Here is a 57,671-nt window from a genome sequence, read left to right on the forward strand (position 1 = left end):
GATGCGCTCCACACCCAGACGTTTTGCAATGCGGATACCTTCCATCACTTCGGAACGGGAAAGATCCACAAGATGCTTGATGGGTGCCCCACACATGATTTCCTCGTAATGGTTCACGAAAGTGACAGCCACATCATCAATAAGATTCTGGATGGCAAGGCCACGAATACTGCTGAGGAAGTCGCGGAAGTTCTGTCCGTTTTCCTGATATTCGCGGTCAATATCCACATCGGGGCCACACAGATAGCTGAACATGCTACGGACATCACCGAAGGAAAGGATACCCAGTTCGATGGCGTCTTCCACATCCAGGATGCTGTAGCAAATATCGTCGGCGGCTTCCATCAAGTACACCAGCGGGTGGCGAGCCCACTTACCGGTTTCCAGTTCGGGAATGCCCAACGTGTAGGCGGTCATGCGGTAAAGATCCGCTTCCGTCGAGAAAAGACTTGTGGGTGTTCCAAACTTTGCAAGCTGAGGGTACTTGATCATGGACCCGATGGTAGCGTAAGTCAAACGCATGCCACCATCCAGGAAGTGATATTCCAGCTTACTCAAGATACGATGTCCCTGAGCATTGCCATCGAAGTTTTCGAAGTCAGCGATTTCGTCCGGTTTCAGATCCTGCATGGGAGCAGAATTACGATTCTTGCGGAACCATTCACGAATGGCAGCTTCGCCGGCATGACCAAAGGGAGGATTGCCAATATCGTGGGCCAGGCATGCAGACTGAACAATGGTACCGAACTGGTATTCGTTCACGTACTTGGGCAGATGCTGTTTAATCAGATGATAAACCGTAATGGCGAGGCTACGGCCAACACTACTGACTTCAATACTGTGAGTCAATCGGCTATGAACATGGTCGTTCACGGAGAAAGGATGAACCTGGGTCTTGCGGCCCAAACGACGGAAAGCAGTAGAAAAAACAATACGGTCGTAATCGCGATGAAAATCGGAACGGTTCGGATCCGGATCAGCCGGGTGTCCGTAACGCGTTGCAGAAAGCAAAGTGTCCCATTGAAGCATGGAAGACAATTTAGAAAATTCAGCGCTTCACGGATGGACAAAATTTGGCAATGAGGCCTATGATTACAACATCCACAAGGCAGAACGCCGTGAGCCACAGCACAGTTCCATTCTGGAAGCCGTAACTGTGAAGCCCAACCCCCAGCAAGTTAATGCCAAACCAGCAAAGGAATGTAATCATCACATTGAAGCAGTTTAGCAAGGCAAAACTTCTTTCACTGATGAGCCTAGCGCCGCGAAGGTGTAACGCCAGCATGGACCAGAGAATCACAAAGAGTGCGCCACATTCCTTAGGATCAAAACCCCAGAATCGTCCCCAGGCAAAATCCGCCCAAACGCCACCTAAAAGAGTTCCGATGATAGTGAATACACCGCCAAAAACGAGAGTGGCATACAGCAGCTTTTTGATGGGTTGATGTTCTGGTAAGGTACTGTCGCTGCGGGCCAAGGCAATATGGGCCACAACCCCAGAAAGAATCATTCCCACATAACCCAAGGCGATAGTGAAAACATGAATGGTAAGGAACACGGAGGAATTCAAAACGGCGGGAATGGGCTGGAACAAGTCTCCAGGTTCCAGCACGAATTTTGCAAAGAACAAAAGCATCGTGGCCATAGCCGTTACGGGAATGATCAAGGAGAAGGTCCGTTTTTTGCAGAACAGGAACGCTCCGAATTCAAAGGCTTCCAAAAGCAGGGCCACTAGCAGCACGATTTCGTACAAACTAGAAAGAGGCGGACTATGGGTTATGTAAAGACGCAGGGCAAAAGCTACGGCAAGGGTTACCGTTACAGCCGCAGACGCAAAGTTCGCCGCAATATCCAGGGCTCGTTTCTTGAAAAGGGAATTGACCGCAGCCAGGACACAGCCAAGGAATGCAAAGATAAAGGCGATGAGGGCGAAGTTAGCGTGATTGTAGAAAACTTCCGCCTTAAAGGTTTTTATTTGTTCGGGAGTGGCATCTGCTTTCTTAAAGTCGCCTCGCTGTATAGATTCAAAAAGTAGCACATTGGAAAGCAGACGTTTCATTTCTGCTGTAGCCGGATGGTCATCGTTACGACTTGCATAAACTTCAAGTTCATTACGATATTTTTTCAGCTGGTTATAGCTTACATATCGTTCACTTTCAGGAATATTCAAAGCATTTTGAACATCGGCACGAAGGACTTTAAACAAGCGATATTCAGCAGCATCAGCGGAACCTGCACCAATTTTTTCAACAACTTCACTTGCGGAAATTTTACCTTGGCAAGAATCCGTCTGGCGGCATTTATAAGTCACGCGTCCCGAAAAATCATCAAGAACTCCACGGGCAAAAGAATCAAAGGGGCGATAATTTTCGCCAACAAGAATCATTTGATTTGCCTGGGCAGAAGGCACGCAAACAAAACCACCCATGGCGATTAAAAATAACGGTAGAGCCTTTGCCACATTCGTCCCCGAGCGACTACCGCGAACGTTCGCCACATAGTGGAATGCCACACTTAGCAGGAATAAAATCATGAACACGTAAGGCACGAAATGGAAAGGATCGTAGGTAGCCGTATAAAGGTCCACCTTCACTCCCATCATATCCACCTGGCCCTTGTAGAACGTAAAGTAGGGATAGCCCTCCCCCACTTCTACGGCACTTGTGTTCAAGCTGTCATCGACGGTGTAGTAGGTAATCTTTTGCGGAGTCTTGACGTCCGCCAATTCGCCTACGGCAGGAACCGCACGGAAGCCGTTAAACTCTTGGCGAAATTCGGAACCCACAAGACTTCCTACGAGAAGGACGAGCAAGGCGATATGCATTCCGTAAAGGCCCAGATTCCGCCAGCCCGAAGGCACAAGCCTGCCCGAGGCGTCCCGAGAGAAAACCCGCGGCATTCGGTACATCATGGAGGCAATCAGGTGAAGCGTCCCCACCACAGCCAGCGACTTTATGGCCGGTAGCGGCACCACCCCCATGGTCCAAACGAAATAGCTTCCGAAAAAACGTTCCGTTGCCGCAGCGACACCTTCATTCCCTGCAGCAGCCTGCCCCAAAACGCCCCAGAAAGTCAGCAGCAAAAACGCCACCAACAAACCGCAAGTCACCTTTAGAGAAGCGAACTTATGCATGTTCGCGGCCTATCCACTCAAACTTGCTTTCATCAAGTTGCTGTTCGCCATCAAAACGGTAAGCCGCCAAGCGTCCGTTTCCTAAATGGCCCGCTACACTAAAGTCCAGGCAGCAAACGTTACTGCGAATCAACTGGGGAACGCCCGTGAGCCAGTAATGCCCAAAGAACACCGGCCTTTCGTTCTCTCCATAATAGGAACGTTTACGTATTTCCGGATCAACATCGCAGCCCTCGGGCATAGTCACCCCAGGCTGCAAACTCAGTTCCTGCAAGCTGGCAGCCGCAGGATTTACCCACCAACGCAACCGCGTCCTAAAACGCTTCACGTTTTCCCCATCAAAGAAGAACTGATGGTTAGGCAATTCCATTTCAGGACCCTTCAGCAGCATGTCGATGGGCCAGAACAAGGAATCCCCATATTCGTCATCCTCATCGTTGGCGCGGAAAATCAATTCCTCGAAATCGCCATCGGCAAAACAAGTAACGCCGGCGGCCTTCAACTGCGCAACGGCCCGCGGGTCAAAACAGGCGTGCTGAGCCCTGAAGGACTCCGTTTCCAGATAGAAGGGCAAAGTCTTGGCGAATGCCTTCATTTCCTTGAATTCAGCCTTACGACCTACAAAGTCCGCCACCGTCCTGGAATGAACAGCCACCTTATTGAAGGTATGTTCACGCAGATAACCCGGCCCCACCTTTTTCAAATAGCGGGAGCCTTCATTCTTCTGCCAAAAACTAAGCATATTGAATTCGTGATTTCCCATGAGGGCTATGGCTGAGCCCGCATCACGCATGGCACGAACCACATTCAGCGTCTCACGAACATTGGGGCCACGATCCACGTAATCGCCCAGAAAAACAACCATACGTTCATTGCTCGGATATCGGAAAGCGCCAGCACTCTCCACATAGCCCAGCTTCTTCAGCAGAGCCTTTAGGCATTCGCTATGCCCGTGAATATCGCCAATGAAATCAATGGAAGTCCTCATACACCATCAATCATAGGAAATTTTATTTCTCAACGTACATCACGCAAACAAATTTTTTCATAAAAAAGCACGTTCGCCAAGAAATTTCTAGCACCGGTGATACAACTAAGGTGGGACGGCTGTTTGATATCGAAATGCAGATGGTTAGACGCCTTGGCCAAAGGCGCTGATTACGAAGAACTACAGGAACAATACATTCTGTTCATCTGTCCCAACGACATCTTCCATAAGGGAAAGGCAATTTACAGGTTCCAGAATCGCGAAGACTCTGACCCAAATATTCTGTTGGATGACCTCTGCTATAAAAATTTCTATATATTTAAGAAGTACTCCGAAATGGACGACGATTCCGCTCGTGAGTATATGAAGTATTTTGCTACCAAGAAATGTGAATCCGAAAAGATGAAGCGCATTCACGAATTGGTAAAGGCTTTCCGTGATAAGGGTGTTGCCATGGATATTATCGTTGATTCAACAGGCCTCACCCCCGAGGAAATCAAGGCCCTGTAAAATAGCCCCCCTTAAAAATTGTACAAACGGAAAAACGCCATACGGAATAACCGTACGGCGTTTTGTTTATACATCCCTATCCAATCACAGGAAATTTTGAGGGATTTGCTGTTGTCGAGACAAAATTTTGGATACTCCAAACAGTCTTAATTACAGGGAAACTTACTCTGCTAATAGCTAATAGATTCTTCTCCCAAAGGCACGAAAAAGATTCTTCCAACAACCATATAGTAAAAGCTGGAATGAAAACCATCTAAAAAACTTTTGTAATACCCCACATCATATTTAACAAATCCAATTATACCATCAATTCCATAAAAGTCAGTTTTCAATTGAAGAGTGTCTTTATACATTTTTCTTTGTTGATTTTCAAGGAACAAAGAATCACTATATGTAAAGCAGCATGTAGAAGATGGAGTTATTGAAATAAAAAAACTCTCTAAACCATAAGCACTTTTTATTGGAGCTTCTTCATATTTTATAAAAAAAATGAGAAAAACACCATTTTAAGCTGTAAGCTTCCCCGTAACTAGAGGTTTATTGAGAATGATCATAATTGATATGATGAAGGATATCATTTTTCAATTTTCTTAGGGACGACAACTATTATTCTATTAAATGCTGTAATTGTGGATAGTCTGCATCAGAAATAAATGTAAATCGTCCACGCAAAAATAAAATAGCATACCACCCATCCGCATCAATATCCCTTTGCAAGATACGGATACCCTCTTTTTTGACCTTAACTTTATTTCTAAAAAGATACACGAATTCAAATTTTTCTCCAGACTCAATTATCCTAACAGGACACATATTGAGTAACCAAAAAAGAATTACACCTGTAAAAGATAAAAGAACAAACAACTCAGCCACCGTTACCGACCAATCCGTTTGAACGCAATTAAGTCGAGACATAATTATTGCATAACAACAGCTGACATCCGTGTACGCAATAAAAAGTGCCGGCAATAGAAAAAATATAATCGCAAACATTCCCTTTGCCTTGTACACTTTCTTCTTAGCGTGCATCATCATTAGTGTAACCCCTGTTCAAAACCTAATCCACCTCTCCAATCATAGGAAATTTTGAGGTTCTGGAATTATTTGTTGATTACGCTCTTAATCCAATTTAAGATTTTCAAGAACTTCCGTTTTTGGTATGACTTTTCCATTTTTCAACGGAATGTTATAATCGGTTCCTAAGCCTCCATCCACCTTACACTTGGGGATAAATTCCTGAATCCTACGCCAGGCTTTGGGCATGTCAAGTTTGTGCATTGGGTATATTTCCATCACAATATTTTTGCAATACACGATTACTGGATACTCAATAAGATCCGAGGAATAATAAGCATAAATATGTCTATCATTAATCGAGTCGTTTAGCAGAACGGAGAATTTACTTAAATCGTATTGATTAAAGGTATAATCATGCTCAACAGGCTTTTTTATGAACCATAAGTTAAATACATAATCATCAACACTAGCTCCGAGAAAATGATAACCAATATCCGTCACATATGAGCTTCCAAAACCAAACCCATAATGACGGATCAAATCTGTATAGTCATGTCGATTGATTTCATTGGAAATTTTCAACTTAAAAACAAAGGTGTACAAAGATGTTTTGGCGTTAAAAAAAAGGAAATAGACTAATACAATAAGCGCAACTACAATAGTCACAACAATCTTTATTTTTTTTCTTAGACGCCCCATTTCCCCTACCAAAATTGTAGTCAGTTTTATCTACACCCCAAAGTTACAAATTTTATAAAGCCGACATTTTTCTTTATTTCTAAATTTACATCATGTTTCACCCGATCCGACATTTTATTACCATCACCAAGCACAGAAACGAAGTGATTCGTTTATGTTTCAAGGCAGGCATCGGATTCCAGGGCTTGTTCCACGATCTTTCCAAGTACAGCCCCACGGAATTCATTCCCGGCGCAAAGTACTACACCGGCACGGAATCCCCAAACAACGGGGAACGCCGCGACACAGGCTATAGCCTGGCGTGGATGCATCACAAGGGCAGAAACAAGCATCATTTTGAATTCTGGTACGACTACGAAATGGCTACCAAAAAAATCGTGCCCATGCCTATGCCGGACCGTTACATCAAGGAAATGTTCTGCGACCGCGTAGCCGCCTCCAAGACCTATGGCGGCAAGGATTACGACCGCACAAGCCCTCTGCTTTACCTGACAAAAAGTACCGCCCACGAAAAAATGGCGGAAGTCACCTACAAAAAGCTTCTTTACCTTTTAACCATGCTTGCGGAAAACGGAGAAAAGGAGACCTTACGTTTTATTCGCAACTGTAAAGAACTCCCTACGGAATAAATTATGAAAGAAAAAATTGCAAAGATTGCCTTCGTGGCACTAATCCTGGTCGCCTGCTGCCCATACGTTGCTTCCTGGATGGCACTTTTGGCAGGCATCGTTTATGCGTTCGCCTTCGGCGGCCCCGCATTCCCCAAGTTCGCCAAGAAGACCCAGAAGTACTTGCTCCAGGGCTGCGTGGTGGGCCTCGGTTTCGGCATGAACTTGCAGGCAGCACTTGCCAGCGGTAAGGACGGCATGATGTTCACCATCGTTTCCGTGGTTTCCGTCATGGTGCTTGGTTTCATCATCGGCAAGGTCATCAAGGTGGACACCAAGACTTCCTACCTGATTTCCAGCGGCACCGCAATTTGCGGCGGTTCCGCCATTGCAGCAGTGGCTCCCGTTGTGGACGCCGACGACAAGCAGATGAGCGTTTCATTGGGAACGGTCTTCGTGCTGAACGCTCTTGCCCTCCTGATTTTCCCGCCCCTTGGCCATTACTTCGGCCTCACCAACCAGCAGTTCGGTGAATGGGCGGCCATCGCCATCCACGATACCAGTTCCGTGGTAGGTGCCGCAGCAGCCTACAGCGACGAATCCCTCCAGGTGGCCGCCATGGTGAAGTGCACCCGAGCCCTCTGGATTCTGCCTCTCGCCCTCATCACCATGGTGTTCTTCCGCAAGAATTCCGGCAAGGGCAAATTCGATGTGATTCCCTGGTTCATTTTCCTCTTCGCCATCGCCATGGTCATCAACACCTACCTGTTCCCCGCCATCGGCGTTCCTGCTGAAGTGGGCAAGTACATCGTGATGGTCGCCAAGCGCGGTTTCGCCATTACTTTGTTCCTCATCGGTACAGGCCTTTCCAAGGATGCCCTCAAGAAGTGCGGTGCCAAACCCTTCATTCAGGGCGTTGTCCTTTGGGCAGTCATCGGCGTGGGAAGCCTCCTGGTCATCAAGGGTTTCTAATTCCAGAACTCAAAATTTCAAAACAAAAAGAGCCCGGTTTCAACCGAGCTTTTTTTATTTCTTCAAGGCTACCAAGTCCGTCTTTTCGTAACGGTTGTGGCCAATCAATGATTTCTTGTACTTCCAGCATTTGATGGCTTCGTCCAGGGAATGTCCCTTGTTGTCGGCGAAGAAATCACGGATGTAGGCATTGTACTCGAACTGAGCTCCAATCTCAGACTTGGTTTCCTTTTTTTCCTTCTGGATTCTGCCATAGGCTTCAATCGCCTCCTGGTAGGTGCGACCAGCGTTGGTTTTGAGCCATGTCTGGAATTGCACATTGAAAGAGAAGGTATTTCCCAAATGCTTTTTGAAAAACGCACGGTGTTGTTCAGAACAAATGAAATTTTGTTCGATAATGGTCTGCAAATCGACGACTCGGTTTGCTTCCTTGGTAGACTGTATATGGACGGGAGCAGAGCTGGTTTTGGTCACCTTGCCTGTTTCAAGGAAGAACTTGATTCTTTTGGTCAGTTCTTCTTTTCCACCAGCCGTAGGCAAACCATGGTCCCTACAGAACTGGACCAGTTCCTCCTTCAAAAAGTAAAAGGACTTAATTGAAACCAAATCGATGCTAACGCCCATTTTTCTAGTACTCCTACGGATGGCCAAATATACTATATTATGGAGAACAAATCACTTGGACGGAAAGGCTTATTATGGATCTTGGACGATACAATCGTGGCCGCGTGGAAGAAATTACCCCGCAAGGCTATTATCTGGAACTGGAAAGTGGCGAACGGGTACTGCTTCCGGGCAATAAGGAACAGTTTACCCTCGAAGAAGGCGAAGTCGTCGACGTATTTGTCTATACCGATAGTGAAGACCGTCCTATCGCCACTTTGAACCAGCCCTACGCTCAGGTTGGCGAATTCGCTGTTCTTGAAGTGAAGGACGTAAACCGTTTTGGCGCATTCCTGAACTGGGGGCTGAACAAGGATTTGTTCCTCCCCTTCAAGCAGCAGCTGGGCGAACTTCAGCGCGGCGACCGCTGTGTGGTTTTCATCCTGGTGGACGACAAGAGCAACCGCATTGTGGCAACCGAAAAGATCAAGAGTTTTTTGGATATGGACACCAGCGAACTGCATGTGGGCCAGCGAGTGGAACTTGCCGCCTACGAAGTCACCCAGGATTATGTTGACTTCCTAGTAGACTATCGCTACACTGGTCGTCTGATGCTCACTCCGGGCATGGAACGAATCTACATCGGCGACACCATGCCGGGCTTTATCCAGCGTTTTACCGCTGACGGTAAAATCACCCTGAATCTGGCACCTGTAGGATACAAGGGACTCATGAAGAGCGACAGCCCCAACGCAATCCTCCGCAAGCTGGAAGAAGCAGGAGGCAGTCTCCCCTATGGAGACCACTCCGATCCGGAAATTATCCGTCAGGAGTTCGGCATGTCCAAGAAGACCTTCAAGAAACTTCTGGGCACTCTGTTCCGTGAAGGAAAAATCGTCATCGAAGAAGACGGAATAAGACTTCCGTAATTACAAGGGCGAAGCCCCGTGCGTTATTGAAAGATCCTGCAGATTTCTGCAGGGTCTTTCGTCTTTGTGAGGGCTAGTCGCAACAGGACTGCCGCCTTCTGCGGGGGAAGTTCTCCCGCGGGAATCCCCCGAGGGGCAAGGTTCTTATTTAAGGTTACAAGACCTTGGCCAATGCGGGAAGCGATTACCACGGGAATGGATACGCGGGAAAGAGCGTCCGCATAACCCAGACTGAATTCTCCTGCGCCCGCCCCGGCAATCACGAGACCGTCGGACAAGCTTGCGGCATATTCCAGAAGACGCGGATCAGAATCCACGGCAAAATAAAGTACGTTCACCTTCGGCAAAGCTGACAGGGACGAAACATCAAAACGCAAACCCGCGGAACGTACTGACCCAAAGATAACCTGGTTACATTCAAAGACAGCACCTTCCCCTGCATAATGAACGCCCATGGGATTTAAGGCGCTGGCATTCAACTTCTGCACCTTGGATGCTTCATAAATGCAGCCACCAAAACAAACCAGGACGCACCTTCCTAATTCGCTTAAAGAACATGCCGCCTTAATGGAATCTGCCAGATTCTTAGGACCGTCCGGTTCCTTTGCTGTAGCGGGTCTCATGGATCCTGTAAAAATCACAGGCTTATTCCCATCCATCGTCAAATCCACAAAGAACGCGGTTTCGTCCATGGTGTCCGTACCGTGTGTCACCACTATTCCATTAACCGAAGGATCCTTCTGCAATTCATTGATTCGGCGAACCAGGGATAGCCAGAGTACATCCGTCATGTCATCGGAATTCACGTTGCAAACTTGTTCCGCCTGCAACTCAACATCTATTCCGTCCAGCAGATTTTCCATGGACGCAACAAGATATTCCACAGAAAGCTGTCCTGAGCGGTACCCCAGGTTTTTACCGGCCTCACCAACACCGGCGATGGTACCACCTGTGGCCAGCACAACGATTCTTTTCTTCATCTAGCGCACCTCTTCCAGCAACTGTTCCGCCGTTACGTCATAATACTGCTTCAAGGCCTTTTCCGTTCCCAATTTTTTCAGGTCCTGAATAAAGTTTCTAAAGTGAACAAAGCTTCCATTTCGAGCAAGCATGCCTTCCACCATTTTCTGGGAATACCAGTAAAGTTTTTCAGCCACCTCACGACTATCATGCTGAACAAAAGCCCCTTCCAGATCATTGATAGAAGGTTTTTCACCGGCAGGCTTTTCCACATGGTTTCGGGAAGCATCCACCACCTGGGCGATTCCTTCATTCACCCAGAAAGGAATCTGCACATGGGTCATTCCCCGCAAGAAACAATGGGTCAATTCATGGAACAGCATAGGCCTATAGACCCCCGTATAGTCCATCACGTTCTCCGGAACACGAAGCTTTCCGTCAAAGATCGCCCCCACCCAATCCGGACGAGGACCAATACCAGTATGACTCGCGGCCTGGTACAACACAAGACCAATCTTATTTTCCAATTTAAAGTCAAACAAGGTGCTTAAGGAATCATAGGCAACTTCAAGAACAGCCAAGGCTTCCATCACATTGGATCGAGAAGGATTGCCATCGTATTCCAGCCGGAAATGCGTAGACTTTTCCAGGTGAAGTTCTTCCATTTCCTGTTTCAAAAGTTCAGCCTTCTGCTGGAACGTCTCAATGTGTTCGTTACGGAATTTCAAGCTGGCAATGTAAGCAAGACATTCGTCGTAACGACCTTGCTCTAGGAGAATCAAGGCCAAGTTGGTTTGCAGGATTTCGTCATTGGGATCTTCCTCGAGCATGGCTCGGGTAACACGTTCCGCACATTTCCAGTCATAAGCGGCCAGGCATTCATTCATTTCTTCCACCAGGCAATTATGACTTTCTATTTCTGCTGCTAATTTGCGATAACCCACATAGTGATACAGGATATATCCTGCAAGCACAACCAAAGCGACAATGACCACATTCCTCTTCATTGAAAAGAAGTTAGAATTTTTTTATAAATGGTTTTAGGAAAATGATTGGACTACTCTATTACAACATATTGAGTCTTATACAGATGGGTCATGGTCCCAAGGGCGCGGCCATCACCAGCCTCATCTGTACTGCCATCATGATTTTTTTCTTGTTGCTGGTAGGCGCCATTATGAATGGTTTGCAACGTCTACAAATCAACCTGCTGGAAAAAGCCTTTGGACAAAAGGCGGCCCTTTTCATTTGTAATTACATCACCATTCCAGGAACCATTCTTCACGAAAGCGCCCATGCCCTTTTCGGTCTATGCACAGGCGCAAAAGTCACGGAAATCAGCTACCTGGATACTAAAGGAGATTCTTTAGGGCATATCAGCTACATTCCTCGTGGCAATCCTTTTTTCAAGGCTATTCAGCACACCATGATTGCCTGCGCCCCGGTATTTGCGGGTTTCATTGCAGAATACTTCCTTATCCGCGGAATTTTCTACGGAGGCTTCTCCATCTGGGCCGATATTGGCCTTTGGTATCTTGTGGTTTCCGTAGCGGATCACATGTCCATGAGTTCCATCGACATCAAGCATTACTTCCAGGGCATGTGGGCCGTAGCCCCCCTGGTGTTCACGGCCTTCTTCCTTTACGGATTTATTTAGGCTGGATTTTCAAATACGGGCTTATTTATTTTGCAGGTTTCCCAGCGCCCGCTTTTTTATAGCGTTCACGAATAAGCTGCAGATCATGCAGGTAGGGATTTCTGACGAAATCCTCAAACGCCCATGCCGTAGGATGGAAAACGCCCTTGGCATAGGTCAGGAGCATATCCAGCCAGACACCGTTTCCCGCATAAAGTTTAAAGGGGCCTCGCTTATAGCTGGGCAACACCACCTTGTCCATATCCATGTAGCCGATGTCAATATTCACATGACGGTGGTCCGGATTTTCACTGCTGGCGGTAGTCAATTCAAGGGCGTTACTGCGAGCCTTCTCTTCCGCAATGGTTTCAGGCGGTATCGTCTTCTCGAAGGAAACCACACCGCGATAAAGTCCATCGCCCATTTCCGGCTCATAATAGGGAGTCTTGTCAAAGGCAAATAGCTTGCCCTTATGGCGGATCTTTCCCCAGGTTTTCTCCAGAAGTTCGATTACCGCCGGGTCCCATTCCGCACCCTTCTGCAGTACAAACGCAATCAGCTGAGCCTGTTCACTAAAATTTGAAGCCTTCATGAGAAAATCCTAAAATCAAAATCCATTAGTGGGGGTAAATCATCAAAGTCTTGCGGACCATTTCCTGCTGCTGCGGGGTAAGTCCCGCATATTCCGTTTCTGTTTCCACAGGGAACATCAGGTTGTCCACATCCGGGCAAGTATTGATGTCAAAAAGACCTGCAGTAGACAGCATCACCTTACCATAAAGACCACGATGACCGTGTCGAATTTTCATATCAGAACCGGAAGAGGATTTCTCCTTCACCAGGCCGCTGCTCAACAAGCCCTTGCAATAGGGGGTATCGGTAAAGCCGTCTTCAACCACGGAGTAATCCCCAATGACATAAAGATCTGCTGTAGTGGAAGAAGTATGTCGTAGTCCCAGGAAGTGTCCCGATTCATGAACTGCAGTTTCAATGATATCGTTCATGGAATTCGACAATGAACCATTAGCAGTCTTCACATGTGCACCAAGCACAACCGTACTCGCTTCGCCACGTCCCAGATTTCCACTGAAGAGGTATGAATAACCCATCAGTCCTTCTTCATCAATGTAATGAGTCAGCACCAAGTCCAAGGCGTTTTCAGCACCAGGCCAACCGCCACCGAGACTCTGCATCATTGTATCATCGTCGGAGCGCCCTGCTACCCAAGGCTGATTTGCAGGGTAATGATCTCCTACGACAGGATGATTTTCCGCATGGTTCACATAAAGGGTATCAATCACAATTCCCGTGTAGAACTTCCTAAAGTTGGCGAGCATGGCCGTAGCAAGTTCCTCTTCAGTAAAGCCATCCAACTTTTGCGCTACGTTACCCACCAGGACCAGGTTCAGGGATAAATGGTCGGAATAAGCCCCGTCACCCGTAAGGCGAACATTTTTTGTGGAACCTTTATAGAAATCCTTGCCCTTTTCCAGTGTCACAGCCCATTCAGCAGCATCGTTTTCTTCGCAAAGGAAACGATACACGTAGCGTCCCTCTTCCAAGGAGGCTTCCAAAAGTCGCACAGGATGAACAAAAGAGGAACCTTGCTTGTTCTTGCCAATACGGAACAAATGCATCTTGGGAGCACCTGCAACCGTATCCGCATCAAAGGAGAGAGTATACGTGGCATTGGGATGGACTTCAAGAATTACACCACGAGCCAAATTTGCATCCACAGAGTCGCTGATTGCAGCGTCGTTAGGATACATCCAGTACTGCAGATAGTGATCCTTGGGAGGATAGAGAACAAAGTCGGTATCTTCGGATTCCGCACAACCCGACATCAAAAAAGTCAAGCCCACCGCCAAAAGAGCCGAGGCAATCTTCAACATTTTTTTACAAAGAAACTTCATTCAAACCTAACCTTAAATACGTGTATAAAGTATTTGCACCTAATATAGGTTTTTCGAGAATGAAAAAAAAGTTCCTAGAGCCAATCCAAAGGGATATAAAAAAATTACTTCAACCCCTGATGGGAAAACCAGCCCTATTGAGCGCCCTGGTTTTAACCACCACCATCGCAAGCATTCAGGAGCCTACTTATGCTCCAGTGTTTCTACTAGCTATTGCGATACTCACCCACTTCTTTTCCCGACGGCTCCAATGGGCTATTTTTGTGACTTTGTCCGCAGGAATACTATCGCTTGAGTTTTTTTCACAGCAGACGGATTCCGTACAAATTTTCCATCCCGAAGCTTGCGGGACCGTAGAAGCCTCACAGCCTAGGGCAAATGGATATGCCATCCTGGTAAACGTCTCGGAAGATTCTACCCAAAAATCCTACCGAGTCCGTCTGACAGAAAAACGGGATTTGTCCATCATTCCCCTGCCAGGAGACTCCATCTGCTACGAAGCTAGTTGGTATCCCGTAACACCTCCTACAGTACCAGGAGCCTTCGATACGGAAGGCTGGCTTCGATCCCAACATTTAGCAGCTTACGGAAAATTCAAACATTGGACAGTCCATGGTCATCAATGGATTCCCGAAAGGAGTTTCTTTGAATTCCGCCAGTGGATCAAGACCCGTTTCAGGAAATACCTGGACGATTCAGAAACAGGCCTTCTCCTGGGGTTATTAGCCGGAGACCGATCCGGAATTCCAGACGCACTCCGCAGTGATTTTCAGAGGTCAGGATTAGTCCACGTTCTTGCCATTAGCGGGTTCCATGTAGTCCTTCTTGCGGGAATGCTCATGATATTCCTGAAAGCCACCCGCCTCCCTCACCGCATGGTAAGAATTCTAGCGGTTATTCTCCTACTGGTATACATTCCCGTCACAGGAGGTTCCCCAGCCGTTCGCCGCGCAGTCATCATGTTCGCGGTCCCGCAAATAGGCGCCATATTCCAGAGAACCTCCAACACCCTAAACAGTTTGGGAGTGGCTCTTATCCTATTGATTCTTCCGGAACCAAACGTCATCTGGAACCCAGGTTTTCAGCTTTCCGTTGCGGCAACCGCAGGAATTCTCATTAGCGGGCCCATGAATCCCTTGAAGAATCTACCATCCAGATTCAAGAGAAATAAACTCTGGCAGAAATTCCAGGAATTCGTGGTGGAGCCAACTTACGTCACCTTGTGTGCCACCTTATCTACAGCCCCATTCCTCATCCATCATTTCAAGACATTGTCCCCCTTCGCCTGGCTAGGAAACATTGTAGTCGTCCCCTCCATTTCCATGGGAATGCAAGCGGGGCTTTTCGGGCTGTTGTGCCCCATAGACGAAATCCGCCAGTATTTCTGCTATGCAGCCCGTTTCTTTCTAAGACTCGCCTCCCTTCTCACCAAGTTCCTTTCAGATTCATCGCAGGCAGCCACAACAGTCGGCCCCTTCGGTCCATCCATTCTATTGTTGTGCGGATTCCTCATCCTCCTTATTCCAGCTTACCGAAACAATCCTCTGGCAAGAAAACTAGCCTTAGGGAGCCTTCTTTTTTTTAGCGTCCATTTCCTTTGTGTCGGTTACCAGCGGGCAATAGTCCCCACCTGGTCCTTGACCACAGTGGATGTGGGGCAGGGCGATTCCCATCTTATTACCACCCCCTCCCAAAAACATATTCTGGTGGATTCAGGGGACGCCCCCGACCCTTTGGATAAACACAGCAAGTCCACTCCCGACGCAGGAAAAAACATTCTCGTTCCTTATCTTCATCACATTGGCGTTTCCACTCTGGACGCCCTCATCATTACTCATGCGGACAAGGACCACTTCGGCGGATCCTTATCCCTCATCAGGACTTTTCCCGTAAAGGAAATCTGGATGTCCCGCTGCTCCCGCGAGGAAACCAAGCCCCTATGGAAGCAGGTCATCCGTGAGGCCAATCGCCGACACATCCCCATCAGGGATATCCACCGTGGAATCCTCTGGAAAGAAAACCTTTTCCAGCTATGGGTTCTTCATCCGGACACATCGGGCTGCACCGACGAGAACACCCAGAGCATCACCCTCAGGGCCAAAGGACTTGGTCACTCCGCAATCCTCACAGGCGACCTGACCGTCGCAGGAGAAAAACAGATTCTCCGCTCCGGGATTTACTTAAAAAGTGACGTCCTGAAATTGGGACACCACGGGTCAAAAACTTCCAGCAGCAGGCCTTTTCTGGAGCAGGTACAGCCTCAAGTCGCCATCATTTCCAGCGGAAGGCGCAACAGATTTCGCCATCCCCACAAGCAGGTCATCCAGCGACTGGATTCACTCTCCATTCCCTATTTGAACACCGCAGAAAAGGGAACCATTAAAATGACCTTCAGCAAAGATTCACTGAAGGTTCACACCATGCTGGAATAACGACGGGATTTAATTTTCCGAAGCGGCCGCGTTGCGGCGTTTCAGCTCGTTATTCAGCGGAACATAGATAAAACTAAAAAGTATATAACCGCAGAGCAGAACAATCCAGTGATTCCAATGCAGTCGAGTTTCAATGAAATGCATTTCCACAAACATGAAGGGACCTGCAATCAGGAACAACGGCAGTTGCCTGCACTGATCCGCCAGCGAAAAACGACTTTCGTAGCTGACAATGGAATTCATCATGGGGAAACTGGTACAAAAGCCCCCCATCAACCGCTTAATGAACATCAATCCGCTCACCACGCAAGCAATGGCAGGAGCCTTGATATATATAGGCAGCGGAGTCTTGTAGCGTATTCCAGCACTATACTTCTGCTTCTGGAACATAATGGTGCCTACAACAAAATCGAAGGCACAGACCCCCAGGAAAAAGCCCTCGCCTTCAGGAATTCGCGGCATCAGAAAAGTACCCAGCAGGACAAAGCAGGCCAGTCCAATAATGATGGAAGGAACAATGGGAATTCTTGCCTTATAATGAAGGATTCGAACAATGTTTGCATACAGCATACACATGAATCCAGAGATGGCGTTGGCGGCTCCAATAGGAAGACCAACCGCGATATAGGCAAAACCAAAGGGAATAGGAATAGTAGCCGTCACCGCCTTCAACTGAGGGTCCTTCAAGTACGCACTCAAAGTTCCCAGGGCGGTAACCATGACCACCAGGAGCCAATCATAAAAAGTAAAGTTAAAATTCAGCGATTCCAGCATGACGGGCCCAAAGATAGCTAAGTCATTAGCAGCCCGCTAGGGAACTTTAGGATTCCATACTTCTATAGTATTCTTCAAGGCGAGGACGAGCCCTATCAAAGTACACCCTCAGGGAAGGATCGAACTGAGTGCCCATGCCTTCAATGATGATATCATAAGCCTTTTCAAAGGAGAACTTGTCCTTATAGCAACGCTTACTGACCAATGCGTCATAGACGTCGGCAACAGCCATCACGCGTGCTTCAAAAGGAATCTCCGCACCCTTCAAGCCGTTGGGATAGCCCTTACCATTGAAATGCTCATGATGGAACCAGGCCACATTTCTTGCAATCTGAACGAAGGACGGTTCCTCGATCTGAGACAGGAGGTTTTCCACAATGGCAGCCCCCTGAGACGGATGAGTCTTCATGACTTCGTATTCTTCCGGAGTGAATCGACCCGGCTTACGCAAGATAGCGTCATCAATGGCAATCTTACCCAGGTCGTGCATAGGCGCACTCTTGATCAAGGCGTCATAGAACTTATCGCTGTAGTTGGAATCAGGATCCTTTCGCAGTTCTTCCACCAGGATCGCAACCACCTGGCTCGTACGTTTGATATGGCCCCCGGTATTGCTGTCACGGCTTTCGACCATGTTCGCCATGCCCACCACCATCTGTTCCTGAATAGCGTGAATCTGGGAAGCATTTGTCTTAGCCAGACTTTCCAAGCGGCTGTTGCTGTTGCCCAGCATGCGTACGTAGTTATGGATTTCAGTATCGTCTTCGACTTTGAACAGGTTGGCGGCCTTCTGGGCGGCAAAACGAAGTACCTTTAGGGAAAGCTTGTAATGACGCTTTCCACGACTCACTTCCTTGAACTCGACCTTCTTACCAGATTCATAATCCTTAACCCAGTTAATGAGCAACAACTCCATTTCAGAATTATTGGACATGATCTTGTCCACACGACAACGACGAAGTTCACGGAAGAATCCGTAAGCAATTTTATTGGCACCCAGGAAATGGAAATCCGAGAATACAGAAATGTAACCGTCGGTGTTATTCTCTTCAAGAGCATTTACCACGTTCTGGGTAATGTCATAATATCGGACACGGTAACAGATGTAGAGAAGAACAAACTGGTCGAACACATAAACCGCGGGCATGATGACCGTGTCCGTTTCAAGGAATCGAGCCAGGATGAAAGAAAGAATACTTACAATTTCAATCAAGGAGAGGGCTATAAGACTCTTGTAGGAAACGTTCTTTTTCTTGGCAAAGGAATAGACGATCAAGCTGATATTCGCAATGACATATCCCACCAACATGACATTGAACAACGTGTGGCCAGGCCCATAAGTAGCCACATAGTTTCCAACACCATAGGTCTGAACATACTCAATCGAGGTATAATAAATGTCGCTATAGCCAACTGTTGCGGAAAGGCCAAAAACAAGGAACGAAAACAGATAGAGGAATAGTCTTCCCCATGCCGGGAAAGGAGTTCCACAAACAGCAAGAACGGCATTGAAGGTAAACATGGGCAGGAAGATTGCCGCCACATAGTTCATCTTATTCGCTATAATAGCTTCGCCCACGTCCGTGGACAAAGCCAACAGCAAATGACCAACGCAGGCAACAAATGCTGCAAAAAATATGGCGAAATAAGGACCACGTTGTCCACCGTGGTTTATTCGCGTAAGCACAACGATGTTGATTGCCGCTATAACGCAAAGCGCAATAAAATATCCAATAACCATTATAACATGCCCTTCTTGCACCAAACCCACAAGAAAGATAGTTATTTACAAAAACGCTTCAATTCTGCTACACCAGAAATGTTAAGAAAAATCAACATATATCGTTATAAAAAAAGACCGCCCTGGTCTAACCCAGAGCGGTCATCTTTAAAGTTCGAGCTCGAAATTAAGCTTCGGTTGCGGTCGCTTCTGCAGCAGCGGGTGCTTCAGGAGCGGCTTCTACTGCGGGAGCAGCTTCAGCAGGTGCTTCGGCCTTCGGGGGGAGCAGAGCCTTCATGGAAAGCTTGACCTTACCCTTCGGGTCAACACCGAGGCAGAGAACTTCAACTTCGTCACCGACGTGAACAACGTCTTCGACCTTGTCGACGCGATGGTCAGCAAGTTCAGAGATGTGCACGAGACCGTCACGACCCGGGAGGATTTCAACGAATGCGCCGAACGGCTGGATCGTCTTCACCTTGCCCTTGTACTTGCGGCCCGGTTCCGGTTCTGCAGTGAGTTCTTCGATCATGCGGCGGCAAACTGCAGCAGCCTTACCAGTCGGAGCAGCGATGTCAACGTTACCGTTGTCGTCGATATTGATGGTGCAGCCAGTCTGAGCCTGCATGCCCTTAATGACAGAGCCACCAGAGCCGATCACGTCACGGATCTTGTTGGTGGGCACCTTCATCTTAAGCATGGTCGGAGCCTTTTCGGAAACCTTCGGACGGGGTGCTGCGAGGCCCAGTTCAGCCATACGGCCGAGAATGTGGAGACGGCCCTGCTTGGCCTGTTCCAAAGCCTGACGCATCAGTTCCGGAGTGATACCACGGATCTTGATATCCATCTGGAAGGCAGTGATACCTTCTGCGGTACCAGTCACCTTGAAGTCCATATCGCCGAGGTGGTCTTCAGTGCCAGTAATGTCGGACAAGATTTCAATCTTGCCGCCTTCCTTCACGGAACCCTTTTCGGAGATGAGGCCCATTGCGATACCAGCAACCGGAGCCTTGATAGGAACGCCAGCGTCCATCAAGGAGAGGCAGCCACCGCAAACGGAAGCCATGGAAGAAGAACCGTTGGATTCCTGAATTTCGGAAACCACGCGGATGGTGTACGGGAAATCTTCGGGCAGCGGAAGAACTGCAGCCAGAGAGCGTTCTGCGAGATGGCCGTGACCAATTTCGCGACGGCTGGTGCCGAGACGCTTGCATTCACCCACGCTGTACGGCGGGAAGTTGTAATGCAGCATGTAGCTCTTAGCGCCTTCGCCCTGGAGGCTTTCGTAACGCTGTTCGTCAGCCTTAGTACCGAGAGTACATACAACGAAACCCTGAGTTTCACCGCGCTGGAAAATGGCGGAGCCATGAGCGCTGGGGAGAACACCCATATCAATTTCGATGGGGCGGATTTCGGTAGTGGTACGACCGTCGAGACGGACATGTTCGTTGAGGATCATTTCGCGCATTGCGGTGCGTTCCAGATCACCAAAGATTGCCTTGGCATCAGCAAGGAGAGCAGCGTCCTGAGCGTCACCTTCGCCGATGATAGCGAGGATGCGAGGATCTTCAGTCATACGCTTGCAGAGATCTGCCATAGCCGGATAGAAGTCGGTCTTGACCATGTTGGAATGAACGTCCTTCTGGAGTTCGTCATTCACAACTTCCTTGACTGCAACGAGCAGTTTGTCGTGAGCTTCGCCGAGATCCTTCGGAGCGAGGATCATCTTCGGCATCTTGCCACACTGGTCCACAAGCTTCTGCTGAGCAACGCAGAGCTGCTTGATGACTTCGTGACCGGCGAGGATTGCGTTGATCATGGTGTCTTCGGACACTTCATAAGCGCCACCTTCCACCATGCAGACGGAGTCTTCGGTACCGGCGACCACCATGTCCAGATCGGCGCATGCGATCTGATCATAGGTCGGCATCACAACGTTCTGACCGTCAACCACAGCCACACGAACTGCAGCAACCTGCTGTTCGAACGGGAGGTCAGAAAGACCAATGGAGAGAGAAGCAGCGCTCACGCCGAGAACGTCGGGAGCGAACTTCTTGTCGGCAGACATGACCTGCACGATGACCTGGACTTCACGAGTGAAGTTTTCCGGGAACATGGGGCGGATCGGTCGGTCGATAATACGAGCGGACAGGGTTTCTTCGTCAGACGGACGACCGGCTTCACGCTTGGAGTAGCCACCCGGGAGGCGACCAGCAGCGTAGGCCTTTTCGCGGTATTCAACCGTCAGGGGGAAGAAGTCACCTTCCTTTTCTTCGCCATAGCAGACAGTGGACAGGACGAATGCGTCACCCATCTTGGCAACAGCAGCGCCACGAGCCTGCTTAGCAATACGGCCGGTTTCGAAAGAGATGACTCGACCATCGGGAAGTGTTACAGACACTTCCTTCGGGTCCAGCATCTTGCCGTACTTTTCTTTGTAAGCATCAATAGACATAGATTATCTCCAGTCCACAGAAATTAGCCGCGCAGACCAAGTTCCTTGATGAGAGCACGCTGAGCGATAATATCCTTTTCGCCGTAGTACTTGAGGAGGTTCTTGCGCTTTGCAACCATCATAGCCAGACCACGCAGAGAGTGGTGGTCCTTCTTGTGCTGCTTGGCATGTTCGGTGAGGTTCTTGATCTTTTCGGTCAGGAGAGCGATCTGAACGCGGACGTTACCGGTGTCCTTTTCGTTTGCGCCGAACTTAGCGGTGATTTCTGCAGCCTTTTCTTTAGTAATAGTAGCCATTTTACTACCTGTTCCTTTTGGTTTGTTTGTTTTACTGTGTTACACGTTTGCACCCGAGTATTCTACATGCACTCCCAGTGGAATTAACTGGTCGGGAATACCAAGGTGAAATGACGTTGGCATAAATATAGGATAGTTGGAAGCAAGAAGTAGGGCGTAAGAAGAAAAAAGATGGCAAAAAAAGGGGTGTTTTCGACGAAAATCGAAAGCACCCTCGTAATTTTAAACGTTTTTCCGCAAACGCGTCGTATTTTTCGGATTTTACAACCCCATGAGGACATACAGGCCAACAGCCTTCTGGTTATTATTGTTTTCCTGGAGGATGCCGATATCAAAATCCAGACGGACACGGGCACCGCCTATCGCAAATTCCAGCTTGGGGATAATATCAAGCATAAAGTCCTCCTTTACGTTTCCGATACTTCCCGATGAGGTAATTTCAATCATGCAAACCACGGCCCTTCCGAAATGGAGCGTAGGGGTCATCCCCACCACCAGCTTGGCAATGCCGTCTTCTCCCGTGGCCCCGTCCAGGAAACCGCTACGTAATTCATAGGCGTTCGAGAAGTTCTTGGCGATATAGTGTTCCATTCCGTAGGTAAACACAAGGGCGCTTTTATCATTGCGATTTAGACCAAAGTAACCATCCAGTTCGATGTAGGAACCGGGTTTATAACGGTAACGGCCACCAAAATCCACAGAGGCCACTACATTTTCCAGTCTATTGTAGGCGTACACATCAACCTTCACGCCCACATCCCATTCCTTGGCCAACGTACCCATCAGGTTCACGGGAATGACCACATTGTCGCTAAAATCAGAACGAAGACCAACGCCAGCCGCAAATTTAGGAGCCGGTTTCGAGTCCGGACCATAGGTATAGCGCATATCCCAAATGCGATCCAGGGCAAAGGAGTTTGCAGAAAGCAAGGTTGCAAAAGCTAAAATCAAAATACGGGTAAACTTCATACCAATAAATTTAGCTAAATTTGCGCCGTTAAGAATAAGAGGTTTAAAATGATCGAACCACGTCCGGAATTATCCAAGCTTTCTGACTACGTCCCTGGCAAGTCCATGGACGAAATTCGTGCGAAATACGGCCTTACCGATGTAGTGAAGTTGGCCTCCAACGAAAATCCCCTCGGTCCCTCCCCCAAGGCCAAGGAAGCCTACCTGAAGATTGTGGACACATTGCACCTCTACCCCCGCGGCGATGCTCCCACCCTGATTAACGCGTTGGCAGAATTCTACGGCGTTAAGACCAGCCAGCTGGTGCTGGGCAACGGTTCAGACGAAATCATCGACATGGTGGGTAAGGCATTCATCCGCCAGGGCGACAACTGCGTGGGCATTACCCCCACCTTCAGCGTCTACAAGTTCACCACCCTCTCCAACGGTGCCGATTTCATTGGCGTTGGGGTCGGTGACCAAAAGACCGACTTGAATAATTTGGCCGCCGCCATCAACGACAAGACCCGCGTAGCCTTTATCTGCAGTCCCAACAACCCCACGGGCGTTTACTACACCGGTGCAGAACTTGAAGAATTTTTGAGCAAGGTTCCTTCCAACGTGATGGTGTTCCTGGACGAAGCCTACGCAGAATTTGCAACTGCGGAAGACTATCCCCGCATGTTCGAGATGATTGCGAAATACCCCAATTTGCTCATCAACCGTACCTTCAGCAAGATCTACGGTCTGGCAGGCATCCGTCTGGGTTACGCCATTTCCAGCGAGCAGATCATCAAGGCCATGTGGAAGATCAAGCCGCCTTTCGACATCAACCTGGCAGCACAGGCCGCAGCTATCGCCGCCCTCTCCGACAAGGGCCACGTAGAAAGTACCCGCCAGCTGAATGCCGACGGAATCAAGGTGCTGAAGCCCTTCTTTGAAGGTCTGGGTTTCAAGGTTCTCCCCACCCAGGGAAACTTCATCTGCGTACATATCGGTCCGAAAGCCAAGGAAATGGTCCAGTTCCTGGAAGAAAACGGTATGATCATCCGCGGTCTTACCAGCTTCGGTCTCCCCGAACATGTCCGTATCACCTTGGGTAAGCCTGAAGAAAATAAGTTCTTGATGGAACTGGTCAGCAAGTGGGTAAAGTAGAGAAATTAGGGGCTAGAATCTAGGTTCTAGGGGCTAGGGCCGCAGGATGCAAGCGCTTGTGATTTTGAGAAAGTTTCGTCTTTAAATAGCCCGATGGAGTATTCTTAATATCCCTAATCACTATCCCCTGAACCCTATACCCTAAAATCTCTAGATTCTAATCTCTACCCCTATACCCTGCACCCTGTCCCCTTAAACCTCCAATCTCTAGTTTCTAGTCTCTAATTTCTAATCTCTATTATGGCTACATCCGAAAACATTGATTTATTGAATATCGCCTTAAAGGCAGCTGATCTTGCCCAGGGCAACATCCTGAAGTATTTCCAGAACGACGTCGGAGTGGAATGGAAGGCTGACAAGACCCCCGTGACCATCGCTGACAAGAAGACCGAAGAACTTTGCCGCGAATTCTGGGCAAAGGAAACTCCCGGCTTTGGCGTCATTGGCGAAGAGTTCGGAATCGAAAGTCCCGACGCAGAATACCAGTGGGTCATCGACCCCATTGACGGCACCAAGGCTTTCATTCACGGAGTCCCGCTGTTTGGCACTTTGATTGCACTGTACCGCCGTGGCGAAGCCATCGCAAGCCTTATCCGCATTCCTGCCATGAACACCGCCGTATGGGCCGTGAAGGATGGTGGCGCATTCCTGGACGGACGCCCGGTGAAATGTTCCAAGGTGGAAACGCTCTCTGAATCCCTCGTCCTGAGTGGAACGGTCAACACGATGGAAACCGCGGGCTATGGCGAGGCCTACGCCGCCGTACGTCGCGCCGCACGCCTCCACCGCGGTTGGGGCGACTGCTACGGATATTACCTGGTGGCCGCGGGACGCGCCGAACTGATGTTAGACCCCATTGTTTCCCTCTGGGATATCGCACCGTACCCGCTGCTCTTCTCCGAAGCGGGAGGCAAGTTCAGCACCATCGACGGCAAGACGGAACTGTTTGACGCCAACGGCAAGCCGGTTTCTTCCATCTACGAAGGCTATACCAGCTGCGCCTCCAACGGGCTCATCCACAACGAAGTGCTGAGCAAGTTCTAACGGATTCTAAAAATTCCAAGCTTAGAGCCCCGGACTTTTTAGTCCGGGGCTTTCTGCGTCGTACATCCCCCACTCCCAAATTTTATTTACAACCTTTATGAACTTCAATAAATTATATTACAGGAATAAATTTGAGGATTTTATGAAGACAAAACTGTTTACGAAAGCCCCAATCCTGCTGGCAGCACTTCTCGCCGCAGCAATGAGTTTTACCGCTTGCGGCGACGATTCCGGAAGCGGCACCCCCAACGCTCCCGTTGTAGATCCAGGCCAGCAGCCTACTGGTCCGTCTGTAGATCCGCAGAATCCCAGCAACACCGACACTCCGGTTGTCCCGGCTAGTTCCACCAGCGAAAACGTTCCTGTCGTTCAATCTTCCAGTTCCATGGTTCCGTCTGGTCCCTCCGAAACTCCCGTTGCAGAAGCAGGTTGCGCTGCAGGCGAAGTTCCCAACCCGGTAATCTTCCCCCAGGACGACTTTACCGACATTGGGGATGTCTACAAGAACATCCAGTGTAACGAAAAAGTGGTTTTCATCGTCCGCCACGCCGAACGCGACGCAAGCACCAGTAAGGAATCCCCCCTCACCTTGGACGGCGTAGAAGCAGCTGTTGCCGCAGGCCAGAAATTGGCAGGTCCTGGTGAATTCAAGTTCGTGAACTCCGGATTCCTTAGAACCTTCCAGACCGTTTACTATATGGCTATTGGTCGTGGTCAGTACCCGGCTAATCCTGGTTTCCAGGATTCCCTTGCTGCGTGGACCGTGGTTACCGATCTCGAAGAAGGTTTCGTAGTCCCCGCCAACTTCCCCACCGACACCATCACCCAGATTACCGATGGCTGGTACCTAAAGGACAAGGAACTTCGTGAAGTCTACAAGACTCGCGACTCCATCAGCAACGTCAACCAGATGTATTCCCTCTGGATTTACGAAGACATGTATCAGGACGTCTACTACGATCTTGAAGAACGTAGCAAGGAAGTGCTCAACACCTACCTGATCAAGGATTACAGCCAGATGCCCAAGTACACCCTTATGGGCTCCCATGACCAGTTCCTGATGCCCCTCCTCAGCTGGGCAACCAACAAGGCCATCAACTTGATTTTCCTGGATGAAAACAAGCAGTGGAAGTGGGTGGGATTCCTTTCCGGCATTGCCATCATCATCAATGACAAGAACGAAGTCCGCTACGCCCCCATCAAGGGAATGGAAAAGGGTTACGGAAGGTGATTTTCATCAAATTTTCTTAACATTCGTTGAGAAAACATAAACGTTTTATAGAAGGATAACCTGTCTGGTTATCCTTTTTCCGTTTTTTGGAGGTACTTTATAACTTGGATTGTTATAAATATTTGGTTAACAGAGAGGAATATGATGTTTGGTAAAATTAAGACCATCGGTATTATGGCTGCCGTTATCGCCACCGGCGTAACCCAGTCCAATGCAGAAGCCTACGACTGGGGAAACGTCCGCTTTGATGGCGGTGGTTTCATGAGCGCAATTTTGCCCAGCCCGTACCAAAAAGACTTGATTTATGCCCGCACAGACGTGGGCGGCATTTACCGTTGGGATGTGACCAAATCCACCTGGGTCCCCCTAATGGACTTCCTCAGCGAAAACGACAAAGGTCTCTACGGTACCGAGGCATTCGCCCTTGACCCCAATGATCCCGCACGTATTTACGTTCTTGGCGGCACAGGTTACTTCAGCAGAGGCCGCACAGCAGTGTTCAGCAGTAAGGACTACGGAGCCTCCTGGGATACAAGCTACGTAGAAATGCTGGCCCACGGTAACGGCATGGGCCGCCAGACCGGCGAAAAGCTGGCAGTGGACCCCAATATGGGCAACATCGTCCTTTGCGGTAGCCGTACCAAGGGTCTTTTCAAGAGCGAAGACTACGGCAAAACCTGGAAGAACATTTACGAAGTGGCCCTCAGTTCCGCCACCGAATCTAGCCTCAACGGCGTTAACGGCATCGCTTTCGTCATGTTTGACGAATCCCAGGGCAAGCTTGCCGACGGTAGCACCGCAACCATCTACATCGGCATTTCCGACACCAAGGACAACCTGCAGGTTTCCAAGGATGGCGGCAAGACCTGGAAAGTCATCTCCGGAGGTCCTTCCAAGTATATGCCCCATCGCGCAAAGATTGTAGACGGCGACATGTTCATCACTTATGCCGATGGTCCCGGTCCCCACACCATCAATAGTGGCGCCGTCATGAAGCTGAACCTCAAGACCGGCGAATGGACCGACATTACGCCTTACGATGACGAGGAAGACGAAAACGGCAAGGTGCAGCACAAGAAGAACGAAAGTTCCTACGGCGGTATCGCTATCGACCCGGAAGACAAGAACCACATTGTCGTTTCTACTCTGGGTAAATATACCGGCCGTCATGTCACCATTGACGAAAAGGACAACTACGGCGACCGCATTTACGTCTCTACCGACGGTGGCAAGAACTGGACTCACGGCCAGCATTATGGCGATATCCCCAACATCGACGCCAACGGTACCAACTGGATTCCGGGAAACGCCATCCACTGGGCAGGCTCCCTGGAATTCGATCCCTTCAATAACAAAAAAGTCTGGGTCACCAGCGGCAACGGCATCTTCACTACGGACGACATTACCGCCAAGGTTCCCGTCTGGAAATTTGAATCCAAGGGCGTGGAAGAAACCGTTCCCCTGGACATTGTAAGCATTCCTGGCGGCCCGCTGGTCACTGCAATTGGCGACTACGACGGCGGCGTCTACACCGACATTAACGCACCTGTAAAGCGCCACTTCCCCATCGTAGGCTCTACGGAAAGCATCGGCTACGCACCTCTAACCGGCTCCCTGGTCCGTACGGGCGTGATTACCAAGTATTACACCTACGAGTCCAAGAACTACAAGAAGATGTACCGTTCCGACGACATGGGCGCCACCTGGGACGAACTCCCTCAGGACACCGTGGGAGAAATGGCAAACAAGATCAAGGGTTACCTGACCATGTCCGCAGACGGAAAGGTAATCATGCACCGTCCTGAACAATCTTCTGCACTCTATCGTTCTACCGACAACGGCAAGACCTGGACCGAAGTGAAGGCCGGAGAAGGCACCGGAACCGCACGCCTTGCAGCAGACCCCGTAAACCCCGACAAGTTCTACATGATCGGCTCCCAGGGCCAGGTGGTCGTTTCCAACGATGGCGGAAAGACCTTCGAAAAGATAGGCACCCTCAACACCAACGAAAACTTCAACGGCGAAGGCAATCCCATCCGTACCGTTCCCGGTCGTGAAGGCCATATCTGGGTTGCCCGTGACCAGAACCAGCTTTGGCAGGCAGATGGCTATACCCATTACGGTCTGAGCTACTCCGAAGACGGAGGCAAGACCTGGAATGATTGCGAAACCGTCGGTGCTGCCGTTGCTGTGGGTATCGGTAAAGCCAAGGAAGGCGCCGATTACGAAACCATCTTTATCTGGGGCGGCACCAAGGAATACGTCGGTGAAGGCCAGTGGGGCCAGAAGGAATACAAGTATTCCGACGTCGGAATCTACCGCAGTACCGACAAGTGCAAGACCTTTGAACGAATCAACGATGACAAGCACCAGTACGGCGGTCCGGGTAACGGAAAGTTCGTCCAGGGCGACATGAACAACTTCGGCGTCGTGTACATGAGTACCGTCGGCCGCGGCTTGATTGTAGGCGCACCGGAAGGAACTGAATTCGTCCTGAACAACCCCAGAGTCATCAACATCAGCCGTTCCGCAAGCATGATCCAGCAAGGCCGTAGCCTGCAGATCAGTGCGCCCGCCGGTGGCAAGGTCATGATTTACTCCGCAAACGGAAAGCTTGCAATGAGTCAAATCGTCGGCGTCAACGCAAGCGTCGACCTGAACAAGCTTCCGGTTGGCAAGTACATCGTCCGTCTCGTTTCCACCAACGGTTCCAAGCTCACCACTCAGAACATCTTGGTGAAATAATCTAGAAGCCAAGCCGACAAAAGTCGGCATCCTCTAAAGATCATTATAAAAACAGCCTCGGATTTTACTCCGGGGCTGTTCTTGTTTCTGACGATTGTCCGAATTTGAGGGTTAGGAGGAACTTTTTGCAACGTTCCGCAACGCATCACTTCACGGTAAAGGCACCACCTTCGTAGTCGATCACAGCAGGCTTTGCCGCAGACACCGCACCACTCAAAATGGCGTGGCTCAGCACACGTTCCACGTTACGTTCCAAGAAACGCTGAATAGGACGGGCACCGAATTCCGGCTGGTAGGAGCCTTCAGCGATAGCGTCGAGAGCGGCGTCGGACAAGGAAAGTTCCAAGCCCTGACGAGCAGCACGCTTTGCAAGGCCCGCAAACTTCAGCTTTACGATGTCTCGGATCTGAGGCTTGGTGAGGCTCTGGAATACCAGTGTTTCATCCAGACGGTTCAGGAATTCCGGACGGAAGAATCCGCGCAGGTCCCCCTCTTGAAGATTAGAAGTCATCAAGATCAGGGTGTTCTTGAAATTCACCGTGCGGCCCTTGCCATCGGTCAAACGGCCGTCGTCAAGAACCTGGAGCAAGGTGTTGAACACATCGGGATGAGCCTTTTCGATTTCATCCAGCAAGATGACGCAATAAGGCTTGGTGCGAACGGCTTCCGTCAGCTGGCCGCCTTCTTCGTAACCCACGTATCCCGGAGGCGCACCAATCAAACGGCTAACCGCATGCTTTTCCATGTATTCGCTCATATCGATACGGACCAGCGCATTTTCGCTATCGAAAAGTTCCACCGCCAAGGCCTTGGCCAGCTCCGTCTTGCCCACGCCTGTAGGGCCCAGGAACAGGAAACTTCCGATGGGAGCGTTTTCACGGCTCAAACCACTACGGTTACGGAGGATTGCTTCGGAAACAGCTTCCACAGCATCGTCCTGACCAATAACGCGAGCGTGCAGGCGTTCATCCAAATGCAGGAGCTTCGCCTTTTCCCCTTCGCAAAGTTTCGTCACCGGGACGCCGGTCCAACGGCTTACCACCATGGCGATGGTATCCTCGGTCACTTCCTCGCTCAGGTCATCTGCACCTGAGGAAGCTGCAACTGCCGCAGTCTTCTCGGCGATTTCCTTTTCAAGATTCACGATCTTGTTGTACTTCAATTCTGCAGCACGGTTCAAGTCGTAACGGGCTTCTGCCTGTTCCATTTCCGTCTTGGCATCTGCCAGAGATTTCTTCAAGTCGCGGATTTCAGCAAAGGCGGCACGACGATCCTGCCAGCGTTCCTGCATAGCCTTCACGGCGGCTGCAGTCAGCGCAAGTTCCTCACGCAACGCGGTCAAACGTTTAACAGAACTTTCATCCGTTTCCTTTGCCAGAGCCTGCTCCTCGATCTTCATCTGCAGTTCCTTACGCTGCAAGGTATCCAGAGCTTCCGGCACCGTATCCATCTGGGTCTTCACAAGGCTTGCGGCCTCGTCAATCAAGTCGATAGCCTTATCCGGAAGGAATCGGTCACTGATGTAGCGGTTGGAAAGTTTCACTGCGGCCACCAAGGCATTGTCATGCAAGCGCACGCCGTGGTGAGCGTCAAAACCGTCCTTAATGCCACGGAGAATGGAGATTGCCTCTTCTTCGGTAGGTTCCTCCACCTGCACCGGCTGGAAACGACGTTCCAATGCGGAATCCTTTTCGATGTACTTACGGTATTCCTGGGTGGTGGTTGCGCCAATGCAGTGCAGTTCACCACGGGCCAGTTTCGGTTTCAGCATATTGCCCAAGTCCATGGAACCTTCGGTCTTGCCGGCACCCACGATGGTGTGGATTTCATCAATGAACAGAAGAGTATTTCCGTCTTCTTCAAGGGCGTCCAACACAGACTTCAGACGTTCCTCAAAGTCGCCGCGGTACTTTGCACCAGCCATCATGGCGGACAAATCCAAAGCGAACAATTTCTTGCCCTTCAAAGCGTCAGGCACATCGCCGCGATAAATTCGCTCGGCGAGCCCTTCGACGATAGCGGTCTTACCCACGCCAGGTTCACCAACGAGGCAGGGGTTGTTTTTCGTCTTTCGGCTAAGGATCAAGATTACACGACGGATTTCCTCTTCACGGCCAATCACAGGAGCAAGCTTGCCATCGGCAGCCATTTCCACCAGTTCACGGCCATACAATTTCAGCGGGGACTGTTCTTCCGCATTGGCGGCACCAGCGAAAGGATCGGAGAGCCAAGTCTCCACCACTTCCACAGAACCCAGGGCGTCCTCGAACACCTTGGCAATACCGCGGTCCCCAGCGAACTTCATCAAGGCCACCAGCAAGTCACCGGGGGTCACCATACGGTTCACCTGACGGGCAGACTGCACGGCGGCACGCAAGACACGGTTCAAGTCGTTATCCGGAGCCACATCGGGATTGGCGCCCTCTGTACGGGGCACCTTCTGCACGAAAGGCTCCAGGCGACCACGCAATTCATTTCCCTTCACACCCTTACTCTTGTACAGCTTTTTCAGGGTTGCGTCAGGGCCTTCCACAAGACCCACGGCCAAATGGGCACATCCCAAGTAGGAGTGGGAATTACGGTCCATCAAACTCTGGGCCTTAGCCAATACCTTTTCTGCATCATTATTAAAATCAGACATTTTCAACCTCTTTGGCGCTAGGCGCCCTTTTATCTCGCTCTCCTATATGCAAACCCCGTGCCAACCATGCTTTTTATCGAAAAAACAGCCCGTTTTGTTAAAACCAGCGTTTTTGGGGCGGATTTCAGCATTTTATCGATGAAAATTGAATCGTTCCGCATTTCAAAACGATCCATTTTCAGCCTCATTTTGAGACATCTAACCGAGGCACAAGTGTGGCGAAGCGCTTTAGGTGTTGTAAAACCGTACAACACTATGTTGTGTCGGAGTATTCCACTTTGGATATAACAAATCTATCTTATGGATACAAAACCAAACATCCCATACACCAAATAATGACGCTCCTTGGGGGGCGTCATTATTTTTTGCATCATAAGCACTTTTTTTAACTTTTTTCACTTTTTTCGCCAAACACCCTTTACAAGACCAAAGGTTTAATCTATCTTTGTGCTCGTTCCGATAAGGACCAAGCGGTCGTGGTGGAATTGGTAGACACGCTAGCTTGAGGTGCTAGTGGGAGCGATCCCATGACAGTTCAAGTCTGTCCGACCGCAGTAGAAAAGGCTCAGTGAAAACTGAGCCTTTTCTTTTTGTATTCCAAGACGAACTCCGCCTGCTTCAGCAATTGAAGTTTCTCAAAAAAGATAACCTCCCGACGTTTCCATCGGGAGGCACTTTGCTTCATCTCAGGGCTAAGCCCCAAACGTTTGGTTGGAAATTACTTTGCAGAATTCACCATCATCTTCTTGGCACCACCTACCTGCACGAGCATGTACACGCCCTTGGCAAAGCCGGCTTCGTTCAGAGCCTTAACGGTATTCTTGCCGAAGATATCCACCTGACCCAGCTTCTTGCCGCGTAGGTCGAAGACGTTGAATACATTCTTGCCTTCCATCTGAAGATTCATCTTCTGGGCAATCGCATCCGTACCAAGCGGATTCTTGTCAGGAGCATTTTCGCCAGATTCGAAGTTGACGTAGTCAATATCGAACCAGTCTGCAGTTGCGGTAAAGCGAAGAATGTGTTCACCCTTGGTCAGGTTCACGTTGGCGCTCACCTTGGCATAATCGTCAAAGTTCTGCTCTTCACCTTCTTCCTTCTTTGCTGCAGGAACCTTAACGTCCTCGGTGATGTCCTTGCCATCCATAGAAAGCTTGAAGGAGGAACCACCATCAGAAGCGACTGCGGCATACATGGTATAAGTTCCCGTTTCAGCCACATTCACCGTGTATTCCAGCCATTCATCCTTCTGGATGTAGCCCACCACAATGCGGTCACCAGACTTCTTGTAGAGATCTACAGAAGGAGCGTCATCCTTGCGGTAATCGCTATTGCCGTGATTTTCAGAATCGTTATCCTGGAAGGACTTGAGATCGCCACCGCGGCCGACGCCCGGAACGTCAAAATCTTCCATCTGGATTACGCCCGGAATTGCCCACGGGGTATTGGTTGCGTTATAGGCCTTCTGCGGTTCCGGAGGAGTGGTACCGCTACCCTGGAAGCCCCAGGCCTTGATAGCCATGGTAGAGTCCTGTGAACCCTTGAACACCATGAACACATAATCCACAATACCCTTAAGGCCTTCCATATCGCAGGAGGTTTCAGCAAAGGTGCTCTTGGAACCAGTATTCTTGAGAGCGCAAGTACCAGCCAGGGCACCAGTCGGAGAACCGGTATGGATTTCAATCTTGTTGCCATCAGCAATGCTTGCAGCTTCCACAGTGAAACCTGTTGCAGCAGTACCGAAGTCCACGCCAGAAACGCGAATCCAGGATTCCTTGGTAGAAAGAGGAAGCAGGTAAGATTCTGCAACTCTGCCCGGAGCCCAATTGGAACGGCTACGGATACCCTTCTGCTTGGAACTGGTGAGAGCCGGATACCAATCATACGGATCAAAGTTTTCAATCTGATCCGGGCCTTCCTTGGTGAAGGTCAAGGATTTCATGGTACCATCAGCATTGTAGTAAAATTCATCCACGCTGACGCTACGGTGATATGCTGCATTCGGATTAGCCTTGCCATCTTCTGCAGGAATCTTTTCCAAGCCATCATAGCCATTGGCAATACGACGATCATGGTAAGCAACGTACCAGTGGCCCTTGAATTCAGCAATGCCATGATGGTTGTTGTTGTTTGCGTTAATATTCTGGCCATCAATATTCGGGTTACCCATGAAGATACCCTTATAGGTATAGGGACCCATAGGGCTTGTAGCCATACCATAAGCAATACGCAAGTCTGCAGTACTGTAAGACAGGTAATAGTTACCCTTGTACTTGTGGATATAGGAAGCTTCCATAGCCTTGGGGCCACCAATCTTCAGATGGGTCTTAGAGCTTGTATCAAAGCCCTTCATATCCTTGCTCAACTTGTAGATATTGAAAATATCGTTATTGTCGTTGTTTGCAGGACGCTGATCGCTGCTACCGCCACCGAAGGTAAAGTAGCCCTGTCCATCGTCATCAAAGAAGATTGCCGGGTCAAAGCACCAACCGATATTGTCGCAGTTATCAATACCGCCACCCCAGTTGTTGATCAGCTTCTTTCCACCAGAAACCGGGTTGGTCCAGGGACCGGCAATGCTGTCGGCACCAATAAGACCGATACCGCCGCCACCACCATCAGGGAACACGATATAGAGTCGACCATCGTTAGGATTCTTGGCAATACCGGATGCCCAGATATCGCCAATACCATCTACCTTGCGGGCGTCGTAAATGATACCGAAGTCGGTCCAGTTCTGCATATCCCTGGTACGGAAACCATAGAGAGCCTTAATCTGGTAACCATCGGAATTATAGGGAGCCGGGTCATCCGAGTCCGTAATCACATAGAAATAATCATCATCGGCAGCCGCACCCGGGTCAGCCAGATAATGGTAAGTAGAAATAGGATTGTAAGCAAAAGCAGGCGGAGCAATGACACCAAACCCACAAATAGCGGCCAAAGCCAACTTTTTTGCCTTAGAAATCTTCATATGAACTCCTTTTTGCCCAAAAGGCACATTTTCACACTTATAAATTACCCTATAATACAGAAAAGCGAATACTCCAAGTTGGACATCCCGTGGACAAATTGACAATGAAACAGACCTGTTCATCTCGTAAAAAAAGAAGATCCCAAATACGGAATCTTCTTTTCATAGAGAGGAAATATCGCGATTTTACGCAAATTCTAAAGGTTTTAGAATTTATAGGAAATTCCTACTCCAGCCTTGTAATCGGGTTCATAAAAATCATACCCATTCCACTGGGTCTGAATTGCCGCAAATACATCCAAAGAGAAATTAGGCGTAAGATTGATGTACGAGCCCACAGTAGCCATACTAACAAAATGCCCTGTATGAGAGCGTGTATAATTACCATCTTTCCCCGTATATGTCCCTAATTCCATAGCGAAATCAATTCCTACATAAGGCACAAACATTTCGTTTACCAGAAAATCAGCCTCAGCAGCGGCATTTAAATGCCAAGGAGGAGTAACATCGTCATTTCCATATGTTTCAAGAGCAAAACCCAATTCAGATCCGAAATTTATCATCCCAAATTTTTGGGAATATTGGGCACCAAAATGGAACCGAAAAGCCTCATCATAGCCTACAACGGTTTCATTTCCCACAGGGAACGTTACATCCAGAAAACCATTGAAATTGGGCAAAAATTGATATCTGGCCATCACCGTAAGGTCTCCCACCCCATCCGCGAAACTATGAAAATTGCCCTCACTATCAAATTCGTAAGGAAGATACGGAAGATAGAGAGCCAATTCCAGATTATTCACCACCGTATAGCGGACACCAGCAGCAACCAATCCATAACCGCCAACATCGTCTAACCATGTGTTGGAATAAACAATTTTAGCTTCGCCCTTACCTGCTTCCTGAACAGGGAAAAGATCCCAGGAAGCAAAAGATGCGGAAACAGCACAAACAGCGGCCAAAGCAGCTTTTTTAATCATATCCTAACCTCCAAAGTGTTAATTCGTGGACTAGTCGTCCAACCGTTTGCGGAGCGCAATATACAAAACACGAAAATAAAAAACTAGCAACACAGGACTTTTGCTATCTTTGTAAGGTATGAATCGTTTTGAACTGATAAAGACCTCCAAAAAGTCCAAGGCTCGTCTGGGCGTCCTCCATACGGACCATGGGGATATCCACACCCCCATCTTTATGCCCGTTGGCACTGAAGCTACCGTCAAGGCAGTGACTCCCGCCCAGTTGAAGGATTTGAAGGCCGAAATTATCCTGGCTAACACCTATCATCTGTATCTGCGTCCGACCACTCCGAAAATCGCCGCAGCCGGTGGTATTCACAAATTTATGAGCTGGGATCGTCCCGTTTTGACTGATAGCGGTGGATTTCAGGTCTGGAGTCTGAAGGATTTACGCAAGATTAAGCCCGAAGGCGTTGAATTTCGTAGCATCCTCGACGGTTCCAAGCACTTTTTCAGTCCGGAAACCGTGATGAAAGCCCAGCGAGAAATCGGCGCCGACATCATTATGGCTTTTGATGAATGTACGCCCTACCCCAGCACGGAAAAGGAAGCGGAACACAGCCTGAATTTTACCCTGAAATGGACGAAAGAAGCCATGGACTGGTTGAAGGCCAATCCGGAAATCCACGGTTACGAGCAGAAGTTCTTCGGAATCGTCCAGGGAGGCATGCATAAACACCTGAGAAAGCAGGCTATTGAGCGCATTGCCGAGCTGGAACCGGATGGATTTGCCATGGGAGGCCTTTCCGTCGGCGAACCCACTGAAACCATGTACGAGATTGCGGACTTCTGCACGGACTACCTCCCCAAGGACCACGCCCGCTATGTGATGGGCGTAGGTACCCCCTGGAACCTGTTGGAACTGATCGGCAGGGGCGTGGACATGTGCGACTGCGTGATGCCCACCCGCAACGCACGTAACGGCATGCTGTTCACCAGCGAAGGCGTTCTGCGTTACAAGGCTGCACGCCATGCGGAAGAATACGACAAGCCGGTAGATCCGAACTGTGATTGCTACTGCTGTAGAAATTTCAGCCGAGCCTACCTGCGCCACCTGCACCACGCCGGAGAAAGTCTGGGATTCACCTTGGCAAGTATCCACAACCTGCATTTCTACCTGCACTTGATGCAGGAAGCTAAGGATCATATCGCAGCCGATGACTTCGAGGAATGGTCCAAGGCGAAGATTGAAATTCTGCAACGTGACTTACAATAGAATCACAAGCTTATTTAGCCAGTTTTTCTAGAACAACTTAAAGGAACCACTATTTAAAGTGGTTCCTTTTTTTCTATATTGCCCCGCGAAAAACTAATCATTCACCGGCAAATTTTTGCCGACGGACACTGGTAAACTATGCAAGACAATACCGCAGCAGATCAGGCAGCAAAGGCCGAACTGGAACGCATCGCAGCCCTCCCCACCCTGGGTTTGAAGGACAAGATGAGCATTGAACCTCAGCGTGGCGCAGAACTCCCCCATCGTGAATATCGCACCACCATGGACGAAAGTACCGGCACCCTGACTCTCGCTCAGGCCCGCGTGGAAGCATCCCGTTGCATGAACTGCAAGAAGCCGTTCTGCACCGCAGCTTGCCCCATCAGCATGCCTATCCCCCAGTATCTTGAACTGCTGGCCGGCGGCAACGTGGAAGGCGCCGTGAAGATGATCCGTCAGACTTCCCTGCTCCCCGCGATCTGCAGCCGCGTCTGCCCCCACGAAAAGCAGTGCCAGTCCAACTGCGCCATGGGCAAGTGCCTGAAGGACCCGAAGAAGGGCATCCATATGGGCGAAACCGAACGTTTCTGCATCGACTACGAACGCGAACACATGGGCGGTAAGCCGGTTCCCGAAATCGCAGCATCTACCGGCAAGAAGATTGCAGTCGTCGGTTCCGGTCCTTCCGGTTTTGCTGCAGCAGTTGATCTCCGCACCCTGGGTCACGACGTTACCATTTTCGAAGCATACGACCTGCTGGGTGGCGTGCTCCGTTACGGCATTCCTCAGTTCCGTCTCCCCAAGGACATCGTGGATTACGAATACTCCATCCTTCCCAAGATGGGCATCGAAATCAAGACCGGCGTAACCGTCGGTAAGGACGTCACCATCGAAGAACTGTTCAAGCAGGGCTTTGACGCAGTATTCATGGGCAACGGCGCAGGCCAGGCCCTGAAGACCGGCACCAAGGGCGAAGACCTGAAGTGCGTGTACACCGCAGAAGAATACCTGAAGAAGGGCAACCGTGGTATCGCCATCGAATCCGGCAAGAACGTTGTAGTCGTGGGCGGCGGTAACGTCGCCATGGATGCATGCCGAATGGCATTCCGCCTGGGTGCAGAAAGCGTTCACTGCATCTACCGTCGTACGATTAACGAAATGCCCGCCTGCAAGGCAGAACTTCGCGAAATTCTGAACGAAGGCGTTCTTATCAAGGAACTGCGCAACCCCGCTGAATTCATCGCCGATGAAAACGGCCGCGTCTGCAAGGCTATCCTCGACAAGTTCCAGCTGGGTGAACCGGATGAAAAGGGTCGCCCCCGTCCGGTCAAGATCGAAGGTGAATCCGAAGAAATCAGCTGCGACACCGTGATTCTCGCTATCGGCAGCCGCGTCTCTGACGAAATCAAGGACACCACCGCAGGTCTGGAAACCAACCGCAACGGCACCTACATCGTCAAGGCAGAAGATTCCTTCGAAACCACCGTCAAGAACGTTTACACCGCAGGCGACGCTAAGCACGGCCCTCTTACCGTAGTTATGGCTATGAAGACCGGCCGCGATGCAGCTGTTGAAATCCACAAGGCACTGATGGGCTAAACCCCTTTAGAGAACAAGAAAAGCCCCGAGGCAACCGCCTCGGGGCTTTTTCATTTTCATTCTGTAACCGGCAACAAGATTAAAAAAAATACCCCACGAGTCTAACTCGCAGGGTATTCTTCAAATCTATTTGCGCAGTGGATTACTTGATAGCAATACGTGCGGACTTCATGTCGCTACCGTTCTGGACGCGAACCACATAGTTACCGCGAGTCAGGCCTTCAAGAGAAACCTGATGGTTACCGGCAGTCATGTTATCGCGAGAAGACATAACCATGTTGCCCATCATGTCGAACACAGAAACCTTCACCATGCCGCTGCGAGCAACAGACACATTCAGGTTCATGCCCACAACAGACATCTTGATACCAGACTGAGCAATACGAGCCGGCTTAATAGCTGTATTATTGGGATCGTAGACCATGCAGGTCAGGTCATCCACATAAAGGGAGGGAATTTCCGGCTGGTCGTCAAAGCCCTTGTAACCGATTACTTCCCAAGCGAACTTCTTGATGTTGGCCTGGTTCAGAACCTTCGGGTCCTTGGTCCAGACGGGCTGTTCCAGCTTTTCCCAAGGAACGATTACCTGAGTCCAGTCTGCGGCGTCGGTAAGCTTATATTCGTGGTAAGCATAGTCTACAACCTGACCATCCTGAACCTTGAACTTATGAGCTGCACCCTTATAGCGATAAGCAATAGCTTCGCAGATATGCAGGTCAAAGCCCTTAGAGGTATCGGCCACCAGGTTCAAGCCAAGAGCGACGAACGGAGCTTCCTCGTATTCAGCCTGGTTCCATACAATGCCGGTGAGACCCACGAAGCCAGCAGTACCATTGGTCGGATCAGTTGCACCCGGGAAAGTCACAACATAACCCGGAAGATTTGGATCGTAAGTATTGGTAATGGAAGACTGACCACCCGGTTCCTTATCGGTATATGCGTACCAGGTACCAGTGGAATTAGCAACTTCGTTGACATCTTCAACATCATCCAGGACAACAAGAACAGTATTGGGAGTCTTGTTCACGGAAGAAGAAGAAGCCGGAATTACTGCTGCGTTAGAAGAGCTAGAGTTGCCACCAATCACTACAGTAGAAGAACTGGACTTGCCACCAATTACAGCATTAGAAGAGCTAGACTTGTCACCCACGACAGTGCCGCTAGAAGAAGCCGGAGTAGAGCCAGCATTTACAATAGCCTTGATGGAAACACCGTTACAGCGGACATCATCCACATAGAGGTAAGGATGTGTAGTCTTCTGCTTGCTATCAGGAACATCCAGAGCGCCCTTGACCTGCCAACCGAAGGCAGTCACACCACCCATGCCCTTGTCCAAGCTGAAGTGAGTAGCAACATCGCCCCAGTCTTCCTGAATGAACTGATCCCAGGAAAGTTCAACTTCCTTCCAGTCGTCGGAGCCATCCTTAGTCACATAGTGGAAGTTCCAGTTGGTCACCTTGGAGGTTTCCACACGGAAGTTGTGGCTAGCACCCTTGAACTTATAGCTAATGTTCTTACAGGCGCTCAGGTCATAGGACTTCTTAGGATCATTGTTCAGATTCAGACCAATAGTCACATAAGGAGCATACTTGTATTGACCCTGGGAAAGCTTGATATCGGTAATACCGGCAACATACTTGGAGGTATTCTTGTCACCACCAGGTGCGGGCATCAGCACGTCATAAACTTCCTTGCCCTTGCCATCGGTCCACTTCTTGTTGGAAATGGAGGTGTTGCCCTTTCCGTCAGTATCATCGTCGGAATCAGCAAAAGCAGACCACCAACCACCAGTATAGGAGAAGCGGTCACCATCTTCCAAGTCATCAATAAGATCTGTAGAAGCGCCATTTGCAACACCGGTGGAGAAACCTGCATTGCCGCTACTGCCGTTACCATTCTGGAGGCCGCAGTCCTTATAGTTCTTGCCGTTCATCCAACCCTTAACCATGTTACCAGATTCGGAATAAGTCAAGCCGTTATCGATAGCAAGATTGGTGAATGCTGCGGAGCCTTCCTTAATAGCAGATGCAGACCAGTTAGCCCAGGAAACCTTGTTGGTGTTCATCCAGCTGATCCAAGCCTCACTTGCAGACCGGTTCGCACCGCCGTTACCATCAGCGGAAACAGTACCCCATTCAGAGGCAAAAACAGGCACGCCATTGTTCATAGCGGCTTCAGCCTTAGAGTTGTAGCCACCATTGCCTACGCCATGAGTTGCAGCATAGAAATGGAGAGTACATGCATAGTTATTCTTGGAGTCCTGAATGCCAGACTTAGAGCATTCATCCGGTGCGCTGGACCAGCCAGGGCTACCCACCAGCACCAGGTTATCGGAATACTGTCGGATTACCGGGATGATAGCATTAGCATGAGAAGCAACGGTAGACATGGAAGCACCATTAGGTTCATTCCACACTTCGAAAATCACGTTGTTGTAGGAACCATATTCCTTAGCAGCATATTCGAAGAATTCCTTAGCTTCGGAAGTGTTACCATTGGCACTTTCGATGTGCCAGTCGATAATGACATAAATATCGTTTTCAACAGCGGCGTTCACCACATTCTTCAGCATACCCAGCTGAAGGGTCTTACCTTCAGCACTGCTCAAGTAGCCACGGCCCTTGTCATCAAACTTTTCCTTGGTCACACCCATGGCGAAACGAATCACTTCGATGTTCATTTCGGAAACCATGCGGTTCACGGCTTTTTCGGTATAGAAGGTGGTTGCACTATCTGCAGCGGAGCTCCAGAAAAGGCTCATGCCCTTCACCTGCACAGGAGTGCTCGCATAGGACGGGCAGGAACCAACCAGCTGGCCCTTGTTATTGATCTTGGCAGCCTTCAGTTCACCATAGGTACTGACAGGGCCAACACGGCTTGCGCTTACTGCCATTGCAGATGTTGCTGCGGCGAGAAGAGCGGCGGCGACGACTTTCTTCATTTACATCCTCATTAATTGGTGTTTATCCAATCCCAATTTTCCAAAAACCCAAAATACCGATATAAAAGATAGAATTGCATTATAATGATGGATGTAATTATTTAGAAAGATTAAAAATTCAGCCTAAAAACGTAACTTCACTAACGAAAATTTACAGAGTGGGAACAATCATCCCGAATTAAAAACACAATAGAAAATGGCTCCGGAAAAACCGGAGCCATCTCTCTATGAAGGCGCCCACACATCCCTAAGGACGCCCACACATCCCAAAACTTTTATTTCTTGAGAATTTTCTGCTGGAATACCCTTCCATCAGCAATCCCGCGAACCAGGTAGACTCCAGGACGCAGGGAGGAAAGATCCACAATGTTACCCGCGCCAAGCCCATACACGGAGGCCACAGCCTTGCGGCCATCCATGCGGACTATATCCAGACGACGAACATCATCGGCAAACACTTCCAGGCGACATTCGCCAGCATTGTAGAACAGCGGATTGGCGTTGGCAACCACAGTTCCCACGAAGGCTAACGTACCTTCCCCACCTTCCGATTCAGAAGAAGACTTTTCCAGAGTAATAACAATCAGGTAGAGGTTAGCTACATCCCCCTTGGTAATGGTATGGGCGCCCTTAGCCAGTTCCACTTCAACAATACCGTTGCTTGCAGCGACCTTTTCGCCGTCGATTTTTACGTTCTTAGCGAAATCGGAATTGAAGACCAAGGTCATCTTGCCGGCGGATTCCAGAGTGAACTCAATGCTGGTAGCAGATTCCATCTTGAGGCAGCGGGTAAGAGTTTCACCGGCGTATTCTACGGCGCCCTTGCTAGTGGATAGTGTTCCCATGAATTCAAACACTTCGCTGGAGGTTGCGTCTTCGGTGAAGTTGTGAACGATATCGCCCTTGATGGAGCCGATAGAACCTTCGGAGTCGCCAACGGAACTGGAGCTTGCAGGATTGACGCTGGAGGAACTATTCACGGAGCTGCTGGAGCTTGCAGGATTGACGGAACTAGAGCTAGCCGGAATCTGGCTAGAGGAGCTCGCCGGCACCACGGAGCTGCTGGAGGTTACGGGAGTTTCAATGGGAGCCATGCTGCCTTCGCCCTGGACAGCCTTCAGGGAAGTCTTGTAGGCGACGAGAGCGTTCTTCAGCGGCTGATTAACTTCATAGAGTTCATCGTCGGCAGCGGTAAAGGTCCACTTGAAATCGCCACCCTGGACACGGCCCGCATACTTGGTGACGTTAGCCTTGGCATCGGCCGGAGCGTCCGCCGTATACTTGTACATGGAGCTTGCCAAGTCGAAGTTGTTGTACTTGTTTCCGCCTACAAAAGAAGTGACGGTCGAAGGCATTTCCTGAGTGCGGCTGGTAATGACGTAGGCGTCAAAATCCTGCTTGGAATCGATGGATCCGATGGCAGTTTCAGCCCCCTTCAGGGTGTACTTGCTAGCACCGTACGGAATAAAGGTACCACCTTCGATGTAGTTGTTGAAAGCCTTGATGGATCCGCCGGCTTCCTTGCTGAAGGTGGCGTAGTTGGTCGGATCGCGCTTTTCAGTACCGGCATAGACGTCGGAACCCTGCATGGAAGTCATCATGGGATACTTGCAGTTACGGAAGTAGTTTGCTTCAGCAAAGACAGAGGAACCCAAGGTGGAACCGATACCGTACTTGGCATTGCCATCGTAGTAGTTGTTGTAAACGTGGGCGCTGTAGAAGCGTACGCGAGGATGACGGCTATCGGAATGGTCGTACCAGTTGTGGTGATAAGTAATGTAGAGGCCTTCGGTGGTGCCTTCGGAAAGGCCCAGCAAATTGGACTTGCCGTTATCCCAGAAATGGTTATAGCTGAAGGTGATGTAGGTGGACTTCTTGCAGTCCAGGGCGCCATCACCCTTCACCTGGTCCTTGTCGGAACCGGTATCGCCGTAGAAGAAGTCATTGTTGTGAACCCAGACATACTGGTTGTTCTGCTGGAGGCCGATGTTGTCGCCCTCGGAGCTGTTCACGTTCATGATACCCATGTTGCGGACTTCAACGTTCTGGGCGCTCTTGAGGCGGATGCCCCAGCCGTTTGCGGTAGCGTCGTTACCCACCCCTTCCACAGTGACGTAGGAGTTTTCGGAGCTACCGGTTTCAATCACCATGTCCCCTGCGACGAGGGAGTCGGAGTCCGTCACAGTACCGATGAAGCGGAAGTCCACCGGACGGGTTTCGTAACCCTTCTTCATGCAGTTGAGAATACCCTGGAAGCTCTTGCAAGTAGACTTCGTTCCCTTGGAACTCATGGTCACATCCATGGTCACGTCATTCTTGGTCTTTTCCGTAACGTAGATGATTACGGCACCGCTCTTAAGAGTACCGTCGGCATTGTAGGCCCCGGGAACGCGACCATCGCTGAAACCGAAACCCGCACGGTCATGAGCCTTCACGGTTACGGTCTTTTCTGCGGAAGCGTCTCCATTGTCGGACTTCACCTGAAGGGTATGGGAGCCCGCCTTGAGGCCAAGGACATCGGCACGCATGTAGGAACCGTAGTTACGGATTAGCTGGTTATCGATCGCCTTACCGTCGGCAAGGACGGTATAGCTGGAGGCGCCACTGACGGGAGCCCATTCCACGAAAGCGGATTCCAGCCAGCCTTCGGCGGAATTCACGGTAATTGCAGCAGAGGCTGCGGAAGCGATGCCGAAAACCGCGGCAGCAGAAAGAGAAAGAGTCTTGAATTTCATACACACATCCCATTGTTTTTGTTTTGTTCTCAAAATATAATCAAAGAAATTCAGAAAAGCAACAAAAATTTTATAAAATTTCAACGTTTTAAGGAATTTTCGTTCTCATTTTTATCAAAAATCCGTTTTTTAACTATTTTTCAGCCGATTCCACCCATTTAAAGGTATCTTATTAGTACCACAGGCCCCAAAACAAGCGAGTCTAAAATGGAACCCCTTCAGTTTTTCTCCCTAGCCCAGATGTTTTTCGCAAACTGCGAAAGAGAGGACTTCGGCGGTTGGTACCACCGAAAGGGGGCCCGTTGGGTCCATTTTTCCAGACAAGACCTGAGAATCAAGACTCTACAGCTGGCGCTTGCGTTCCGAGATATAGGTATCCGCCCAGGACAGAGCGTCGGCATCGTAGCAAACAGCTGCCCCCAGTGGTTAATGGTGGACGTAGCGGCACAGCTGAATCACGCAATCACTGTCCCCCTGTTCCCAAACATCTCTACCGAAAATTTCAATTTTCAATGCGACGATTCAGACATCCAGATTCTGGTCGTAAGCGACTTAGAAGAGCTGGATCCGGGCATCCAGAATTGCCTGAACCGATTCAAGGCAGTCATCAGCATTGATTCAAATTCCAAGCTAGCCCCTAACGGCATTTATCTCGACGAACTGTTCAAGGACGGCGTAGAACAGGCCAAGCTTCCGGAATCCTCACACTGGCTAGAAGAACAGTTGCTAAACATCCACCCCGACAACACGTTCTCCATTATCTACACCAGCGGATCCACCGGCAAGCCCAAAGGAGCGGAACTAACCCACAGGAACATCCTGTGCCAAGTCCGCATTTTGCGCAAAGACTACATCGCCCTCCACAAGAAGACCGACGTCTGTCTTGTAGTCCTTCCTGTCGCCCACGTTTTCGAAAGAATGGCAACTTACTTTTACATCTATAGCGGCACAACCGTCTATTTTGCAGACAACCCCAAAAACGCTCCAGCCCTGATTAAGGAAGTACGTCCAACATTCATGACCGTAGTTCCCCGCATCCTGGAACGTATTTACGAAAGCATGACTGCTGCAGGCGAACACAGCACAGGCTTCAAGAAATTCCTTATCAATCAAGCCATACGTACCGCAAAGACAGAAGATCCGGAAAAGAAGCCCAGCATCAGAAAGCGCATTTTCAACAAGTTGGTCTACAGTAAGATGCGAGACGCCATCGGTGGACGCTTCCGCATTATCGTCTCTGGTGGCGGAGCCCTGAACAAGTCCATTTGCAAGTTCCTTTTGAACGTCGGCATTACCGTATGCGAGGGATACGGACTGACGGAATGCTCCCCCGTCGTCAGCGCCAACAAGCCCGGTAAGGTACGCCCCGGCAGCGTAGGCATTCCCCTGCCCTTCCTTGACGTCAAAATAGGCGAAAACAACGAAGTTCTCGTCAAGGGCGACAGTGTATTTAAGGGCTACCATAACAGGCCCGACCTGAATCCGGAAATTTTTACCGACGACGGTTATTTCCGCACGGGAGACCAGGGCTCTTTCGACACCGATGGATACCTTTTCCTGACAGGTCGTATCAAGGAACTTCTGAAAACCAGCACAGGCAAGTACGTGAGCCCCGTACCCATCGAACTGGAAATCAGCAGGCATCCCGTAATCGAACAGGCCTTAGTCATCGCCAACGACCGCAAGTTCGCTTCCGCCCTCATTTTCCTCAATCCGGTCAACTGCAGACGACTTCTGAACGAACATTCCAAGGACTTCGACATCAAGCTAGCCCTGGAATCAAACAGACTCCAGACGGCCATCAGCCGCCATATAGAGCGCGTCAATAAAAAGCTAAACCACTGGGAACAGATCCGCAAATGGACCCTTTTGACAGACGAGCTGACCGTTGAATCCGGTCTACTGACACCCACCCTCAAAATCCGCAGAAAAGCGACCGAAGAGAAATACGCAAACCAGATTGAGGGCATGTACAAGTAGACCCTCAAAACTTTTCTTTTTCGTTTTACTATACTTTAGGCCATGGCATACGTAGCAATGGCCCGAAAGTGGCGCCCTCAGTCTTTTTCCGACATGGTCGGACAGGAACACATCGCAAAAACCCTCCAGAACGCAATTGAAGGAGGTCGCCTCCATCATGCATTCCTGTTTACGGGAACCCGCGGTGTAGGTAAGACTACCAGTGCCCGTATCCTCGCAAGAACACTGAACTGCACCGGAGGCGATCCGCTGCACCCCTGCGGCGAATGCGAAAGTTGCAAGAGCATCCTTTCCGGAAGCTCCATGGACGTTTTCGAAATAGACGCTGCTTCCAACACCGGCGTAGACAACATCCGCGAAGTGATTGAAAAGGTTCAGTATCCTCCCGTTCTTGGCAAATACAAAATTTTCATCATTGACGAAGTCCACATGTTGTCTACCGCAGCCTTCAATGCACTGCTGAAGACCCTGGAAGAACCTCCTGAACATGTAATTTTCATCTTCGCCACAACCGAAGTCAACAAGGTGCTCCCCACCATCCTCAGCCGCGTGCAGAGGTTCGACTTCAAGCGTCTGTCCGTAGAACAGGTTCGTAGCCGTCTACGTTACATCTGCGAACAGGAAGGCATCACCGCCACCGACGAAACATTGGACATCTTCGCAGAAAAAGCCGATGGTTCCATGCGAGACGGCCTGACCTTCTTCGACCAGGCATTCGCCTTTACCGGCAACAACATGGACCCGGATTCCGTACGTAACGTGCTCGGAATTCCCCCGGTCGAACTGTTCTTTACGCTAATCAACGCCATTGAAAGCCACGATCTGAAGACCTGTTTCAAGATGGTGGACGAAGCCTGCAAACGCGGTATCGAGTTCATGCCCTTACTGGACGGCTTCGGTAAGTTCCTGCGCAACTTGCTTTACACCCGTCTGGACGCGTTCACTGCAGATGCTCTGAACCTGACGGACGAGCTTTATTCCAAGTACAAGAGCGCAACTCCTAGTCTCAAGAACGGCGACATTCTGCGAATTTCCAAGATGCTTACCGACCTGCAGGGTTCTTTGCGTTACAGCACCAACCCAAGACTTATGGTGGAAACCACATTCGCTAGAATGGCATGGCTGGACCACTTGGCAGACTTAAGACGAGCTCTGGCAGCCATTAACGACCCCTCCAAAGCCTCAGGTTCCGCCGACCACGAGGCGTTAAAAAAAAAAGTAGCGGAAGTTAGTCAAATGCTGGACGCTTCCGAGGGAGCAGCAAGCGTCCCACAAGAAGCAAATCCCTTTGACGCCATCCAGAATGTTTTCTCCGGAAGTGGAGCCACTTATTCCCGATACGACATCGTATCCGCCTGGGGCTCCATCCGCGCCCGTATTGCTGACGAGGACATCATGTTCTCCGCCACATTAAACGACACACTTCTTGAGGTCGGGAACCTTCAGGAAACGCCGTTTCCCATCTCCCTCACCTACATCGGCGATAACATACAGGATTCCTGGAATTACAAGCAGATGGTGGAAAATCCGGACTACCTGGACCGAGTCAAGCAAATCCTCGAAGACAAACTCCAGACTCCTGTGGCGATTTCTGTCAAGACCCGTACTTACAACGACGAAGAAAGACAGCAAAGGTATCAAGCCACCCTTTCCCCGTTGGAACTGGACCTGCAAAAAGAGCCTGGTTTCCAGAAATTCATGCAGACTTTCAATTGCGAGCTGATTTTTTCCATCAAACCCAAGAAGAAAGTGGAACAGATCCAGGAATCCGAAACGGATTCGGAAATTTCAGACTAGTTTTTTCTACATTACGTTTAAAAAAAAGAGGTTATCACTATGGATATGAGCAAAATGCTGAAAGATCTTCAGAAAATGCAGAGCAAGATGATGAAAGCTCAGAGCGATCTGAAGGCACAGAGTTTCGAAGCTGAAGCCGGCGGCGGCATGGTCAAGGTCGCCATGAACGGTAAGGGCGTGGTCACCATGATCAAGATTAACCCGGACGCAGTGGACAAGGACGACGTGGAAGCTCTGGAAGACCTGATTATGGCCGCCATCAACTCCGCGGTGAAGAAGAAGGACGAAGCAACCCAGTCCAGCATTTCCGACATCACTGGCGGCATGAAAATTCCCGGTCTGATGTAATCAAATTCTTCATTTTTTTGAAAAAAACGGCCATTCCAGGTCTGTTTAAATTTTTGAGGACGCCCCATGGGGCGTCTTTTTTTCATTTCATCCAACAAAAATGAGGGTTCGTCCAATAACCCATCAAAAACCCTTTTAGGAATATGCCATTTTTTCTAAATTTGGGCCGTAAAATTAATTAGGAGTATTATGTTCAGGCAAAAAGCCCTTTCGGCCGTATTGGCCGCAACATTGGCCCTCGGAATGGCCACCCAGACGTTTGCGGGTCAGACATACACCCGTGAAGAGGCCATTAAGGTGGCTCTCGAAAATTCTTCCGACGTCAAATCCGCAGAGGAAGCCTTAACCAAGACCAACGCCCAGGTGGACGAAGGTTACGGCAATGCATACCCCAGCATCGACTTGAGTGCAACTGTCACCCGTATTTTCGGACTCAAGGACGTGAAAAAGTCCTCCGACTTGACCAAAGCAGCCCAGCAAATGGCTATGGGCCAGGACGCAGACGGTCACCCCATGGCAAACGCCTACGACCAGCAGGTGATTGGTCCCGCCCTGGATGGTTTGATTTACGGTATGAAGTCTCAGGGTTATCGCTGGCAGTCTAGCATCGGCCTTACCGCAACACAGGTTCTCTATGCCGGTGGTAAGGTGGGTACAGGTATCGAAATTGCAAAGACCGCCAAGCTCACCAGCGAAATTGCCTTGGAAAACACCAAGAACAAGGTTCGTTACGATGTGGAAGAAGCTTTTGACAACGTAATCATCCTCGACAGTTCCGTTGTCATTACCGAAGAAAGCATCGCTCTTCTCCAGACAGCAGTTGATCTTGCTACCCAATCCTTCCAAAGCGGGTTGGGCAAGGAACTGGATGTGGTCCGCGCCCAGCTGGAACTGGACAACCTGAAGTCCACCCTGGAAGACCTGAAAAAGAAGCAGGTTCTTGCACGTAACGCCATTCTGAATACCATGGGCCTGCCTTTTGACGCAGAAGTCAAGTTTATTGGTGATTTCCGCAATCCGGAAAACGCAACCATGCCGGATACCGCCATGGCAAACGTCCTGAAGCGCCGTAAGGAAATTGCCCAGTTGAAGGCTGCCGAAGAAATCAATTCCAAATTGGTAGAAATCGAAGAAGGCGACTACAAGCCCACTGTGGCTCTGGTCGCAGGTCTCAAGTACTCTAACAACAAGAACGAATTTTTAGACTGGGATGCACCGGACTGGGACGAAAACATCAATAAGTACATCGCCCTCAGCGTCACCATGAACCTCTTCAACGGAAACAAGACCAAGTCTGGCGTAGCACAGGCCAAGTCTGACCTCCGCACTATCCAGCTGAAGCGTGAAACCGCAGAACGCGGATTCCGCCTGCAGATCGAATCCTGCGTAAGCGCCCTGGAAAACGCAACCCAGCAGATTGAAATGAAGAAGCGTTCCCTGGAACTTTCCCAGAAGAACTACGATCTGACCGAAGCTGCATACAAGGTAGGGCGTGAAACCCAGATCAACTACCTGACCGCAAACAACAGCCTCCGTCAGGCAAAGCTGGCCTACACACAAGCAATTAAGGAATGGAATACTGCATACAACGCACTGCTCCAGGCCACCGGTGAATATTAAGAGAAAGAGGAAGAAAATGAATAAGAACGTAACAAAACTCCTTACCATTGCAACAGCAGCACTCCTTCTCGCTGGTTGCGACCTTAAGAAGGACGAAAAAGCTCAGGAAGAAAAGAGCGTAACCACCATCGAAGAAATCCAGAAGCAGAACGGCAAGCCCGCTCGCGTCATTAAGGCGGCCCAGACAAAGCTTACCGATGTTCGAAAGTTCAGCGGCACTATCGAAGGCATGCAGCAGACTTACGCCATTTCCAAGATGAACGATCCTCTCGCAAAGATTAATGTACGAGTAGGAAGCTCCGTCAAGAAGGACCAGGTTCTTGCTGAATACGTTCGTTCTGCAGATAACACCCAGCTGGAACAGACTCAGGAACAGATTGCACTTCTGGAAAAAGCAACCGAGCGTATGCGCGAAGTTTATCAGAAGGGAGGCATCAGCCAGCAGGACATGGATTCCCAGGAACTGCAGCTGAAGATTGCCAAGATGAACCTGGAAACTCTGGAACGTGCAAATAAGATTCTGGCACCTTCTTCCGGTGTTGTCACCGAAATGAAGTTCCAAGTGGGTCAGGTTCCGGGCCAGGGTCCGTTCTGCACCATCGCAAAGCTGGATCAGGTCATCCTGAAGCTGAACATTACCAGCCAGGACATCGGCCTTTTCAAGAAAGGCGCCCAGGCAACCGTATCTGTCAATGGAGAAAAGCTGAAGGGTAAGGTTACCACAATTCCTCTGGCAGCAAATCCCCAGACTCGTTTCTTCCCGGTCGAAGTTACCTTCAACAACAAGGGAAAGAAGCTTCTTCCCGGCATGTACATTACCGCAGACATGGACATGCAGCAGGTCAGTGGCGTAGTCGTCCCGGTTGAAGCAATCGTTTACCGCAATGGCCTTAACACCGTTTGGACCGTGGATGCAGAAGGCAATGCCAAACGTAAAATCGTCCAGGTGGGCGTCCAGAGCAACGGCGAAATCATGATTACGGAAGGCATCCAGGATGGCGAAACAGTCATTGTGGAAGGCCAGTCCAAGATGAACGACGGCGACAAGGTTCTCATCGTAGAATAATCCGGGAGAATTTCTGAATGATTAAGGCAAGTATTTACAAACCAATCACCATGCTCATGGTCATCTTGACCATCGTGGTGTTCGGTATCTACACCTACCGTATGATGGTGGTGGACCTGATGCCGAAATTCGATATTCCCGTTGTGACCGCCGTGGTTGTTTACCCCGGTGCAAGCCCCGAAGAAATCGAATCTACAATCGTGAAGCCCGCCGAAGAACAGGTGGAACTGGTGGACGGTATCGACTACGTGCAGTCCATCTGTATGGAAAACTACGGTATTATTGTTGCCATGTTCAACATGGGCATCAACGTTGACGTGGCTGCAAACGACGTTCGCGCCAAGGTGGAAACGGCTGCAGCAGACTTCCCCGACGCAGCCCAGGCTCCGATTATTTCCAAGGTGGACATTAACGCCTCCGCAATCATGTCCATTTCCTTCACCGGTCCTGCAAACTCTACCGAACTCCGCCAGAAAGTGGAAGACGACATCGAACCTCTCTTCACTTCTGTTCCCGGCGTCGCAAGCGTAGATATCTTCGGTGGTACTACCCGCCAGATTTCTGTGGAACTGGACAAGGATATGCTCAAGAACCGTGGCGTAGACATTGCCACCATGATGGGCATGTACGGCGCATCCAACTTGAACAACCCCGTGGGTGAAGTGATTGGCAAGCGCAAGAATACATCCGTCCGTACTTCCGGTAAGTTCCAGAGCCTAGACGAAATCCGCAATCTTGACCTCCCCACCGCAAGCGGCATTATTAAGCTTGGCGAAGTGGCCAAGGTCAAGGATACCGTCAAGACCATCACATCCGCATCTCGTTTCAACGGCGAAAACTCAGTTTCTCTCGACATTAAGAAGCGTTCCGACGCAAACGTAGTGGAAGTGGCTCAGGGCGTGATCAAGCGCATGAATGAAATCAACAAGACCCTTCCTAAGGGCTTTGAACTTCACCTGGTGTATGACAAGTCTGAAGCTGTTAGCGAATCCATCGACAACGTGATTCAAAACATCATCGTTGCAATTCTCTTGACCTCCGTGCTGTTGCTCCTGTTCCTGGGTAAACTTTCAACCATGTTGATTGCGGCTCTTACCATGCCTATTTCCGTGGTGGGTTCTTTCACCCTCATGTACTTCGCCGGTTTCGGTATCAACATGATGAGCTTGATGGCACTTTCTTCTGCTGTGGGTCTGTTGGTGACCAACTCCATCGTGGTGCTTGAAAACATCAATGCGAAATTGGCTGAAGGTCTTGATCCTAAGGAAGCCGCCTACAAGGGAACTTCCGAAATCATGGTGGCCATTATGGCATCCACCCTTACCAACGTCTGCGTGTTCGTGCCAATCGCCTTCATGAAGTCCATCGTGGGTATTTTCTTCAAGACCTACGGTATGACCATGGTTTTCGCAACGGTCGTGTCCCTCATCATCACCTTCACCCTTACCCCGCTCATGGCAGCCTATCTGTTCAAGGGCAAGAAGCGTGACGAAAACGGCAACATCATCGAAGAAAAGCCAGGCTTCATCGCTCGCTTCTTTGGCGCAATCATGGGAATCTTCCCCGCCATCATGAACGCCGTTCGCTTTATCTACCTCAAGACACTTAGCTTTGCCCTTTCCATTTTCGGTGTGATCTTCCAGGTGGGCGCCCTTGTGGCCATGGTGATGTTCGTAGGCTACATGGCAAAGAATCACATGACCGTGGAACTTTCTCCCCGTCAGGACCAGGGCATGATGGCCGTAACTCTGGAAATGCCTGTGGGTACAAACATCGAAACTACCGACAGCGTAACCAGAATCATTGAAGCCCGTCTGAAGGACATTCCCGAAATCAAGCAGTACAGTGTGACGGTGGGTGGTGAAAACGGCTTTACCTCCGTGAACCAGACCAAGATGCGCTACAAGTTGAAAAAGCGCTGGGAAGGCCGTACTCGTAGTACCGATGAAATCGTGGACTCCATCCGTCCCTACCTGGCAGACATTCCTGACGCCTACATTTCCATCAAGAGTACCTCCGCTTCCGAAATGAGCAACAACTCCGCAGGTGACGTAGTGCTGGAAGTCAGCGGTCTCCATAAGGACTCCGTCATTAAGGCAGCAGACCTTCTCAAGGCAGCCGTTGCCGACAAGATTGAAGGCGTTGTGGAAATCAAGTCCAGCTACGAAGCCGGTAAGCCGGAAATCCGTATGATTCCGAACCGCCAGGCCATGGCAGACTACGGTACAACCGTCCAGCAGATGGCAACCTACAACTACATCGCAGTAAGCGGTTACGAAGCAGGCACCTATACCGAAAACGGTGAAGAATACGACGTCTACTTCCGTATGCAGGAAAAGGACCGAGCATCCCACGCCGACATCGAAGACCTCCCCATGCTCACTCCTAAGGGTTACGTTTCCGCAAAGGAACTCTTCTTCATCGAAGATGGTGCAGGTCCTACCAAGATCGAACGTAAGCGTAAGCGTACTCGAATTGACGTTTCCATGAACTTGCTCCCGGGTCATACTACTGGTGAAATCATGGGCAAGGTTGGCGCTCTCGCTGCAGAAATGAAGGATCAGCTTCCTGAAGGTGTTACCACGGGCTTCGGCGGTAACGCAGACATGCAGAACGACATGGTGGAAGAATTCATTGCAGCAATCATCATGGCAATCCTCATGACCTACATCTTGCTGGTTGCCTTGCTGGAAAGCTTCGCTCAGCCCTTCATCATCATGACCACCATTCCTATGGGTGCAATCGGCGTGTTCCTGGGCCTTATCTTCACCGGCAAGGCACTGTCCATGATCGCCCTTATGGCAATCGTGATGCTTATCGGTGTGGTGGTGAACAACGCAATTCTTTTGCTTGACGAAGCAAACCGACTGCTGCGTACAGGAGCCATGGGTAGACGCTCCGCCGTGATGACGGCAGCCAAGTCCAAGTTCCAGGCAATCGTGCTTGCAACACTTGCTTCCGTTGTGGCACAGCTCCCGCTGGCATTTGCAATGGGTGGTGACGTGGCTGCCATGACCCAGCCCATGGGTATCGCTTCTGTGGGTGGTTTGATTGTGTCCGCAATCCTTACCATGTACTTGATCCCCACCTTCTTCTGGCTTCCCAATGCTCTCTTTAGCAAGGCTAAGAAGGGTGTCAAGAAAGTGGCAAACAAGGTAAAGCGCAGCAAGTAACCTAAAGCTTTAGTACATTAGAGAGAGATAAGCCCGCAGGAGAAATCCTGCGGGCTTTTTTGTTTCCGAGGCGTAGGCTGTTGCATTTTGCAAACAGCCCGAAGCCGAGCGCTGCAGCATGCAAAAGTCTTTGCATGTTATAACCGAGGCGCAGTCTGTTGCATTTTGCAAACAACTTTTGTCACGCAAGGAAAATCTTCCTTACTAGCTTTGCGCACTATGGACAAATTATGCAACAACATTTTTATACAGCAGGAAAATGGATTCTGCAAGGTTTTTCTGGAAAACGAATTTGACGAATTTCTTCTGGAAAAAATCCGACACGAATACAATCAGAGGGTGATTCCCGTTAAAGCAAGTAAAGCAGAGATTAGCCGTTTGAATCGAGCCCGAAACAAGGAAAATGACCAAGAAATCATCAGACAATTGGAACCAGGAAAAAAAGATTCCTCCTGGGAATCGGCTCCCATTATCAACCTGGTAGATAACCTGCTGGAGAACGCACTGGACGCAGGTGCATCCGACATCCACATTGAGCCACAGGAAAACGCACTCAGAATCCGTCTGAGACAGGATGGAATGTTAAAGGATTTCAAGACGTTGCCTTCATGGCTAGCAGAGCCCATCTTGATTCGTCTGAAAATTCTTGCCGAGGTAGACATTACCGACAGGCGTATTCCTCACGACGGAAGCTTCACCTTCGCAAGTACCTACGGTCCCGTCAACATCAGGTTAAGCACCCTGCCCATACAGGATGGCGAAAAATGCGTTCTAAGGTTGTTACCTCGGCAAGACGCCACCAAGGAACTTCTGCTAGAAGATCTTATCAAGAGCAAGCCCCAAGTAGATTTTCTCCGGAAGGTATTCCATAGTCCTCAAGGTCTATTTCTCATTACAGGTCCCACGGGCAGCGGGAAGACAACCACCCTACATACCGGACTGCGAGAAATAATCCACCAGCAAATCAATGTTACTACCATCGAAGATCCAGTGGAGTATGTGCTAGAAGGCGCTAACCAGGTGCAGGTAAATGAGAAATGTGGTTTTACCTTCCCTACCGCCCTGCGTTCCATTCTAAGACAGGATCCAGACGTCATCCTCGTTGGCGAAATTAGGGACCAGGAAACCGCCCAGATTGCCATGCGGGCAGCCCAGACAGGTCACTTGGTACTTTCCACACTCCACACAAACAGCGCAGAAGCAGCATTCACCCGGCTTCAGGATCTTGGAGTAGATTCATCTTGCATCAAGGACGCTCTACTAGGCGTCATGTCGCAACGTCTGGTACGAAAATCATCTGCAATACCCGGCGTATATTCGGGACGATTGGCCCTGACGGAAATCATCCGCGGGGACGGAACCCTTATAGACGGATGCCTAAAGGACTGCGCCAGCAAGGCAATTGAACAAGGTTTTACGGACTCTCAGGAAATAGAGCACATATTAGGCTCTGTTTAGAACACTCGACTATACATCCTGACGATTTTTTTACAAACCTTTTCTATATTGCTCGGTATGAAATTATCCGATAGGACATTAGGCTATCTTTCGCTCATTGCATTGATATTCATCTTTGCCTTTGTAGCGTTGGAAATGCTTGAGGCGCACCAGAAATCCACCTCCACAATCCTGGTGGATTTTGACGAACTGGGATCGCTCCAGCCCGAAGACTTGGTGGTTGTCCGCGGATTTACAGTAGGAACCGTAGGCAAGGTTGAATGGCTTGGAGACCGGGCCCGAATCCAGATCAATTTTGACGAACCCGTCATTCTTCGCGAAGGTACCCGCATCGTCAACGTAAACTACGCCATTATGGGCCAGCGCCGCGTGGAAATTTTCCCGTCCAAGGAAGGCAATCGTTATCCCGACGATTATATCTATACGGGAACTTTTGAGCCGGGCATTGCCGAAGTCCTCCGCTACATCGAGGATGTGAACCAGCAGCTGACCGCAGTCCGCGAAATGGTCCACCTGGTAGTCGACGGAGACTCCACACATCCTTCAGCACAGCAAGTCTTCGAAAACATCATGGGCACCGTTGACGGAACCCTGGAAAGCGCAGACAAGTTGATCACTTCCATGCAGCCCACCATCAATCATCTGTTCAAGCAAGTCAATACAGCAAGCAGTGAATTGATTGAAGTCGCCAACCAGGCAGATACAGCAGTGCAAGTCGCAACTCAGGCCGTCAACGCAAAACTGCAGGTTGCAGAAGACGCCATCAAGACCATTTCCGAAGGCGCACAAAAGACCAACCAGTTAATGATTGACATCGAGAACGATTCCACCTTCAACAAATTTTTCAAGTCCACGGAAACCATGGAACGAATTACCGACATGGTTGCCAAGGCAAGAGACCTTATTGCGGCCATCGACTCCAAGAATATTTCAGTTCGTGATGAAAACGGCAATCCAGTCACCCTCCTTACCTGGAAGGGGATTAACCTAATCGGAGAAACCGCACGCGAAAAAGCCCGAAAGCGCGCCGAAAAGGGCGAGAGCCTTCCCGAATAGCAAGGAAATCGGTTCTAGATGGATCTTTCCAACCTACCCAAAATGGGTCCGAAAAGTCTGGACGCCCTTAGAGCCGCAGGCATTGTATCCCTGTCGGATTTTCTCTACAACATTCCCCGCACCTACCTGGACCAGACCAAGGTTTCCAAGATTGGAAATCTTCATGCGGGAGAGCGCGTCGTACTGATCGGAAAGATTATCCGTGCGGGAATTATCCGTGGCCGCTCCAGCAGGTTCGTTGCCACACTTGCGGACGGGACAGGCGAAATTTCCCTTACATTTTTTCAGGGATACAGCTACCACAGTCGACGGATCCAACCAGGCACACACTGGCTAGTATCCGGCATTGTCGGGGAATACCGCGGTTTCCAGATGACCCATCCGGACATGCAGCGATTTGACGAGGACGAACAGTTCTCTGGACAAATCCTACCGGTCTACCCCATGACAGAAGCCATGGTCAAAAGCCGTATTTCCCAGAAGGCTCTGCGAAACTGGTACAAGCTGGTATTCAACTTTCCATCCCTTACATTACCAGGACTTTGCCCCAAGGCATTGACGGATTACCTTCATTTCAATTCTGTCCTTACGAACTTGAAATCGCTGCACCTGCCGGTGGACTTCAATCAGATACGCAACGCAAAACAGCAACTAAAAATTCTGGAGTTACTTCCCTTCTGCCTCCGCATGGTGAAACGTCGTGAAAGCCAGATGCTCCGCGGACATGAACGCCAGGTGGATTTAGGTCTTGTAATGAAGGCGAAGTCCGAGCTTCCCTTCAGCCTTACCGATGGTCAGGAACGAGCACTAGATCAGATCGTTGCAGGACTAAACGGCAAGAGACAATTCCACGCCCTGCTACAGGGGGACGTTGGCTGCGGAAAAACCGTCGTAGCCATGCTCTCCATGCTAGCCGTCTGTGGCTCCGGAGAGCAAAGCGCTCTTATGGTTCCGACAGACATTCTGGCCAGACAGCACTACAAACAAATGAAGTCAGTCTTTGAAGCCGCAGGCATGCGCGTAGAACTGTTAGTAGGCGCCACACCCGCAACAGAACGTAGGGCTATTCTAGGAGAACTCCAGATGGGGCTCTGCCAGGCGGTCATTGGTACCCACGCCTTATTTTCCAGGGACGTTGAATTTGCAAAACTCGGTTTCGTGATTATCGATGAACAGCATCGCTTTGGCGTCGGCCAGCGAGAAGCGTTACTTGCCAAGGGCGAATACCCCGACATGCTGGTCATGAGTGCAACACCCATTCCAAGAAGCCTGGCAAA

General features: G+C 49.7%; 42 protein-coding genes and 1 tRNA gene (2 of these 43 cut by a window edge). 22 read left to right on the forward strand and 21 right to left on the reverse strand.

The window, feature by feature from the left end:
- The 3 genes in view from BGX12_RS01355 to BGX12_RS01365 are tightly spaced (at most 19 nt apart) and all read right to left on the reverse strand, a layout consistent with a single transcriptional unit that may run on beyond the window.
- A protein-coding gene (locus BGX12_RS01355; protein ID WP_109734303.1) for a deoxyguanosinetriphosphate triphosphohydrolase crosses the window boundary here: on the reverse strand, positions 1-1,029 show its 5' portion. It extends 279 nt beyond the left edge of the window; only the first 1,029 of its 1,308 coding nucleotides appear in the window; it begins with the start codon at positions 1,027-1,029; its stop codon lies beyond the left edge, outside the window.
- A gap of 19 nt (positions 1,030-1,048) precedes the next feature.
- Positions 1,049-3,133, reverse strand: a complete 2,085-nt coding sequence (locus BGX12_RS01360; RefSeq protein WP_109734304.1) for a cytochrome c biogenesis protein — start codon at positions 3,131-3,133, stop codon at positions 1,049-1,051.
- Entirely contained in the window at positions 3,126-4,121 is a 996-nt protein-coding gene (locus tag BGX12_RS01365) for a metallophosphoesterase (protein WP_109734305.1), read from the reverse strand. Before BGX12_RS01365 ends, BGX12_RS01360 begins: the two co-directional genes overlap by 8 nt.
- Before the next feature lie 153 nt (positions 4,122-4,274).
- On the opposite strand from BGX12_RS01365, the gene BGX12_RS01370 reads away from it, so the two are divergent.
- Complete coding sequence (locus tag BGX12_RS01370) at positions 4,275-4,631, forward strand: hypothetical protein (RefSeq protein ID WP_109734306.1); 357 nt, start codon at positions 4,275-4,277, stop codon at positions 4,629-4,631.
- Positions 4,632-5,237: 606 nt separating this feature from the next.
- Here the strand turns inward: BGX12_RS01370 and BGX12_RS01380 are convergent.
- Positions 5,238-5,666, reverse strand: a complete 429-nt coding sequence (locus tag BGX12_RS01380) for a hypothetical protein (RefSeq protein WP_109734308.1) — start codon at positions 5,664-5,666, stop codon at positions 5,238-5,240.
- A gap of 84 nt (positions 5,667-5,750) precedes the next feature.
- On the reverse strand, positions 5,751-6,347 hold the full coding sequence (locus BGX12_RS01385; protein ID WP_109734309.1) for a hypothetical protein: 597 nt from the start codon (positions 6,345-6,347) through the stop codon (positions 5,751-5,753).
- A 92-nt stretch (positions 6,348-6,439) separates the two neighbouring features.
- On the opposite strand from BGX12_RS01385, the gene BGX12_RS01390 reads away from it, so the two are divergent.
- Positions 6,440-6,976 carry a DUF5662 family protein gene (locus BGX12_RS01390; RefSeq protein WP_109734310.1) on the forward strand — a complete coding sequence of 179 codons (537 nt, stop codon included), beginning with the start codon at positions 6,440-6,442 and terminating at the stop codon, positions 6,974-6,976.
- Between the two features lie 3 nt (positions 6,977-6,979).
- Positions 6,980-7,927: a YeiH family protein gene (locus BGX12_RS01395; RefSeq protein WP_109734311.1), complete on the forward strand. Its 948-nt coding sequence runs from the start codon at positions 6,980-6,982 to the stop codon at positions 7,925-7,927.
- Positions 7,928-7,981: 54 nt separating this feature from the next.
- On the opposite strand, the gene BGX12_RS01400 is transcribed toward BGX12_RS01395, so the two are convergent.
- Entirely contained in the window at positions 7,982-8,551 is a 570-nt protein-coding gene (locus BGX12_RS01400; RefSeq protein ID WP_109734312.1) for a DUF6434 domain-containing protein, read from the reverse strand.
- A 74-nt stretch (positions 8,552-8,625) separates the two neighbouring features.
- On the opposite strand from BGX12_RS01400, the gene BGX12_RS01405 reads away from it, so the two are divergent.
- Positions 8,626-9,459, forward strand: a complete 834-nt coding sequence (locus BGX12_RS01405; RefSeq protein WP_109734313.1) for a S1 RNA-binding domain-containing protein — start codon at positions 8,626-8,628, stop codon at positions 9,457-9,459.
- Positions 9,460-9,482: 23 nt separating this feature from the next.
- Here the strand turns inward: BGX12_RS01405 and BGX12_RS01410 are convergent, their stop codons facing one another.
- Both BGX12_RS01410 and BGX12_RS01415 read right to left on the reverse strand, forming a co-directional pair.
- Positions 9,483-10,439 (reverse strand): asparaginase, encoded by a 957-nt coding sequence (locus BGX12_RS01410; protein ID WP_109734314.1) that lies wholly within the window; start codon positions 10,437-10,439, stop codon positions 9,483-9,485.
- Positions 10,440-11,426, reverse strand: a complete 987-nt coding sequence (locus BGX12_RS01415; protein ID WP_109734315.1) for a type IV pilus biogenesis/stability protein PilW — start codon at positions 11,424-11,426, stop codon at positions 10,440-10,442. It lies immediately after the preceding gene.
- A 41-nt stretch (positions 11,427-11,467) separates the two neighbouring features.
- On the opposite strand from BGX12_RS01415, the gene BGX12_RS01420 reads away from it, so the two are divergent.
- The gene (locus tag BGX12_RS01420) at positions 11,468-12,076 is read left to right on the forward strand and encodes a hypothetical protein (RefSeq protein WP_146196215.1); all 609 of its coding nucleotides are present in this window, start codon (positions 11,468-11,470) and stop codon (positions 12,074-12,076) included.
- A 25-nt stretch (positions 12,077-12,101) separates the two neighbouring features.
- Here the strand turns inward: BGX12_RS01420 and BGX12_RS01425 are convergent, their stop codons facing one another.
- On the reverse strand, positions 12,102-12,647 hold the full coding sequence (locus tag BGX12_RS01425; protein ID WP_109734317.1) for a DUF4416 family protein: 546 nt from the start codon (positions 12,645-12,647) through the stop codon (positions 12,102-12,104).
- 25 nt (positions 12,648-12,672) lie between these two features.
- A complete protein-coding gene (locus tag BGX12_RS01430) occupies positions 12,673-13,947 on the reverse strand; it encodes a hypothetical protein (protein WP_109734318.1) in 1,275 nt (424 codons plus the stop codon).
- Positions 13,948-14,087: 140 nt separating this feature from the next.
- Between BGX12_RS01430 and BGX12_RS01435 the strand changes: the two genes are divergently transcribed.
- Positions 14,088-16,400 carry a DNA internalization-related competence protein ComEC/Rec2 gene (locus BGX12_RS01435; protein ID WP_370245169.1) on the forward strand — a complete coding sequence of 771 codons (2,313 nt, stop codon included), beginning with the start codon at positions 14,088-14,090 and terminating at the stop codon, positions 16,398-16,400.
- Between the two features lie 9 nt (positions 16,401-16,409).
- Here BGX12_RS01435 and BGX12_RS01440 read toward each other — a convergent pair whose 3' ends face one another.
- From BGX12_RS01440 to BGX12_RS01460, 5 genes are all read right to left on the reverse strand, one after another.
- A complete protein-coding gene (locus BGX12_RS01440; RefSeq protein WP_109734320.1) occupies positions 16,410-17,174 on the reverse strand; it encodes a hypothetical protein in 765 nt (254 codons plus the stop codon).
- Positions 17,175-17,220: 46 nt separating this feature from the next.
- Complete coding sequence (locus BGX12_RS01445) at positions 17,221-18,915, reverse strand: HD domain-containing phosphohydrolase (protein ID WP_109734321.1); 1,695 nt, start codon at positions 18,913-18,915, stop codon at positions 17,221-17,223.
- A 166-nt stretch (positions 18,916-19,081) separates the two neighbouring features.
- Positions 19,082-21,310 carry a polyribonucleotide nucleotidyltransferase gene (gene pnp, locus BGX12_RS01450; RefSeq protein ID WP_370245194.1) on the reverse strand — a complete coding sequence of 743 codons (2,229 nt, stop codon included), beginning with the start codon at positions 21,308-21,310 and terminating at the stop codon, positions 19,082-19,084.
- A gap of 62 nt (positions 21,311-21,372) precedes the next feature.
- Positions 21,373-21,645, reverse strand: coding sequence for a 30S ribosomal protein S15 (rpsO, locus tag BGX12_RS01455; RefSeq protein ID WP_109734323.1), 273 nt, complete (start codon positions 21,643-21,645; stop codon positions 21,373-21,375).
- A gap of 261 nt (positions 21,646-21,906) precedes the next feature.
- Positions 21,907-22,614, reverse strand: a complete 708-nt coding sequence (locus tag BGX12_RS01460) for a hypothetical protein (protein WP_109734324.1) — start codon at positions 22,612-22,614, stop codon at positions 21,907-21,909.
- Positions 22,615-22,662: 48 nt separating this feature from the next.
- Between BGX12_RS01460 and hisC the strand changes: the two genes are divergently transcribed.
- The 4 genes from hisC (at position 22,663) to BGX12_RS01480 (ending at position 28,768) form a co-directional block, all read left to right on the forward strand.
- Positions 22,663-23,748, forward strand: coding sequence for a histidinol-phosphate transaminase (hisC, locus tag BGX12_RS01465; protein WP_109734325.1), 1,086 nt, complete (start codon positions 22,663-22,665; stop codon positions 23,746-23,748).
- A gap of 240 nt (positions 23,749-23,988) precedes the next feature.
- Positions 23,989-24,792, forward strand: coding sequence for an inositol monophosphatase family protein (locus BGX12_RS01470; protein WP_109734326.1), 804 nt, complete (start codon positions 23,989-23,991; stop codon positions 24,790-24,792).
- Between the two features lie 142 nt (positions 24,793-24,934).
- Positions 24,935-26,023, forward strand: a complete 1,089-nt coding sequence (locus BGX12_RS01475) for a histidine phosphatase family protein (RefSeq protein ID WP_158278133.1) — start codon at positions 24,935-24,937, stop codon at positions 26,021-26,023.
- A 141-nt stretch (positions 26,024-26,164) separates the two neighbouring features.
- Positions 26,165-28,768 (forward strand): T9SS type A sorting domain-containing protein, encoded by a 2,604-nt coding sequence (locus BGX12_RS01480; protein ID WP_233246206.1) that lies wholly within the window; start codon positions 26,165-26,167, stop codon positions 28,766-28,768.
- Positions 28,769-28,913: 145 nt separating this feature from the next.
- On the opposite strand, the gene BGX12_RS01485 is transcribed toward BGX12_RS01480, so the two are convergent.
- Both BGX12_RS01485 and BGX12_RS15420 read right to left on the reverse strand, forming a co-directional pair.
- A complete protein-coding gene (locus BGX12_RS01485) occupies positions 28,914-31,409 on the reverse strand; it encodes an ATP-dependent Clp protease ATP-binding subunit (RefSeq protein ID WP_109734328.1) in 2,496 nt (831 codons plus the stop codon).
- Between the two features lie 29 nt (positions 31,410-31,438).
- Complete coding sequence (locus BGX12_RS15420; protein WP_158278134.1) at positions 31,439-31,585, reverse strand: hypothetical protein; 147 nt, start codon at positions 31,583-31,585, stop codon at positions 31,439-31,441.
- 294 nt (positions 31,586-31,879) lie between these two features.
- Here BGX12_RS15420 and BGX12_RS01490 point away from each other — a divergent pair.
- A tRNA-Leu gene (locus BGX12_RS01490) sits at positions 31,880-31,963 on the forward strand.
- A gap of 164 nt (positions 31,964-32,127) precedes the next feature.
- Here BGX12_RS01490 and BGX12_RS01495 read toward each other — a convergent pair.
- Together BGX12_RS01495 and BGX12_RS01500 are read right to left on the reverse strand one after the other, a co-directional pair.
- Positions 32,128-34,386 carry a carbohydrate-binding protein gene (locus BGX12_RS01495; protein WP_233246207.1) on the reverse strand — a complete coding sequence of 753 codons (2,259 nt, stop codon included), beginning with the start codon at positions 34,384-34,386 and terminating at the stop codon, positions 32,128-32,130.
- 206 nt (positions 34,387-34,592) lie between these two features.
- The gene (locus BGX12_RS01500) at positions 34,593-35,366 is read right to left on the reverse strand and encodes a hypothetical protein (protein WP_109734329.1); all 774 of its coding nucleotides are present in this window, start codon (positions 35,364-35,366) and stop codon (positions 34,593-34,595) included.
- A 118-nt stretch (positions 35,367-35,484) separates the two neighbouring features.
- Between BGX12_RS01500 and tgt the strand changes: the two genes are divergently transcribed.
- The gene (gene tgt, locus BGX12_RS01505; protein ID WP_109734330.1) at positions 35,485-36,621 is read left to right on the forward strand and encodes a tRNA guanosine(34) transglycosylase Tgt; all 1,137 of its coding nucleotides are present in this window, start codon (positions 35,485-35,487) and stop codon (positions 36,619-36,621) included.
- Between the two features lie 138 nt (positions 36,622-36,759).
- The gene (locus BGX12_RS01510; RefSeq protein WP_109734331.1) at positions 36,760-38,220 is read left to right on the forward strand and encodes an NAD(P)-dependent oxidoreductase; all 1,461 of its coding nucleotides are present in this window, start codon (positions 36,760-36,762) and stop codon (positions 38,218-38,220) included.
- 142 nt (positions 38,221-38,362) lie between these two features.
- On the opposite strand, the gene BGX12_RS01515 is transcribed toward BGX12_RS01510, so the two are convergent.
- Positions 38,363-41,161, reverse strand: a complete 2,799-nt coding sequence (locus BGX12_RS01515) for a cellulase family glycosylhydrolase (RefSeq protein WP_109734332.1) — start codon at positions 41,159-41,161, stop codon at positions 38,363-38,365.
- Positions 41,162-41,436: 275 nt separating this feature from the next.
- On the reverse strand, positions 41,437-43,896 hold the full coding sequence (locus BGX12_RS01520) for a pectate lyase (protein ID WP_109734333.1): 2,460 nt from the start codon (positions 43,894-43,896) through the stop codon (positions 41,437-41,439).
- A gap of 207 nt (positions 43,897-44,103) precedes the next feature.
- Between BGX12_RS01520 and BGX12_RS01525 the strand changes: the two genes are divergently transcribed.
- The 9 genes from BGX12_RS01525 to BGX12_RS01565 form a co-directional block, all read left to right on the forward strand.
- A complete protein-coding gene (locus BGX12_RS01525) occupies positions 44,104-45,876 on the forward strand; it encodes a long-chain fatty acid--CoA ligase (RefSeq protein WP_109734334.1) in 1,773 nt (590 codons plus the stop codon).
- Between the two features lie 42 nt (positions 45,877-45,918).
- Positions 45,919-47,673, forward strand: a complete 1,755-nt coding sequence (gene dnaX, locus BGX12_RS01530; RefSeq protein WP_109734335.1) for a DNA polymerase III subunit gamma/tau — start codon at positions 45,919-45,921, stop codon at positions 47,671-47,673.
- Between the two features lie 39 nt (positions 47,674-47,712).
- The gene (locus tag BGX12_RS01535) at positions 47,713-48,021 is read left to right on the forward strand and encodes a YbaB/EbfC family nucleoid-associated protein (RefSeq protein ID WP_073230268.1); all 309 of its coding nucleotides are present in this window, start codon (positions 47,713-47,715) and stop codon (positions 48,019-48,021) included.
- Positions 48,022-48,210: 189 nt separating this feature from the next.
- Entirely contained in the window at positions 48,211-49,641 is a 1,431-nt protein-coding gene (locus tag BGX12_RS01540; protein ID WP_109734336.1) for a TolC family protein, read from the forward strand.
- Positions 49,642-49,657: 16 nt separating this feature from the next.
- Entirely contained in the window at positions 49,658-50,707 is a 1,050-nt protein-coding gene (locus BGX12_RS01545; RefSeq protein WP_109734337.1) for an efflux RND transporter periplasmic adaptor subunit, read from the forward strand.
- Positions 50,708-50,724: 17 nt separating this feature from the next.
- Entirely contained in the window at positions 50,725-53,880 is a 3,156-nt protein-coding gene (locus BGX12_RS01550) for an efflux RND transporter permease subunit (RefSeq protein ID WP_109734338.1), read from the forward strand.
- A gap of 219 nt (positions 53,881-54,099) precedes the next feature.
- The gene (locus BGX12_RS01555) at positions 54,100-55,338 is read left to right on the forward strand and encodes an ATPase, T2SS/T4P/T4SS family (protein WP_109734339.1); all 1,239 of its coding nucleotides are present in this window, start codon (positions 54,100-54,102) and stop codon (positions 55,336-55,338) included.
- 57 nt (positions 55,339-55,395) lie between these two features.
- Positions 55,396-56,394: an MlaD family protein gene (locus BGX12_RS01560; protein ID WP_109734340.1), complete on the forward strand. Its 999-nt coding sequence runs from the start codon at positions 55,396-55,398 to the stop codon at positions 56,392-56,394.
- Positions 56,395-56,436: 42 nt separating this feature from the next.
- Positions 56,437-57,671, forward strand: the 5' portion of a protein-coding gene (locus BGX12_RS01565; protein WP_233246208.1) for an ATP-dependent DNA helicase RecG. It continues 802 nt past the right edge of the window; only the first 1,235 of its 2,037 coding nucleotides appear in the window; its start codon is at positions 56,437-56,439; its stop codon lies beyond the right edge, outside the window.

Source organism: Fibrobacter sp. UWR4 (assembly GCF_003149045.1).
Classification (GTDB): domain Bacteria; phylum Fibrobacterota; class Fibrobacteria; order Fibrobacterales; family Fibrobacteraceae; genus Fibrobacter.

Bases quoted from the DNA above. Each gene is read 5' to 3' on its own strand.
- BGX12_RS01360 (WP_109734304.1), bottom strand. From the start codon at position 3,133: ATGCATAAGTTCGCTTCTCTAAAGGTGACTTGCGGTTTGTTGGTGGCG.
- BGX12_RS01365 (WP_109734305.1), bottom strand. From the start codon at position 4,121: ATGAGGACTTCCATTGATTTCATTGGCGATATTCACGGGCATAGCGAA.
- BGX12_RS01380 (WP_109734308.1), bottom strand. From the start codon at position 5,666: ATGATGATGCACGCTAAGAAGAAAGTGTACAAGGCAAAGGGAATGTTT.
- BGX12_RS01385 (WP_109734309.1), bottom strand. From the start codon at position 6,347: ATGGGGCGTCTAAGAAAAAAAATAAAGATTGTTGTGACTATTGTAGTT.
- BGX12_RS01390 (WP_109734310.1), top strand. From the start codon at position 6,440: ATGTTTCACCCGATCCGACATTTTATTACCATCACCAAGCACAGAAAC.
- BGX12_RS01395 (WP_109734311.1), top strand. From the start codon at position 6,980: ATGAAAGAAAAAATTGCAAAGATTGCCTTCGTGGCACTAATCCTGGTC.
- BGX12_RS01400 (WP_109734312.1), bottom strand. From the start codon at position 8,551: ATGGGCGTTAGCATCGATTTGGTTTCAATTAAGTCCTTTTACTTTTTG.
- BGX12_RS01405 (WP_109734313.1), top strand. From the start codon at position 8,626: ATGGATCTTGGACGATACAATCGTGGCCGCGTGGAAGAAATTACCCCG.
- BGX12_RS01410 (WP_109734314.1), bottom strand. From the start codon at position 10,439: ATGAAGAAAAGAATCGTTGTGCTGGCCACAGGTGGTACCATCGCCGGT.
- BGX12_RS01415 (WP_109734315.1), bottom strand. From the start codon at position 11,426: ATGAAGAGGAATGTGGTCATTGTCGCTTTGGTTGTGCTTGCAGGATAT.
- BGX12_RS01420 (WP_146196215.1), top strand. From the start codon at position 11,468: ATGATTGGACTACTCTATTACAACATATTGAGTCTTATACAGATGGGT.
- BGX12_RS01425 (WP_109734317.1), bottom strand. From the start codon at position 12,647: ATGAAGGCTTCAAATTTTAGTGAACAGGCTCAGCTGATTGCGTTTGTA.
- BGX12_RS01430 (WP_109734318.1), bottom strand. From the start codon at position 13,947: ATGTTGAAGATTGCCTCGGCTCTTTTGGCGGTGGGCTTGACTTTTTTG.
- BGX12_RS01435 (WP_370245169.1), top strand. From the start codon at position 14,088: ATGGGAAAACCAGCCCTATTGAGCGCCCTGGTTTTAACCACCACCATC.
- BGX12_RS01440 (WP_109734320.1), bottom strand. From the start codon at position 17,174: ATGCTGGAATCGCTGAATTTTAACTTTACTTTTTATGATTGGCTCCTG.
- BGX12_RS01445 (WP_109734321.1), bottom strand. From the start codon at position 18,915: ATGGTTATTGGATATTTTATTGCGCTTTGCGTTATAGCGGCAATCAAC.
- rpsO (WP_109734323.1), bottom strand. From the start codon at position 21,645: ATGGCTACTATTACTAAAGAAAAGGCTGCAGAAATCACCGCTAAGTTC.
- BGX12_RS01460 (WP_109734324.1), bottom strand. From the start codon at position 22,614: ATGAAGTTTACCCGTATTTTGATTTTAGCTTTTGCAACCTTGCTTTCT.
- hisC (WP_109734325.1), top strand. From the start codon at position 22,663: ATGATCGAACCACGTCCGGAATTATCCAAGCTTTCTGACTACGTCCCT.
- BGX12_RS01470 (WP_109734326.1), top strand. From the start codon at position 23,989: ATGGCTACATCCGAAAACATTGATTTATTGAATATCGCCTTAAAGGCA.
- BGX12_RS01475 (WP_158278133.1), top strand. From the start codon at position 24,935: ATGAAGACAAAACTGTTTACGAAAGCCCCAATCCTGCTGGCAGCACTT.
- BGX12_RS01480 (WP_233246206.1), top strand. From the start codon at position 26,165: ATGATGTTTGGTAAAATTAAGACCATCGGTATTATGGCTGCCGTTATC.
- BGX12_RS01485 (WP_109734328.1), bottom strand. From the start codon at position 31,409: ATGTCTGATTTTAATAATGATGCAGAAAAGGTATTGGCTAAGGCCCAG.
- BGX12_RS15420 (WP_158278134.1), bottom strand. From the start codon at position 31,585: ATGGATCGTTTTGAAATGCGGAACGATTCAATTTTCATCGATAAAATG.
- BGX12_RS01495 (WP_233246207.1), bottom strand. From the start codon at position 34,386: ATGAAGATTTCTAAGGCAAAAAAGTTGGCTTTGGCCGCTATTTGTGGG.
- BGX12_RS01500 (WP_109734329.1), bottom strand. From the start codon at position 35,366: ATGATTAAAAAAGCTGCTTTGGCCGCTGTTTGTGCTGTTTCCGCATCT.
- tgt (WP_109734330.1), top strand. From the start codon at position 35,485: ATGAATCGTTTTGAACTGATAAAGACCTCCAAAAAGTCCAAGGCTCGT.
- BGX12_RS01510 (WP_109734331.1), top strand. From the start codon at position 36,760: ATGCAAGACAATACCGCAGCAGATCAGGCAGCAAAGGCCGAACTGGAA.
- BGX12_RS01515 (WP_109734332.1), bottom strand. From the start codon at position 41,161: ATGAAGAAAGTCGTCGCCGCCGCTCTTCTCGCCGCAGCAACATCTGCA.
- BGX12_RS01520 (WP_109734333.1), bottom strand. From the start codon at position 43,896: ATGAAATTCAAGACTCTTTCTCTTTCTGCTGCCGCGGTTTTCGGCATC.
- BGX12_RS01525 (WP_109734334.1), top strand. From the start codon at position 44,104: ATGGAACCCCTTCAGTTTTTCTCCCTAGCCCAGATGTTTTTCGCAAAC.
- dnaX (WP_109734335.1), top strand. From the start codon at position 45,919: ATGGCATACGTAGCAATGGCCCGAAAGTGGCGCCCTCAGTCTTTTTCC.
- BGX12_RS01535 (WP_073230268.1), top strand. From the start codon at position 47,713: ATGGATATGAGCAAAATGCTGAAAGATCTTCAGAAAATGCAGAGCAAG.
- BGX12_RS01540 (WP_109734336.1), top strand. From the start codon at position 48,211: ATGTTCAGGCAAAAAGCCCTTTCGGCCGTATTGGCCGCAACATTGGCC.
- BGX12_RS01545 (WP_109734337.1), top strand. From the start codon at position 49,658: ATGAATAAGAACGTAACAAAACTCCTTACCATTGCAACAGCAGCACTC.
- BGX12_RS01550 (WP_109734338.1), top strand. From the start codon at position 50,725: ATGATTAAGGCAAGTATTTACAAACCAATCACCATGCTCATGGTCATC.
- BGX12_RS01555 (WP_109734339.1), top strand. From the start codon at position 54,100: ATGGACAAATTATGCAACAACATTTTTATACAGCAGGAAAATGGATTC.
- BGX12_RS01560 (WP_109734340.1), top strand. From the start codon at position 55,396: ATGAAATTATCCGATAGGACATTAGGCTATCTTTCGCTCATTGCATTG.